This window comes from Pseudomonas sp. ADAK21 (assembly GCF_012935735.1).
In the GTDB taxonomy this organism is placed as follows: Bacteria; Pseudomonadota; Gammaproteobacteria; order Pseudomonadales; family Pseudomonadaceae; genus Aquipseudomonas; species Aquipseudomonas proteolytica.
In genome coordinates this window covers 5,725,761-5,783,431 of sequence record NZ_CP052857.1, presented here as the reverse complement: position 1 = coordinate 5,783,431, position 57,671 = coordinate 5,725,761, and the positions used below count along the sequence as shown (strand labels likewise).

General features: G+C 61.7%; 47 protein-coding genes (1 of these 47 only partly in view). 27 read left to right on the top strand and 20 right to left on the bottom strand.

The genetic code is table 11. The features are described 5' to 3' along the window. Positions 1 to 379: 379 nt before the first annotated feature. On the top strand, positions 380 to 1,165 hold the full coding sequence (locus HKK57_RS26010) for a M12 family metallopeptidase (RefSeq protein WP_169391107.1): 786 nt from the start codon (positions 380 to 382) through the stop codon (positions 1,163 to 1,165). A 95-nt stretch (positions 1,166 to 1,260) separates the two neighbouring features. Continuing rightward, the gene (gene metE / locus HKK57_RS26005; RefSeq protein ID WP_070995915.1) at positions 1,261 to 3,549 is read left to right on the top strand and encodes a 5-methyltetrahydropteroyltriglutamate--homocysteine S-methyltransferase; all 2,289 of its coding nucleotides are present in this window, start codon (positions 1,261 to 1,263) and stop codon (positions 3,547 to 3,549) included. A 480-nt stretch (positions 3,550 to 4,029) separates the two neighbouring features. Here the strand turns inward: metE and HKK57_RS26000 are convergent, their stop codons facing one another. Then, entirely contained in the window at positions 4,030 to 5,193 is a 1,164-nt protein-coding gene (locus HKK57_RS26000; RefSeq protein WP_133715772.1) for a DUF1624 domain-containing protein, read from the bottom strand. A gap of 135 nt (positions 5,194 to 5,328) precedes the next feature. Here HKK57_RS26000 and HKK57_RS25995 point away from each other — a divergent pair, with 135 nt between their 5' ends. Both HKK57_RS25995 and yfcF read left to right on the top strand, forming a co-directional pair. Then, the gene (locus HKK57_RS25995) at positions 5,329 to 5,874 is read left to right on the top strand and encodes a DUF924 family protein (RefSeq protein ID WP_070996372.1); all 546 of its coding nucleotides are present in this window, start codon (positions 5,329 to 5,331) and stop codon (positions 5,872 to 5,874) included. Positions 5,875 to 5,998: 124 nt separating this feature from the next. After that, the gene (yfcF, locus tag HKK57_RS25990; protein WP_186352432.1) at positions 5,999 to 6,616 is read left to right on the top strand and encodes a glutathione transferase; all 618 of its coding nucleotides are present in this window, start codon (positions 5,999 to 6,001) and stop codon (positions 6,614 to 6,616) included. Here yfcF and HKK57_RS25985 read toward each other — a convergent pair. The 3 genes from HKK57_RS25985 to HKK57_RS25975 are packed head-to-tail and all read right to left on the bottom strand — an operon-like array spanning position 6,591 to position 8,417. Beyond that, positions 6,591 to 6,866: a hypothetical protein gene (locus tag HKK57_RS25985; protein ID WP_070996374.1), complete on the bottom strand. Its 276-nt coding sequence runs from the start codon at positions 6,864 to 6,866 to the stop codon at positions 6,591 to 6,593. The genes yfcF and HKK57_RS25985 overlap by 26 nt on opposite strands. 58 nt (positions 6,867 to 6,924) lie before the next feature. Beyond that, entirely contained in the window at positions 6,925 to 7,674 is a 750-nt protein-coding gene (locus HKK57_RS25980) for a creatininase family protein (RefSeq protein ID WP_029292922.1), read from the bottom strand. 44 nt (positions 7,675 to 7,718) lie between these two features. Next, a complete protein-coding gene (locus tag HKK57_RS25975) occupies positions 7,719 to 8,417 on the bottom strand; it encodes a murein L,D-transpeptidase catalytic domain family protein (protein WP_029292921.1) in 699 nt (232 codons plus the stop codon). A gap of 37 nt (positions 8,418 to 8,454) precedes the next feature. Between HKK57_RS25975 and HKK57_RS25970 the strand changes: the two genes are divergently transcribed. Together HKK57_RS25970 and HKK57_RS25965 are read left to right on the top strand one after the other, a co-directional pair. Beyond that, positions 8,455 to 10,020, top strand: a complete 1,566-nt coding sequence (locus HKK57_RS25970; protein WP_029292919.1) for a L,D-transpeptidase family protein — start codon at positions 8,455 to 8,457, stop codon at positions 10,018 to 10,020. Positions 10,021 to 10,167: 147 nt separating this feature from the next. After that, positions 10,168 to 10,551, top strand: coding sequence for a hypothetical protein (locus HKK57_RS25965; protein ID WP_070996376.1), 384 nt, complete (start codon positions 10,168 to 10,170; stop codon positions 10,549 to 10,551). A gap of 6 nt (positions 10,552 to 10,557) precedes the next feature. Here the strand turns inward: HKK57_RS25965 and HKK57_RS25960 are convergent, their stop codons facing one another. Next, complete coding sequence (locus HKK57_RS25960) at positions 10,558 to 11,757, bottom strand: PAS domain-containing sensor histidine kinase (RefSeq protein WP_169391106.1); 1,200 nt, start codon at positions 11,755 to 11,757, stop codon at positions 10,558 to 10,560. Beyond that, positions 11,747 to 12,562 (bottom strand): alpha/beta fold hydrolase, encoded by an 816-nt coding sequence (locus HKK57_RS25955; protein WP_029292912.1) that lies wholly within the window; start codon positions 12,560 to 12,562, stop codon positions 11,747 to 11,749. The genes HKK57_RS25960 and HKK57_RS25955 overlap by 11 nt, the downstream gene beginning before the upstream one ends. A 131-nt stretch (positions 12,563 to 12,693) precedes the next feature. Here HKK57_RS25955 and HKK57_RS25950 point away from each other — a divergent pair, with 131 nt between their 5' ends. Next, positions 12,694 to 13,905: a TPM domain-containing protein gene (locus tag HKK57_RS25950; protein ID WP_169391105.1), complete on the top strand. Its 1,212-nt coding sequence runs from the start codon at positions 12,694 to 12,696 to the stop codon at positions 13,903 to 13,905. A 14-nt stretch (positions 13,906 to 13,919) separates the two neighbouring features. Here HKK57_RS25950 and HKK57_RS25945 read toward each other — a convergent pair whose 3' ends face one another. The 3 genes from HKK57_RS25945 to HKK57_RS25935 form a co-directional block, all read right to left on the bottom strand. Next, complete coding sequence (locus tag HKK57_RS25945) at positions 13,920 to 14,411, bottom strand: GNAT family N-acetyltransferase (protein ID WP_169391104.1); 492 nt, start codon at positions 14,409 to 14,411, stop codon at positions 13,920 to 13,922. 121 nt (positions 14,412 to 14,532) lie between these two features. Beyond that, complete coding sequence (locus HKK57_RS25940; RefSeq protein WP_442962262.1) at positions 14,533 to 14,991, bottom strand: GNAT family N-acetyltransferase; 459 nt, start codon at positions 14,989 to 14,991, stop codon at positions 14,533 to 14,535. A gap of 52 nt (positions 14,992 to 15,043) precedes the next feature. Continuing rightward, positions 15,044 to 15,646, bottom strand: coding sequence for a LuxR C-terminal-related transcriptional regulator (locus HKK57_RS25935; RefSeq protein ID WP_029292902.1), 603 nt, complete (start codon positions 15,644 to 15,646; stop codon positions 15,044 to 15,046). Between the two features lie 113 nt (positions 15,647 to 15,759). Between HKK57_RS25935 and HKK57_RS25930 the strand changes: the two genes are divergently transcribed. Then, the gene (locus tag HKK57_RS25930) at positions 15,760 to 17,373 is read left to right on the top strand and encodes an ATP-binding response regulator (RefSeq protein ID WP_070996380.1); all 1,614 of its coding nucleotides are present in this window, start codon (positions 15,760 to 15,762) and stop codon (positions 17,371 to 17,373) included. Here the strand turns inward: HKK57_RS25930 and HKK57_RS25925 are convergent. Beyond that, entirely contained in the window at positions 17,363 to 17,698 is a 336-nt protein-coding gene (locus HKK57_RS25925) for a hypothetical protein (RefSeq protein ID WP_029292897.1), read from the bottom strand. The genes HKK57_RS25930 and HKK57_RS25925 overlap by 11 nt on opposite strands. A 192-nt stretch (positions 17,699 to 17,890) precedes the next feature. Between HKK57_RS25925 and HKK57_RS25920 the strand changes: the two genes are divergently transcribed. Beyond that, a complete protein-coding gene (locus tag HKK57_RS25920) occupies positions 17,891 to 18,361 on the top strand; it encodes a GNAT family N-acetyltransferase (protein ID WP_070996381.1) in 471 nt (156 codons plus the stop codon). Here the strand turns inward: HKK57_RS25920 and HKK57_RS25915 are convergent. The 3 genes from HKK57_RS25915 to HKK57_RS25905 form a co-directional block, all read right to left on the bottom strand. Further along, positions 18,342 to 18,836, bottom strand: a complete 495-nt coding sequence (locus HKK57_RS25915) for an HIT family protein (RefSeq protein WP_154907393.1) — start codon at positions 18,834 to 18,836, stop codon at positions 18,342 to 18,344. The genes HKK57_RS25920 and HKK57_RS25915 overlap by 20 nt on opposite strands. 600 nt (positions 18,837 to 19,436) lie before the next feature. Beyond that, complete coding sequence (locus tag HKK57_RS25910; protein ID WP_070995955.1) at positions 19,437 to 19,907, bottom strand: copper chaperone PCu(A)C; 471 nt, start codon at positions 19,905 to 19,907, stop codon at positions 19,437 to 19,439. After that, the gene (locus HKK57_RS25905; protein ID WP_029292889.1) at positions 19,907 to 20,512 is read right to left on the bottom strand and encodes an SCO family protein; all 606 of its coding nucleotides are present in this window, start codon (positions 20,510 to 20,512) and stop codon (positions 19,907 to 19,909) included. Before HKK57_RS25905 ends, HKK57_RS25910 begins: the two co-directional genes overlap by 1 nt. Before the next feature lie 320 nt (positions 20,513 to 20,832). Here HKK57_RS25905 and HKK57_RS25900 point away from each other — a divergent pair, with 320 nt between their 5' ends. The 3 genes from HKK57_RS25900 to hemN all read left to right on the top strand — a co-directional run bounded on the left by HKK57_RS25900 (position 20,833) and on the right by hemN (position 24,056). Then, entirely contained in the window at positions 20,833 to 21,276 is a 444-nt protein-coding gene (locus tag HKK57_RS25900; RefSeq protein WP_169391103.1) for a hypothetical protein, read from the top strand. An 82-nt stretch (positions 21,277 to 21,358) separates the two neighbouring features. Further along, positions 21,359 to 22,684, top strand: coding sequence for a coproporphyrinogen III oxidase (locus tag HKK57_RS25895; protein WP_070995957.1), 1,326 nt, complete (start codon positions 21,359 to 21,361; stop codon positions 22,682 to 22,684). Further along, positions 22,671 to 24,056 carry an oxygen-independent coproporphyrinogen III oxidase gene (gene hemN / locus HKK57_RS25890; RefSeq protein ID WP_070995958.1) on the top strand — a complete coding sequence of 462 codons (1,386 nt, stop codon included), beginning with the start codon at positions 22,671 to 22,673 and terminating at the stop codon, positions 24,054 to 24,056. The genes HKK57_RS25895 and hemN overlap by 14 nt, the downstream gene beginning before the upstream one ends. Positions 24,057 to 24,223: 167 nt before the next feature. On the opposite strand, the gene HKK57_RS25885 is transcribed toward hemN, so the two are convergent. From HKK57_RS25885 to HKK57_RS25875, 3 genes are read right to left on the bottom strand one after another with little or no spacing between them, the layout of a single operon-like run. Further along, on the bottom strand, positions 24,224 to 25,060 hold the full coding sequence (locus HKK57_RS25885) for a metal-dependent hydrolase (RefSeq protein WP_029292881.1): 837 nt from the start codon (positions 25,058 to 25,060) through the stop codon (positions 24,224 to 24,226). Continuing rightward, complete coding sequence (locus HKK57_RS25880; protein WP_029292879.1) at positions 25,060 to 25,956, bottom strand: SDR family NAD(P)-dependent oxidoreductase; 897 nt, start codon at positions 25,954 to 25,956, stop codon at positions 25,060 to 25,062. Before HKK57_RS25880 ends, HKK57_RS25885 begins: the two co-directional genes overlap by 1 nt. Beyond that, complete coding sequence (locus HKK57_RS25875; protein ID WP_104912130.1) at positions 25,953 to 27,509, bottom strand: flavin-containing monooxygenase; 1,557 nt, start codon at positions 27,507 to 27,509, stop codon at positions 25,953 to 25,955. The genes HKK57_RS25880 and HKK57_RS25875 overlap by 4 nt, the downstream gene beginning before the upstream one ends. Positions 27,510 to 27,807: 298 nt before the next feature. Between HKK57_RS25875 and HKK57_RS25870 the strand changes: the two genes are divergently transcribed. The 10 genes from HKK57_RS25870 to HKK57_RS25825 all read left to right on the top strand — a co-directional run bounded on the left by HKK57_RS25870 (position 27,808) and on the right by HKK57_RS25825 (position 41,441). After that, positions 27,808 to 28,806: an alpha/beta fold hydrolase gene (locus HKK57_RS25870; RefSeq protein ID WP_237150419.1), complete on the top strand. Its 999-nt coding sequence runs from the start codon at positions 27,808 to 27,810 to the stop codon at positions 28,804 to 28,806. A gap of 326 nt (positions 28,807 to 29,132) precedes the next feature. Beyond that, positions 29,133 to 30,410, top strand: a complete 1,278-nt coding sequence (locus tag HKK57_RS25865) for an alkane 1-monooxygenase (RefSeq protein WP_029292874.1) — start codon at positions 29,133 to 29,135, stop codon at positions 30,408 to 30,410. Positions 30,411 to 30,556: 146 nt separating this feature from the next. Continuing rightward, positions 30,557 to 31,051, top strand: a complete 495-nt coding sequence (praA, locus tag HKK57_RS25860; RefSeq protein WP_029292872.1) for an alkane oxidation protein activator PraA — start codon at positions 30,557 to 30,559, stop codon at positions 31,049 to 31,051. A 129-nt stretch (positions 31,052 to 31,180) separates the two neighbouring features. Further along, complete coding sequence (gene praB / locus HKK57_RS25855; protein WP_071610051.1) at positions 31,181 to 31,690, top strand: alkane oxidation protein activator PraB; 510 nt, start codon at positions 31,181 to 31,183, stop codon at positions 31,688 to 31,690. Between the two features lie 128 nt (positions 31,691 to 31,818). Beyond that, complete coding sequence (locus HKK57_RS25850) at positions 31,819 to 33,258, top strand: outer membrane protein transport protein (RefSeq protein WP_169391101.1); 1,440 nt, start codon at positions 31,819 to 31,821, stop codon at positions 33,256 to 33,258. A gap of 297 nt (positions 33,259 to 33,555) precedes the next feature. Beyond that, a complete protein-coding gene (locus HKK57_RS25845) occupies positions 33,556 to 36,081 on the top strand; it encodes an acyl-CoA dehydrogenase (RefSeq protein ID WP_029292868.1) in 2,526 nt (841 codons plus the stop codon). A gap of 82 nt (positions 36,082 to 36,163) precedes the next feature. Further along, positions 36,164 to 37,507 carry a 3-oxoacyl-ACP reductase gene (locus HKK57_RS25840; protein WP_070995965.1) on the top strand — a complete coding sequence of 448 codons (1,344 nt, stop codon included), beginning with the start codon at positions 36,164 to 36,166 and terminating at the stop codon, positions 37,505 to 37,507. 2 nt (positions 37,508 to 37,509) lie between these two features. Continuing rightward, on the top strand, positions 37,510 to 38,412 hold the full coding sequence (locus tag HKK57_RS25835) for a MaoC/PaaZ C-terminal domain-containing protein (protein WP_169391100.1): 903 nt from the start codon (positions 37,510 to 37,512) through the stop codon (positions 38,410 to 38,412). Beyond that, positions 38,409 to 39,707: an acetyl-CoA C-acetyltransferase gene (locus HKK57_RS25830; protein ID WP_104912134.1), complete on the top strand. Its 1,299-nt coding sequence runs from the start codon at positions 38,409 to 38,411 to the stop codon at positions 39,705 to 39,707. The genes HKK57_RS25835 and HKK57_RS25830 overlap by 4 nt, the downstream gene beginning before the upstream one ends. 30 nt (positions 39,708 to 39,737) lie before the next feature. Continuing rightward, positions 39,738 to 41,441 (top strand): AMP-binding protein, encoded by a 1,704-nt coding sequence (locus HKK57_RS25825; protein WP_092235733.1) that lies wholly within the window; start codon positions 39,738 to 39,740, stop codon positions 41,439 to 41,441. 351 nt (positions 41,442 to 41,792) lie between these two features. On the opposite strand, the gene HKK57_RS25820 is transcribed toward HKK57_RS25825, so the two are convergent. Further along, positions 41,793 to 42,908: a Gfo/Idh/MocA family protein gene (locus HKK57_RS25820; RefSeq protein WP_169391099.1), complete on the bottom strand. Its 1,116-nt coding sequence runs from the start codon at positions 42,906 to 42,908 to the stop codon at positions 41,793 to 41,795. Positions 42,909 to 43,339: 431 nt separating this feature from the next. On the opposite strand from HKK57_RS25820, the gene HKK57_RS25815 reads away from it, so the two are divergent. Together HKK57_RS25815 and HKK57_RS25810 are read left to right on the top strand one after the other, a co-directional pair. Beyond that, entirely contained in the window at positions 43,340 to 44,380 is a 1,041-nt protein-coding gene (locus HKK57_RS25815) for a WD40/YVTN/BNR-like repeat-containing protein (RefSeq protein WP_029292850.1), read from the top strand. A 15-nt stretch (positions 44,381 to 44,395) separates the two neighbouring features. Beyond that, positions 44,396 to 46,771 carry an efflux RND transporter permease subunit gene (locus HKK57_RS25810; protein ID WP_029292848.1) on the top strand — a complete coding sequence of 792 codons (2,376 nt, stop codon included), beginning with the start codon at positions 44,396 to 44,398 and terminating at the stop codon, positions 46,769 to 46,771. A gap of 1,034 nt (positions 46,772 to 47,805) precedes the next feature. Here the strand turns inward: HKK57_RS25810 and HKK57_RS25805 are convergent. Continuing rightward, complete coding sequence (locus HKK57_RS25805; protein ID WP_169391098.1) at positions 47,806 to 52,455, bottom strand: hypothetical protein; 4,650 nt, start codon at positions 52,453 to 52,455, stop codon at positions 47,806 to 47,808. Positions 52,456 to 52,608: 153 nt separating this feature from the next. On the opposite strand from HKK57_RS25805, the gene HKK57_RS25800 reads away from it, so the two are divergent. From HKK57_RS25800 to HKK57_RS25790, 3 genes are all read left to right on the top strand, one after another. Further along, a complete protein-coding gene (locus tag HKK57_RS25800) occupies positions 52,609 to 52,896 on the top strand; it encodes a DUF5629 family protein (RefSeq protein ID WP_029294763.1) in 288 nt (95 codons plus the stop codon). Next, positions 52,883 to 54,046: a lactonase family protein gene (locus HKK57_RS25795; RefSeq protein ID WP_169391097.1), complete on the top strand. Its 1,164-nt coding sequence runs from the start codon at positions 52,883 to 52,885 to the stop codon at positions 54,044 to 54,046. The genes HKK57_RS25800 and HKK57_RS25795 overlap by 14 nt, the downstream gene beginning before the upstream one ends. A gap of 162 nt (positions 54,047 to 54,208) precedes the next feature. Next, positions 54,209 to 54,388, top strand: coding sequence for a hypothetical protein (locus HKK57_RS25790; protein WP_104912144.1), 180 nt, complete (start codon positions 54,209 to 54,211; stop codon positions 54,386 to 54,388). 213 nt (positions 54,389 to 54,601) lie between these two features. Here HKK57_RS25790 and HKK57_RS25785 read toward each other — a convergent pair whose 3' ends face one another. Together HKK57_RS25785 and HKK57_RS25780 are read right to left on the bottom strand one after the other, a co-directional pair. After that, a complete protein-coding gene (locus HKK57_RS25785; RefSeq protein ID WP_154907406.1) occupies positions 54,602 to 55,207 on the bottom strand; it encodes a glutathione S-transferase in 606 nt (201 codons plus the stop codon). After that, positions 55,204 to 57,671, bottom strand: partial view of an AAA family ATPase gene (locus HKK57_RS25780; protein WP_169391096.1) — the 3' portion only. Its footprint extends 1,171 nt past the window's final position; only the last 2,468 of its 3,639 coding nucleotides appear in the window; its start codon lies beyond the right edge, outside the window; the stop codon is at positions 55,204 to 55,206. Before HKK57_RS25780 ends, HKK57_RS25785 begins: the two co-directional genes overlap by 4 nt.

The following is a 57,671-nucleotide window of genomic DNA, read 5'->3' as shown; positions in this document are numbered from 1 at the left end:
GCCAAAAAAGGACAGGCATTGTGCCCGCACTTCGTCAGGATCGAAAGGTTAGTCAGCGGAATTTGCAGGTTGACGCCATTGATACGCCAGCCCCGTCGCCCTTTTGTAGGAGCCGGCTTGCCGGCGATGGCGGCCGGCAGAGCACGTTGGTGGCGGGCCATCTGCCCTGGTGTCTGCAACCTTCGGCCGCTGCCCGTCCGGCGGGCAGGGGAGAGGCAGTGGTTTGGTTGCCAGATGCATGTTTGATCATGAGCGCCACTTGCGATGTTCACCCGAAAACCTCTGCAACAACACCGCTGGAACCTGCAGCGCAGTCAACTCCACTCCTTAACACCTACACCGGTTAACAGAAAATGTATCTGCTCAAGGAGTCGTTACTGTGACAATTAATCCGAATGCTCATTCAAGTGCTTTTCTACCGTGCTACACACCCAACGATAGCCCCGATACAACGGGCAACATGGATGCATCCGCACTTTCCAGAAACAAACGTGGGGTTGCCACTAAAAGTACGTTATGGCCGCAACAGTCAATAATAAGAATTTCCATGACGGGCATGACCAAAGAGCAAGAAGAATTTACAAAGACCCATATCAACAAATGGGCTCCTCATGTCAATTTGAGTTTTGAGTTCACCAGTGATCCCGACGCAGATATTAGGATTGCTGCAGATAATGGGCTTGAAGGCGGAAGTTCACACATAGGCACCCGGGCGCTGCGGGCACCGGCCGATAAGCCGACAATGGTTATTGGCTTCAAGGGCGGGCTCAATGATTTCAACGCCGGTACGGTGCTGCATGAGTTCGGTCATGCTTTGGGTCTGCAACATGAACACCAACACAAAAACCGTGATTTAGATATTAATTGGTCGGAAATTAACAAGGCCTATGTAGATAAAGGAGGGGCGGAGGAAGTAAAACTGAATTTTGAGCTATTGGATTCGGATGTTATTTCGTCTGATTATGATCGTAAGTCCGTCATGCATTATGGCTTCTCTTCATCTTGGCTCAACGATGGAAACGCCATCCAGGACAACAACGAGCTATCCGAAGGCGACATCAAATTTGCCCGCTCGCTCTATCCACCCGTGGTCGAGAAAAAGCCGACCTCATCCAATTGGTGGGACTTTCGTTTCGCGCACCCGACAACGGCACCTCGATCATGAGCAAAATTCTTGATCATCTGCAATAAAACGAGTTTGTCTCATGATGCCGCGCTACCGACAATAGCTCCCATACCCACACATTGGAGTTTTTTGTCATGGCAGTCGCTCATTCCCTTGGATTTCCGCGCATTGGACGCGATCGTGAACTGAAAAAAGCGCAGGAAGCGTTTTGGAAGGGCGAACTGGACGAAGCCGGCCTGCGCGCTGTCGGCCGTGAGTTGCGCAAGAGCCACTGGGACCTGCAGAAACAGGCCGGCATCGAGTTGTTGCCCGCCGGCGATTTTGCCTGGTACGACCAGGTGCTGACGCACTCACTGATGTTCGGGGTGATCCCCGAGCGTTTTCGCCCGGCCGACGGCCATGCCACCTTGCACACCCTGTTTGCCATGGCCCGTGGTGTCAGCGACAGTTGCTGCGGCGGGGCCCACGCCCAGGAAATGACCAAGTGGTTCGATACCAACTACCACTACCTGGTGCCCGAATTCAGCGCTGACCAGCAGTTCCATCTGGGCTGGGATCAACTGTTCGACGAAGTCAAAGAAGCCCGCGACCTGGGGCACACTGTCAAGCCGGTAGTGATCGGGCCGCTGACTTACCTGTGGCTGGGCAAGGCCAAGGGCGCGGACTTCGACAAGCTCGACCTGCTCGACCGCTTGCTGCCGCTGTACGGCCAGATCTTCCAGCGCCTGGCGGACCTGGGCGTGGAGTGGGTGCAGATTGATGAGCCGATCCTGGTGCTCGATTTGCCCCAGGACTGGAAAAATGCGTTTGAACGCGCCTACAACCTGATCCAGCGTGACCCCCTGAAGAAACTGGTGGCCACTTACTTTGGCGGCCTGGAAGAGAACCTCGGCCTGGCGGCCAACTTGCCGGTCGATGGCCTGCACATTGACCTGGTGCGTGCACCTGAACAGTACCCGACGATTCTCGATCGCCTGCCAGCTTATAAGGTGCTGTCCCTAGGCGTAGTCAACGGGCGTAACGTCTGGCGCTGCGACCTGGAAAATGCCCTGGCCACCTTGCGACATGCCCATGAACGCCTGGGTGACCGCTTGTGGGTCGCGCCGTCCTGCTCGTTGCTGCATAGCCCGGTTGACCTGGGGCGTGAAGACAAGCTCGATGCCGAGCTGAAGAGCTGGCTGGCCTTCGCCGTGCAGAAGTGCGCAGAAGTGGCCGTGCTGGCCCAGGCTATCAACCAGCCAGAAGCCGCGAACGTCGTGGCGGCCTTGGCCCAAAGCCGTGCCGTGCAGGCAGCGCGTGCGGCTTCGCCACGGATCCACAAACCGGCTGTACAAGCGCGTGTTGCGGCCATCACCGCCAAGGACAGTCAGCGTCATTCGCTGTTTGCCCAGCGTATCGCCAAGCAGCGCGCCGGCCTCGACCTGCCGTTGTTTCCGACCACCACCATTGGCTCGTTCCCGCAGACCGCGTCGATCCGCCTGGCGCGCCAGTCGTTCAAGGCCGGCAAGTTGAGCGAGGCTGAATATGTCGAAGCGATGCACAGCGAGATCAAACACGCCGTTGAAGTGCAGGAAAACCTCGGCCTGGACGTGCTGGTGCACGGTGAGGCCGAACGTAACGACATGGTGGAATATTTTGCCGAGCAACTGGATGGCTATGTGTTCACCCGCTTTGGCTGGGTGCAGAGCTACGGTTCGCGCTGTGTAAAACCGGCGGTGATCTTCGGCGACCTGAGCCGTCCGAAAGCCATGACGGTGGAGTGGATCCGCTACGCTCAAGGCCTGACCGACAAGGTGATGAAAGGCATGCTGACTGGCCCTGTGACCATGCTGATGTGGTCATTCCCCCGGGAGGACGTGAGCCGTGAAGTGCAGGCCCGGCAACTGGCGTTGGCGATTCGTGACGAAGTGCTGGACCTGGAAGCGGCGGGTATCAAGATCGTTCAGATTGATGAAGCGGCGTTCCGCGAAGGCTTGCCCCTGCGCCGGGCGCAGTGGCAACACTACCTGGACTGGGCGACCGAAGTCTTCCGCCTGTGCGCCTCTGGAGTACGGGATGAAACCCAGATCCATACCCATATGTGCTACAGCGAATTCAACGACGTGATCGAGTCCATCGCGGCGATGGATGCCGATGTGATTACCATCGAGACTTCGCGTTCGGATATGGAGTTGTTGGACGCGTTCGAAGCCTTCGCTTACCCGAATGACATTGGCCCGGGCGTCTACGACATCCACTCGCCACGAGTACCGGACGCCTCGGAAATGGCCAACCTGCTGCGCAAGGCTGCCCAGCGCATCCCGGCCGAACGACTGTGGGTCAACCCCGACTGCGGCCTGAAGACCCGCGCCTGGCCAGAGACGGAGGCGGCGCTGATTCATATGGTCGCCGCTGCGCGGCAACTGCGCGCCGAACTGGCATAGCAGCAGCTAACCCCAACCCCTCTGTGGGAGCGGGCTTGCCCGCGAAAGCGGTGGTTCAGTCACCCTCGTTGGTGGCAGTTGCACCGCCATCGCAGGCAAGCCAGCTTCCACTTTTGATGGTGGTGTGGCACAAAACTCTATGCCCAACAAAGCCCCCCTGTGGGAGCGGGCTTGCTCGCGAAAGCGGTGGTTCAGTCACCCTCGTTGGTGGCAGTTGCACCGCCATCGCAGGCAAGCCAGCTCCCACTTTTGTTCTGCAGCGTATGCAAAATTCCCTGCCGTCCCGAGATCCCCTGTGGGAGCGGGCTTGCTCGCGAAAGCGGTGGTTCAGTCACCCTTTTTGGCGGCAGTTGCACCGCCATCGCAGGCAAGCCAGCTCCCACATTTGATGGTGGTGTGGCACAAAACTCTATGCCCAACAAAGCCCCCCTGTGGGAGCGGGCTTGCCCGCGAAAGCGGTAGTTCAGTCACCATCTTTGGTCACAGGTACTTGAGCCACGCTATATCCCGCCGCCGGGCTTTGAGCCTGGCAAACCAGCGTACTGGCAGGTACAACGCCAGGGGCAGCAGCAACGCCACGAGCCACACCGATGCCACGTTGTCGAAGCCAAAATGCGTCCCCTGGTTCAGGCCAAACAAGGCCACGCCCATCACATACAGCACTTTCAACACATACAAATGCAGCAGATAAAAGAACATCGGTGCCGCGCCGAACACTGCCAGGGTGCCGATCCAGCGACGTTGCCCGGCGCGTTCGAAGCCCAGCAGCAACAACAGCCCCACACCCAACGTCAGCGCGAGGAACAGCAGTGAAGGTGGGTATTTGGTGATGTTGAAGAAACTCATCAGCGTCTGTACCTGGCTGTCGTACATCTGCCATGGCGCCTCACCATAGCCATTGATCAGGCGCAACACCCCAAAGCCTACCAGCGCGCCAACGCCGGCCAGTAACAGATAACGCTGACGTCGCGCCGCCGCCATCGAGCCGCAAAACCACGGGCCGATGCCATAACCCAGGGCAATCACCCCGATCCACGGCAGTACCGGGTACGTTGTGCGTAAGCGCAGCGTGTCGCTCACTTCGATCCAGCTACGTTCATGCAAGATCGCCCAGGGAATGTGCAACGCCGAACCCACTGCGAAATGCACGCCGTCGAGCAGGTTATGCCCGCCAATGATCACCAGTGCCAGGCCGATCAGCAGCGGGCGTGGCAACCACACCAGTACGGCGAGGGCGATCATGCTCACGCCGATGGCCCAGATCACCTGCATATAGATGACGCTGGGAGGCAATTGGAAGGTCCAGGCGAAGTTCACCAGGGTGAATTCCAGCACCACCAGAAACAGCCCGCGCTTGAACAAAAACGCCGAGACGTCACCGCGGCCCTGGTATTTTTCGCCGTACAGAAACGCTGACAGGCCCGTGAGCAACACAAACACCGGCGCACACAAGTGGGCCAGGGTTCGGCTGATAAACAACGCCGGCTCCGTAGTGTCGATGTTCATCGGGTCGCTGACTTGCCGGTGCAGCAGAAACGTTTCGCGCACGTGATCAAGCAACATGAACAGGATCACCAGGCCGCGCAGGGCGTCGATGGAAAGCAGGCGTTGGCGTGAGTTGGCAGCGGGAACAGCGTCAGTCATGGTGCAAGGTCGCCGGTGGGAAGGAAAAAGGGTGGTTATCTTATAACATTGGAGGCCGTCGTGGCGTTCTGAGTCGGAATCGCCCCCTGCAAATGCTAGGGTAGGGCATAGACCTTGACGACCCTGGAGTCATTTATGAGCGCCCCGATTGATTTCAAAGCTGTCGTGCAATTCTGGATGGCGGCGGGCCCGGCACGCTGGTTCAAGAAAGATGCACAGTTCGATGCCGAGTTCGGCGCACGCTTCCATGAGGCCCATTTCCAGGCGGCCAGGGGTGAACTGGAGCATTGGGTGAACGAACCCGAAGGCGCGCTGGCGTTGCTGATCCTGCTCGATCAATACCCGCGCAATACCTTCCGGGGCACCGCCCATATGTTTGCCACCGATCCACTGGCCAGGGTGTACGCCGCACGTATGATCGACGCGGGGATGGACCGGCTGATCGACCCGGCATTGCGCGCGTTCTGCTACTTGCCCTTCGAGCATTCAGAACAACCCGATGACCAGCAGCGTTCCCTGGCATTGAACAAACAACTCGATGCCAATACCTACCACTGGGCCAAGGAACATGCCGACATCATCGAGCGATTCGGCCGGTTCCCCCATCGCAATGCAGCGTTGGGCCGGGTGACGACTGAGGAAGAGGAGGCGTTTCTTCAGGGCGGTGGGTTTTCCGGATAGGGTGTAGGAACCGGTCGTATTCCGCCGAGGAATGCCCCCATAAAAAAGCTGCATTGTATTTGTCGCCGCACATCTCGTAGCGTGGCTGTCCACCCAAGGAGATGCCGCCGTGACGAACCTGCCGATGCGCTTGTATGTCGATGCCCAGTTCACTAGCCCGTATGCGATGTCGGTGTTTGTGACCCTGCAGGAAAAAGGCTTGCCGTTCGAGGTGCACACCCTCGACCTTGATGCCCTGGAGCAGCAGGCCCCGGCGTTTGCCGGGTTGTCTGTGACCCAGCGCGTGCCGACCCTGGAGCAGGGCGGGTTTGCCTTGTCCGAATCGTCGGCAATTACCGAGTACCTGGACGAGGTGTTCCCCCAGGTGCCGGTTTACCCCACGGAGCCACGTCAACGCGCGCGGGCGCGACAGATCCAGGCGTGGTTGCGCAGTGACCTGCTGCCGATCCGCCAGGAGCGCTCCACGCTGGTGGTGTTTTGCGGGATCAAGTACGGCCCGTTATCCACCCAGGCCCAGGTGGCGGCTGACAAGCTGATTGCGGCTGCGCAGCACTGGCTGGCCGCCGGGGATGACTATCTGTTTGGCCAGTGGTCGATTGCCGATGTGGACCTGGCCGTGATGCTCAACCGGCTGATCCTCAACGGCGATCCAGTGCCCGCGCCGTTGGTGGCGTACGCCCAGCGTCAGTGGCAGCGCCCTTCGGTGCAGGCGTGGGTCAATCAGGCACGCCCGGCGCTGTAGTGCCCAGCGGCCATTCCTGCGCGACACGGCGGTCGAGGTCTTCCCAGTCTTCCATGCCCAGCACCCGGGTGGTGTTCAAACCGCGCAGATAGCCGCGCAGCTGCTGGGCGGCGGCGCAGGCCTGAAGGGTATCGACAGCGGGGGCCTGGAGAACGGTTTCGTACTCCACCAAATAGTCGGCAACGCGCTCGCGAAACTCCGGCAGGACAGCGTTGCGGATGCGATCAAAAGTCTTCTGATGGGGCTTCATGGACAGGTCCTTCTTATAGATTTTGTTGTATGTACGCCGGCTCCTACAGGGGATGGCGTCAGTCAGGCATGGCTTCGCCGCTGAATGCATGCACCGCCGCTACCAAGCCCTTGGCAGCCAGGGCCACCAGTTCACCGCCTTTTTCTGGTGTTGCCAGAGCCGGGTCGGAACCCATGCGCCCATCCGGGTGGCGGGCGCGAAAGTCCTGGGCCTCGCGGATCGGGCCGGCGGGGGCAATCCGGGGCGAGTAGTCTGCCGTCTTGATCGAGTCCGGGTAGGCCCACTGGGTAATCGCGATTTCCGAAGGCGTGGCATGGGTGCCATGTCCGGTCGGGAACTGCGCGCGTGCCAGTTCGCCAACGCCTTCCAAGTCCCACCAGTTGCACAGTTTCAAGGCGAAGCCGGCGGGGCGGCGGGCGAAGCTGGCCTCGGCGTACAGCTCGGAAAAGGCGGCTTCGATGGTGGCGATATTGCCGCCATGGCCATTGAGAAACAGGATTTTCTCGAAACCATGGGCCGCCAGGGAGCGGGTCCAGTCGCCAATGGCGGCGATAAACGTCGACGGCCGCAGGGAGATGGTGCCGGGGAACCCGAGGTGATGCTGGGCCATGCCGATATTGAATGTCGGGCCGATCAGGATATCGGCGTCTTTTTGCGCTTGATGGGCAATGATTTCCGGGCACATCCAATCGGTGCCCAGCAGGCCCGTGGGGCCATGTTGTTCGTTGGAACCGATGGGGATCACCACGGTGCGGCTGCGGTCGAGAAATTGGCCAATCTCGATCCACGTTGACTGGTGCAAAAGCATTTCAGGTCCTCTCTCTGGTCAGGCTCGGCCTTCCAGATACTACCTCAACCGGCGCTGGCGATCTGGCGCGGTTTGCAATTGAGGTAGGCCGAGGACTTGAGCCAGCGCTGGTCGGGGTACCAGGAGAACATGAACTGCCCATCCTTGAGCTTGTCCACCACCTGGCGCGCCACTTGCGGGCGCACGGCGGGGCAGCCCTGGCTGCGGCCGATACGGCCTTCACGCTTGCTCCACAACGGGCTGACATAGTCGGCGGCATGGATCACGATGGCGCGGTCGCGGGCCAGGTCATTGAAGCCCGGCTCCAGGCCGTCCATGCGCAGCGAGTAGCCGTGGGCGCCTTGGTAGCTTTCCTGGGTGCGGAACAGGCCAAGGCTGGATTGATGGCTGCCTTCACTGTTGGAGAATTGGGTGGCGAAGTTTTCCCCGGATTTTTGCCCGTGGGCCACCAGGTCGCGCAGTACCAGCTTTTTTTGGCGCAGATCGAAAATCCACAGGCGACGGGCGGTCGAAGGTTGCGAATAGTCGATCACTGCCAGGCGTTCGGAGCGTTCCTGGCCATTATTGACGGCACACTGCATGGCGCTGAGGGCGCTTTTGAGGACTGCGGGATTGAGTTCTGGAGCCGAGCGCGCCAGGCTGCTATACAAGGTATGAGGTTTGGCATTCTCTGCGAAGGCACCCGTACAAAACGCGGCCAGGGCGGCGGCGATCAGGCCGAGTCGGCAGTCAATATTCAGCATTTATCGAGCATCTCCGCCGTAGATTGGAGCTAAGCCATTGTTCAAAAAAACTGCATGTTACTTGAGCCTTTGCTTGCTCGTAGCACCATTGGTCGCCACGGCCGATGAAGCGCTGCTCGAGCCGTCAAACCCAGTACAGCTGGCACTTGGGCAGTTGTCGAGCGTCTGCCCCGGTTTAGCCACTCAGTTGGATACGCCAGCCGAGCTGCGGCTACAGGCTTTTTACCAGCAACAAGGCAATACGCCCCTCTGGAGGGTGGAGGGTCGCCGGCAGGCGTTGCAGGAGCAGTTGCTGTTGCTGGCCGACGACGGCCTTGACCCGGCGCATTACCGGCTGCCCGACACGACAAGCACTGGCAATGTGTTGTGTACCGACTTCGAAACCACCCAGCACTATCTGCAAGCCCTGCATGACTTGCATTACGGCCGTTTGCAGCAGGCCCATTACGAGCCGCTGTGGCATTCCCAGCCGCCGAGCGAGGACCCGGCCCTTGCCGTGCTGGCACTGGCCAGCGCCGGGCTTGCCGACATGCCCGTGGCGTTTGACCAGGCCAGGCCCAGCGCCCAGTTGTACCGCAGCCTGCGCGCAGCCTACGCCACCCAGCGCCTGCAACCCTTGGCGCAATGGGGCGTGATTGCAGACGGCCCGTTGTTGCGCCCTGGCCGGGACGACCCACGGGTGCCGGCATTGGCCGCACGCCTGGTCAGTGGCGGCTACCTGGCGAGCGTGCCCAAGGGCAATCAATACACCAATGAGTTGGTCGAGGGAGTGAAGCGCTTCCAGGCCAGCCATTCGCTGCAAGCCGATGGGGTGATCGGCCCGGGGACGGTGGCCGAGCTCAACGTCAGCCCGGCGGTGCGGCGCGAGCAACTGCGGGTCAATCTCGAACGCTTCCGCTGGTTGGCCCAGGACCTGGAGCCAGACGGCATTCTGGTCAACGTCGCGGCTGCGCAGTTGAGCGTCTACCAGGGCGGCGTCCCCGTGTGGCAGACGCGCTTGCAGGTGGGCCGCGCCGAACGGCAAACGCCGCTGCTTAAATCGCGCATCACGCGGTTGACCCTCAACCCGACCTGGACGATCCCGCCGACCATCATGCGCGAGGACAAGCTGCCAGCCATTCGCCTGAACCCGGAGTACTTGCGCCAGCAGAACCTCAAGGTGCTCGACAGTGAAGGTCGCGCACTCTCGCCCGAAGAAGTGGACTGGTCGCACCCCGGCAATATCCTCCTGCGCCAGGACGCCGGCCCGCGTAACCCGCTGGGAAAGATTGTCATGCGGTTCCCCAACCCGTTCTCCGTGTACCTGCACGATACCCCCAGCCAGCCGTTGTTCAGCAAGGGGCCACGGGCGTTCAGCTCGGGGTGTGTGCGGGTGGAACAGCCGATGTTGCTGCGTGATTTGCTGGTGAACCCGGCCGAAAAGGCGCGTACCGAGGAGTTGCTGGCCACCGGGGTGACCCATGAGTTCCGCCTGGCCACGCCGGTGCCCGTATTGCTGGGCTACTGGACAGTGCAAGTGGATAGCCAGGGTGCGTTGCTGTACGCGCCGGATATCTATAGCCGCGATGGGGTGTTGTTGAAGGCGCTGGGTGCGGTCCTGTAGGCGCTCCCACCTAAAAGCCGCCGGGTATCTGCGCAATATGAGACCCGGTTGGCATCCTTGAGAAAATAACCATCAGGTATTTCTCAATTGCTCAAGAAACTGGCCAGGCCTGCCGACGTGATGGGTACATACCCAGGAGCGTTCACTATGAGCAGTCAAGGTTTGGCAGTTGGTATCAGCCTGTTTTTCGCGCTCGTCAGCGGCAGTGGCCAAGCAGCAACCACCGTGGCCCAAGGTGTCATCCAGTTTCATGGCAGCATCGTCGAGGCAACGTGCGCGGCGGGCAGCGGGTCTGGGGCGACGCTTGCACTGAGCGGTTGCCCGACGTTTGCACCCGGGGGCAACATCAGCGCCTATGGCGTCAAGCCGGTATCTACGGTCAGCGCGCTGGACCACACCGCGGTCAAGGTCAAGCTGGTGACCGAAACCACAGGGGATGGGCGTTACTTCGATCGGCGCTACAGTTTGAACGATGGGGCAGGTAAACCGTTGCGCTCAGGGGCTTACCTGGTAACGCTGAGTTACCCCTGAACCCCTTTACTCCAGGCCGTAAAGATCAAAGGTGGGGGCTGTCGCGTTGGTCTGGAAACAGACGGTAAACGTAGTGCCGCTGCCCACCTGAGAGCTTGCCACCACATCCCCGCCATGGGCCTTGGCAATTTCCCGCACGATAAACAGCCCCAGCCCGACACTGCGCACATCGGTGTGCTGATCGGTGCCTCGGGTCATGGGCTCAAACAGCACGCTCATCAACGCATCGGCAATCACCGGCCCATGGTTATGCACCGAGAGGCTGGCCCCGTCGTGGCCTAAGCGTGAGGTTATGGTGATGGGGTGTTGCAGGTCGCCGTAGGCCACGCTATTGGCCACCAGGTTGCCGATGATTTGCTGCAGGCGGTCGCCATCCAGGCAAGTATCGGCAGGGCCCACGGTGTGATGCACCAGGGTGGCGCGGGGAAAAGCCACCCGCAGCTCGTCCACGGCGCGCCGGGTTACGTCATGCAGGTCCAGCGCAGCGGGGGTGACAGCGATGCCCACGCCGACCCGTGCCTGGGTGAAGTCCAGCAGGTCGGCGATCATCCGTTGGGCGCGCTCCGATGACTGACCGATATGGCCGATCAATTGGGTTTCCTTGGCGGTGCGCTCACCACGGGCGAGGAAATCGGAGGCCATCTTGATCGCGGTCAGCGGGTTTTTCAGGTCGTGACTGACGATGGCGACCATTTGCTCGGCAAACAGCGCCCGGCGCTTTGCCTTGATATAGGCCTCGTTGAGTTCGGCTTGGGCTTGCTGGAGTGCGGTCTCGGCGGCGGTTTTTTCCAGCAGCAGGGCTTCGGCCAACTTGCGTGCGTTGAGCAGCTCGCGTTCGTACTTGTCGCGGTCGGTGGTGCCGAACAGTGCCAGTTCGTGCCGCACGCCGTCGGGGTGGTCGCGCTTGATGGCATTGAGCAGGACGGTCACGGTGTGGCCGTCACGATGGCGCAGGTCGAGCTTGACCTCGGTGACACGGCCCTGTACCTGCATCAACGGGGCAAGATGGGTCTGATGAAAAATGCGCCCGCCCATGGTCAGCAGGTCCTGGAATCGTCGCCCGTGCAGTTCGTCCGCCGTCATGCCCACCCAGTCACTGAAACACTGGTTTACCCGCAGGAGCGTGCCGTCTTCGGCGCTGACGGCCAGCGCACAGGCCGCGCCGTCGAACAGCGCCAGGGGATCGGGCAATGTGTCACTGGTCATGGGCAGCGGTCCATGGCATCAGGAAGCTATCCATCGCGGCCGCGCAGGCCGCTGCTGCGCTCATATGCGGGCAATGGCCCACATTGTCGATCAGGCAATAGCGGCTGTGGGGCAACACCCGGTGCAGGTACTCGCCCACGCAGACCGGGGCGATCAGGTCATCGGTCGATTGCAGGATCAGTGTGGGGGTGGTGAGGCCACCGATATCGGCGCGGTTATCCGACAAGAACGTCACCCGCGCAAACTGCTTGGCGATCTCGGGCTCGGTGCGGCAGAAGCTGTTGGTCAGTTCTTCACTGAGGGCCGGTTGCCCTGGCGCGCCCATGATCACCGGAGCCATGGTGCTGGACCAACCCAGGTAGTTGCTGTCGAGGGTGTCGAGCAGCGACTGGATATCTTCGGGCTTGAACCCACCCACGTAGTCGTCGGCATCGATATAGCAGGGGGAAGGGCCAATCATCACATGGGCGGCGATGCGCCCGGGGGCAGCGCGGTCGGCGAGGGTGCCGATCATGGCGCTGACCGAATGGCCTACGAGGATCACCGGGCCGCTGGCGAACCCATCGATGATCTCATTCAGGTCCGCGGCGTACCCATCCAGGGTGGCGTATTTTGCCTTGTCGTAGGCCGCCGGGTCAGACAGGCCGGCCCCTACCAGGTCATACAGCACCACGCGAAAACGTTCGACGAAATGGGGCAGCAGGTAATTCCACATGGCCTGGTTACAGCCAAAACCATGGGAAAACACCAGTGTCGAGGAACCATTGCCCACTACGTTGACGTTGTTGCGATGTCGAAGGTCCATGGGCGCGCTCGTAGTGGCGTGTTGCTATGAGGTTTTGCCGTCAGTTTAGAGAGTCATCCGCATGGGGTCACTAGATATAGCGTTGATAGGGTAAAGTCGGCGCTTTCAGGACGAAACGTCAGGTATCCAGTATGGCGCGGTTTTTACGGCAATCGGCCTTGGGCCTGCTGGTCATGGTGTTGGCTGCGCTGGCTTTGGCGCAAACGGCGCCGCCGCCATGGGCGAGCGTGGCGCTGAACCAGCGGGTGATCGACCTGACCCACACCCTGGACAGCTCGACCCAGCAGCGCCTGACCGACCAGCTTGCGGACCTCGAACAGCGCAAGGGCGCGCAGATCGCCGTGATGTTGCTGCCGACTACGGCGGACGCCGACCTTGAAACGTTCACCACCGAGCTGTTCCGCGCCTGGAAACTGGGGCGCAAGGGCATCGACGACGGTATTTTACTGCTGGTGATCAAAGACGACCGCAAGGTGCGGATCGAAGTCGGATATGGCCTGGAAGGGCTGGTCACGGACCTGTTGAGCCACCGGATTATCGAGGAACAAATGACCCCGGCGTTTCGCCAGGGCGATTACGCCGCCGGTGTGCAACACGCCGTGGATGCCCTGAGCGTGTTGGTCGAGGGCGGCGACCTGCCCGCAGTGGACGAGACCCGGGAGACGGTGGATGAGGCTGCAGTGTTGCTGGCCCTGATCCTCGGCGCCGTCGGCGGGGTGTTGCTGGCCTCGGGCAAGCTGCATTGGCGACGCGGCCTGATCGGCGCCCTGGCAGTGACCGTGCTGCTGACGGCGCTGGCCGCGATCAATGGCAAGTCCTGGCCGATCTATATCGTGGCGCTGCCCTTTTGCATGTCGATCAGCGCGGCCATATTCGGCGCGTTGTGGCAGGCCAAGGTGGTGTTTTATTGCGTATTGGCGCTGATGGCCTACAGCATCGGCCTGGGGCTGGTGGATCACTACCTGACCGAAGTGTCCTTTATGAACTGGCTGGGCTGGCCGATGGCTGTGCTGGTGGTGCTGGGCCTGTACTTGATCCTGTTCGCGGTGATGAAGGCCGCCTGGAAAAACAGCCGGGTGGGGTTTTGCCTACAGTCGGTGGTGGTGCTGGGGGTGTATGGCGCGGCCGGGTATCTGCTGGAGATGGGGCTTGATGGCTGGTTGTTCGCCTTGCCCATCAGTTCGTTTGCGGCGCTGTTCATCTATGGCCAGGGTACGGGCGGGTCGAGCGGCGGTTCCAGCGACCGCTCAAGTTCCAGTTCCAGTTCCAACTCAAGTTCCGGTGGTGGATTTTCCGGTGGCGGCGGCTCCAGCGGTGGCGGCGGGGCTTCGGGGAGTTGGTGAAGCCCGTTGCGGTTTCAGAGCGTCATCACCATTTCATGCCAAGCCATCCCACCGTGATCTGACGCCGAGGGCTGCACATACTGGTAGCCCATGCGTGCGTACAGCGGCACATGCTGTTCCTTGCACATCAGGTGGATGGTCTGTTTGCCCATCCCGCGCATGCGCTGCACAAAGGCCGTCATCAATTGCGTGGCGTAGCCCTTGCCCTGGTGCGCAGGGTCCACCACTACCGACATGATCACTACATTTGGCGCATCTGCTGCGTGCCCTAACAGTTCCTTGAAGGCTTCATCCGACATCACCACGTCATGGGCGCAACCGCTGTTGATAAAGCCCACCACCTGACCGTCCACTTCCAGGATCAGGAAACCTTGTGGGTACAAGGCGATGCGCGTGGTGATCTTCTCCAGGGTCGCGGCTTCGTCACCTTCGTAGGCGCTGATTTCGATCTCATAGCAGCGAGTGGCATCTGCCGGGGTGGCGTTGCGTAGGGTGAGGGCGGGCATGGCGGTTCCTGGGCGGTTGAGCGAGGGGCAGCATGATAGCGGGGTGGGGCCGCTGACGAAAATCCCACAAACAAAACCCAGCCCTGTAGGAGCCAGTTCAAGCCGGCTCCTACAGGGGCGTTTAACTGCGGTGTTTTTCCATGCGGATGTCGCCCTGCGGCAACTGCTCGACCACCCTCCAACCCAGTCGCTGGTAAAACCCATTGGCCCGGCTTGCTTCGGCGGTTTCCAGCCAGATCTGTTGATGGTGCTGGAACAACAGGGCTTCGGCCTGTGCCATCAGTCGGCGGCCCAGCCCGTGCCCTTCAAATTCGGGGCGGATGAACGCGGCAAATACGCAGCCGTCCTCCACATCAGCCATGGAGAAACCGGCCGCCACGCCATCCACTTCGGCGACCCATACGCAGGGCGCTTGTTGCAGGGCGTGCAGGATGGCATCAGGGGTGATGCCCATTTCCGTCAACTGCTCATGGGACAGGTGGTTTTCCCTGACGCTGGTACGAATGTCGAAGATGGCGCTGATGTCTGCCGGGGTGGCAACTCTGATGTGGGGGGTCATGCTGTCCTCGCTGTCGTCCATGAGTTTGCTGTCTTTTGTGATATTTGCCATCGCCGATTGTAGGAACCGGCTCCTACAAGGGCGAGGTGTATTTGACGGCTGCCGCTGCCCGCGATGGCACGTTAAGGCTTCTCAGCAACCCGGACACATGGATGCGCACGGTAAACGGCGAAATATCCAGGGCCTTGGCGATTTCCTTGTTGGTCTTGCCTTGAGCGATCAGCCGCAACACTTCCTGCTGGCGCGCAGTCAGGGTGTTGGTGTCCAGGGGCAACAGCCCCGAAGGTGCGAACTTGACCAGCACCTCGCCCTGGCGGATGGCGAGCAGGGCCTGGCCGATCTCTTCGGGGGCGATGTTCTTCCCGATAAAGCCATCGGCCCCCATCGCCATCACCTGTTCGATCAACAGCGGGTCATCGACCATCGACACCACGATCAACGTGGTGCGCCGCAGTTGCTGGCGCAGTTCGCCCAACTGGCTGATGCAGGTCAGGCCGGGGAAGCGCAGGTCGAGGATCAGCGTGTCGACGTCGCTGCCGCTCTTGAGCATGTGCAGCACCGTGTCCAGGTCGCCGGCCTGTTCTACACAGGCCTCGGGCAGCAGGCGTTGCACCGTGCGCAGCATGCCTTCGCGAAACATTGGATGATCGTCGGCGATGATGATGCGGCATGTCATGGGGTGCTCCTCCCTGGGGCCAGGTCGTCCTGTGGCGTGGTACTTTAACACTCTGCTCGGCGTCTGCCTGCCGGGCGCGCCGATATGACGATGACCGTACAAGGACGTTGCCCATGAAGTTCGTGAAAGACGCCGAACTGGATCAAGCCAACCTGCGTATTGTGGTAGCCGCCTGCGCCATGGTGTACATCGGCCTGCTGGGTTTTTTGCCGGGGCAATCGGTGGCGCATTATGTGCCGGTGATGATCTATATCGGCCTGTTCCTGCTGGCCTCGATTGTGCTGCGCCAGGTGATCGCGCGCTGGCCCGGGCATTACCCGGCGCGGCGGATTTTCGGGATGATCCACGACTACACCGGCACCTCGTTCGGCCTGGTGATCGGCGGTGAGGCGGCGTTGCCGCTGTATGCGGTGATGGTCTGGGTCAACCTTGGCAACGGCATGCGCTATGGCTCGCGCTACCTGGCGATTGCCACGGGCCTGGCGTTGCTGGCGCTGCTGATCGTGTATTGGCTGACACCGTTGTGGCAGGCGCAACCCTTTATGGTGCTGATGCTGATGATCACCAGTACGGTGATCCCGGTCTACGCCCACCTGCTGCTGGAGCGCACGCGCAAGGCGTCCGAAGAAGCCATCGCCGCCAACCTGGAAAAGTCGCGCTTCCTGGCCCAGGCCAGCCATGATTTGCGCCAACCCATTCATTCCATCGGCCTGTTCACCGCGTGCCTGCGTGAAGCACGGCTGGGCGATGAAGAACGGCGGCTGGTGGATAATATCGACCGTTCGCTGCTTAACGTCTCGCAATTGTTCCGCTCCATTCTCGATCTCTACACCCTGGACAATGGCCGCTTGCTCCCCAAGTACCAGGTTGTTCATCTGGGCGAGTGGTTGGCCGAGTTGCTGCGCCAGAACGCCGAAGCCGCCCGTTGGGCCGGGGTAGAACTGCGCCTGCGCCCTTGCGCCCATTGGGTGCGGGTTGATCCGGCATTGTTGGCCACCATGGTGCAGAACGTGCTCTCCAATTGCTTCAAGTACGGCGGCCAGCGCCCGGTGCTGGTCGGCGTGCGCCGGCGCGGCGGGGGGCTGATGGTGGAGATTCACGACCAGGGGCGGGGGATTGCGCAGGAGCATCTGCCCCGGGTGTTCGAGGAGTTCTACCGCGTCCGCCACCTGCGCGACAAAGACGTTGAAGGCGTCGGCCTGGGTTTGTCCATCGTCAAGCGCCTGGGGCTGTTGATGGACATGGACGTAGGGCTGCGCTCACGGGTGGGCCGTGGCACCTCGGTCAGCCTGCGCGGCTTGCCCCTGGCGACCGCGCCCCAGCAACCCGTGGTGCGCGACGATGCACGCCAGGCGGGGCTGCTGACCGGTTTGAAAGTGTGCCTGGTGGAAGATGACCACAACGTGCTGCTGGCCACCCAGGCATTGCTGGAGCGGTGGGGCTGCGAGGTGCAGGCGGAGTCGAGCGGGCATAACCTGGTCAGCGATTGCGACATCATCGTCGCCGACTATGACCTGGGCAACCACGCCACCGGTATCGAGTGCATCGACCAGCTGCGCGCACAGCGCGGCGTGGCGGTGCCGGCGCTGATTCTGACCGGGCATGATGTGGAGAGGATCCAGGCAGCCCTGCACGACCGGCAGATCGCCATTTTGTCCAAGCCAGTGCGCCCCGCTGAACTACGGGGCACCCTGCGCGAGCTCAGCCAGGGGCCGGTTACTGGTTAAATGGCGTCAACCCGTTACCCCGGGCGCCCTTGGGTTGGCAGTAGGCAGCGGGTTTCATCATGCCGAAGCTGGCCACCGCAAACATCCCGCCGCTGGCACCGCTGGGCACCGAGCAGTTGTAGTCACCGGAAGCGGTGCTGGCGATGTAATAGGTGGTCATGGAGTCACTGCGTACATTGGAAACACGCTTGACCGGCTCACCCAGATTGGTTTCCGAGAGCGTCTTGAGATGGTCTTCGGTGGGTTTGATATTGCTGCAACCGGCAACGCCGATCAGCAGGGCGCCCAGCAGGGCAAGGCGGGTAACAGGGGAGTGCAGTTTCATGGCGCTTCTTCCTTGGGGTTGTTTTGGTTTTTTACACGCACAACGATCCCTTGCACGGCGAGTTCGACGTGCTGACGGGGAGCATTGGGTTGCCGGCGAATATAGCGCCGGGCGCCTGCGGGGTCGATTAGCACAAGTGTGCTAATGGCACCTTGAGGTCACGGTAAACAGGGTTAATTCAGGGAGATTCGAATGCTACAAATCAGACGCGCCACCGACGACGACGGCCCCATCGCCTTCGAGATCCGCCTGCAAGCGATCCGCAGCCAATGCATCGGTGCCTACACCGCTGAGCAGATGCTGACCTGGACCCGTGGCGCGGCCGAGGACGGCTATACCGCGCTGATGGCCAAGCCGTTCTACCTGGGGTGCGTCGAGGGTGAGCCGGTCGCCACCGGCATGCTCGACCCGGGCCATCGGGAAGTCGGCGCGCTGTTTGTACGGCCCGGTTTTATCGGGCGCGGGATTGGCGGGCAGATGCTGGAGCACCTGGAGCAAGTGGCGTTGGCGTTGGGGATTGAGGAGGTGGTGCTGGATGCGACGCTAAATGCCGCTGATTTCTACCGCAGCCGTGGTTATGAAGGCAGCGAGCAGTCCATCTATCATTCGCCTACGGGGCTGGACCTGGCGTGTATCCCGATGGTCAAGCGCCTGTCTGTTTGAACGCCGCACGCAGGCGTTCGATCACGGTCGGCACCGAAAGCCCGGCAGTGGCGGGGGGCGTCGGGTTCTCACCGAATTCGCGCCAGATAAACAGCGTGAGTTCGGCCCCATCCGTCAACGCCTGCGCGTTGCTGCCGGCGCCAAAATCTTGCAGTACCCGGTAGCGCTCATCCTGCCAGAACAGCGTTTCGACCCAGTCATAGACCGGGATCAAATGAAAGTGCAACGGGAAACCGGGCATATGCCCAAAGCGGCTGATGTACAGCCACTTGGGCTGGAGCTGTACTTCCATCACCCGCTGGATTTTCGCCAGTAGGCCACCCATTTCCGCCAGGGCCGCTTCCGGCAGGTCAGCCAGTGAGTTGATCGGCATCTTGGCCCCCAGCATCAAATAACCGGGCAGGGCCGAGGCCAAGTGATGATTGAGCAGCCAGTGTTCGGTTTCGTGGAGGACATGGGACGGAGCAATGCGCATGGTCGGGCACCTGGTGGGTCGCGCCGGCAGGATACCAAAGGCAACTCCCTGTATCCCAGAAATGGGCGCGATCTGTGTCTTTCGACGGGCAGGTCTTGTGGGTACCGTTATGCCCTTTGCTCTAGCACTGAGGCGCAGCTGCCCTGCCATTGTTGATAGGTGGTATGGCCACAATTCCCAGCTTCGCTGATATCCCCTGTGGGAGCGGCGGTGCGACGATTCGACTTGCCCGCGAAAGCGGTGGTTCAGTCACTTCTTGGCTGGCAGGTGTACCGCTATCGCAGCATAGGTATCTACACAACTTTGCCGCAACGCCTAGATCCAGGCAGATAGCGCAGTTGTGGCGAGCGGGCTTGCCCCGCGCTGGGCTGCGAAGCAGCCCCAATAAGTCGAATGCGTTGTACCAGATACACCGCAGCGGCTGGTTTTTGGGCTGCTTCGCAGCCCAGCGCGGGGCAAGCCCGCTCGCCACGGGGGAGTTCGTCAGTTTCTGAAAGTTGTGTAAATACCTATGGCTATCGCAGGCAAGCCAGCTCCCACAGTTGATGGGGGGCGGCCAATACTCTGTGGTCAGCAACCCCCCCCCTTGTGGAAGCAGGTTCAATGGTTCATGTGATGGCCGTCAGCATTGCCCAGGCTGCGGGCCGGGGCCTGGATCTGGATGTCCTGCTTCTGGCCCTTGGCATCTTCCACGGTCAGGGTCAGCGGCACCTGGTCGCCTTCCTTGATCTGTCCCGTCAGGCCCATCAGCATTACGTGATAACCCTCGGGATCGAGCTTCACCGCCTGGCCGGCGGGCAGTGCCACGGAGTCCACCGGGCCCATGCGCATGACGTCGTCCTTCATGCTCATCTCATGAATCTGCACATCCTTGGCCACCGGTGACTTGACGCTGAGCAGCTTGCTGTCGCTGTCGGCGGTGAGGGTCATGAACGCACCGCTCGAATGCTGCCCGGCCACGGTGGCGCGGGACCAGGCGTCGCTGACTTGGACCTCGGCGCTGGCGTGGGCAGCGAGGCCCAGCAGGGAAAGACCGAGGGCGATGCGCTTGAGGGTATGGACAGCAGTCATTAGCAGACCTCCATGACGGTGAGCAGGTCTTCTGCGCACTCTTTGGCGTTAAGGGATGCCGACAGGCCCAGGCGCAGGTTGCCGCGGGTGTCGAACACAAAACTGGTGGCGGTGTGGGACAGGGTGTAGGTATCACCGGCGGGGATTTTTTCATAAAAAATCCCGAATTCCTTGGCGGCCACGGCGACTTCTTCCGGGGTGCCATAGAGCGCTTCGAAGCTGGGGTCGAAGGCCTTGACGTAGGCGTCGAGCACCTGAGGTGTGTCGCGCTCCGGGTCCAGGGTGATAAAGATCACCTGCATGATTTCGCCGTCGCGCCCCATCAGCTTCTTGGCCTGGGCCATGCGTGCCAGGGTCGTGGGGCACACCGCTGGGCATTGGGTGAAACCGAAGAACACCACCGGCATCAAGCCGCGGAACGAACTCAGGGTGACGGTTTCACCGGCCGTGTTCTTGAGCTTGAACGTGCGGCCCATGATCTTGTCGCTCAAGTCCTTGCCGTACTTGAAGTTCAGCTTGGGGCCGGTGTCGCAGCCGCTCAGCAGACCCAGGCCCAGCAGGCCCATACCGGTGAGGACCTTGCGGCGGGTGAATAACGTACTCATGAAATGGGCGTCCCGTGAAGCGCCTGACGGCTGCACATAACAGATCAGTCAGGCTTTGAAAAGCGGTGAACAGGAAGGCTGGGTAGTCTACCGACCTTGATCGCGCTGGATAATCTGCGACGTTCTGCCACAGGGGCGGTCGCCACCTTATCAGCCAGGGCGTTGATTGAGTCTGTGGCACACTGTCGCAGACACGGCCCAAGGCCCGCCGCACAAGGCTTTGGGCAAATGTTTCAACGATTATCAGGGCCCTTGACCCGCATCAAGGCAGCGCGCGCCCACTGTGGGCACAGTCACGGTACAAGCACCGTGAGGTTCTGATGCTCTATCTCCTATTCCTGCTGGCCCATCTATTCGCCGCGCTGATATTTATCGGCACGGTGTTCTTTGAAGTGTTGATCCTCGCCAGTGTGCACAAGCAACTGCCGGCCCGCGTCATGCTGCTGGTGGAGCAGGGCATCGGCCGCCGTGCCAGGGCCTTGATGCCGTGGGTGCTACTGGTGCTGTTTGGCGCCGGCATCGGCATGGTCTGGTTGCGCTATCTGCCGGTGCTGGCGACGCCGTCGAGTTCGGCATTCGGCGCGTTGCTGACCCTCAAGCTGATCCTTGCCGCCAGCATGTTGATGCATTTTTTGCTGACCGTGTGGTTGATGCGCCGTGGGCGGGTCAGCGCGGCTTATCTGCGCTTCGTCCACCTGAGCCTGTTTTGCCATATGGTCGCCATTGTGTTGTTGGCCAAAAGCATGTTCTACATCACCTGGTAAACGTCGGCGCTTGATGCATATCAAGGTGCGCTGTCCGGTCGCACCGCACAATGACCCACCGTAGCCAGACCCGGAGGCCGTCATGCTCACTGTCATTCATCCCGCCCGCGAGTGGCGCCTGCGCCGTGACCAAAGCGTGCTGGACCAGGGCCAGGTCGACATCGGTAAATTTCATACGGGCATCGGCTCCCTTGACTTGCTGCGCGCCTTGCGCAGCAGCCGCCAGCGGCAACGGCCCCTGGCGCTGAACCTGCAGTGGCCGGCAGGCCTGGTGGCGGATACCTACCTCGGCGCGCTGGAACAGGAGATTCACTTGGTCGGTTGCCACGTGGGCGGTCGGCAACCAGTGGACCAATTCCATCTGGGCGGCGCCACCCCGGCCATTGCCGACCTGCAACGCGTGATGGCGCACCTGCGCAGTCGCCTGCACTTTCTTGATCACGACCAGGGCGACTACAGCCTCGACCTCGACCCGCTGCACACAGACTGGGCAACCATGGGCCTGTTGCGCGACCTGGGGTTCAACCACATTAATATCGGCGTGCCGGATGCCAGTGCCGAAGCCACGCCGTCAGTGGCCGGGTATCAAGACCCGGCGCCGATCCAGTCGCTGATCGACGCAGCGCGTACCTTCGGCTTTCGTTCGGTGAATGTGGACCTGGGCTATGGCCACGCCTGGCAGACCTGCGAGAGCTTTGAAACCAAGCTGGCCAGCCTGATCGCCCTTGAGCCGGACCGCCTGCAAGTCTTCGATTATGCCCGGGCTCCCCGGCGCTACCAGCAGCAGCCACGGCGTGCGCTGTCGTCGAATGCCGACAAATGTGGCATGCGCCGCATCGCTTTCCAGCGCCTGGAAGATGCCGGTTATCACTACATCGGCCTTGGCCAGTTCGTGCGCCCCGACGACGACCTGGCGCTGGCCCAGGAGCGCGGGCACCTGAGCCGCAATTGTCAGGGTTTTACCCGTCACGGCTACTGCGACCATATCGGTTTTGGCCTGGGCGCCATCAGCCAGCTCGACACCCTGTATGCGCAAAACACCGACGACCTGGCGCTCTATTGCCAGCAGTTGGGCAGCGACCTGTTGCCCACCGCCCGCGGTTGGCGCTGCGAGGCCGGCGACCAGATCCGCCAGCACGTCATGGAGCGCCTGGCCTGTGACCTGGAGTTGGATATCCTGGCCCTGGAGCGCCGCTATGGGGTGATTTTTTCCCGCTATTTCTCGGCGATCTGGCCACTGCTGGAGCATTTGCACCAAGACGGCCTGATTGATCTGTCCGAGCGTTTCCTCTGTGTACTGCCAGCAGGCCGGCACCGGGTCGAAGCCCTCTGTGCGCTGTTTGACCGGGCAGGCAGCGCCGTCCCCCCTTGCTCCAACGATGAGACCATCGACCATGAAAGCGTTTGAGTTCAACCGGGCCCTGGTGCAGAAATACGACCGCCCGGGGCCACGCTACACCTCGTACCCGACGGCGCCGCAGTTTCACGCAGCCTTCGCCCTGGACGATTACCAGCAGGCAGTCGCGGCCAGCAACCACGCGCTGACGCCCAAGGCGTTGTCGGTGTACATCCACATCCCGTTTTGCCAGAGCCTTTGCTACTACTGCGGCTGCCACAAGATCATCACGCGCAAGACCCACCGCGCCGTGGAATACCTGAGCTACCTCAAGCGCGAAATCCAGATGCAGGCGGCGTTGTTCGACCGCGCGCGACCGCTGACCCAGTTGCATTTGGGGGGCGGTACGCCGACCTATCTTGACGATGGGCAACTGGCCGACTTGATGGACTGCCTGGCCCAGGGCTTCAGCCTCGATACCAGTGACCGCCATGAGTTTTCCATTGAGGTGGACCCGCGCACCATCAGCGTCGAACGGATCCACAACCTGCGCGGGCTGGGTTTCAATCGCCTGAGTTTTGGCGTGCAGGACTTTGATACCGATGTGCAGGCAGCGGTCAATCGCGTGCAGAGCGAAGAGCAGATCGTGCAATTGGTCTCGGCAGCGCGTGAGGCGCAGTTCAAGTCGATCAGTGTGGATCTGATCTACGGCCTGCCGTTGCAAACCGTGGCCAGTTTCGACGTGACCCTGGGCAAGCTGATTGCCCTGCGTCCGGACCGCGTGGCGGCGTACAGCTATGCGCACCTGCCGACACAAATCCGCGCCCAGCGCATGATCCGCCCCGAAGACATGCCCCCCCCCGAGCGCAAGCTGGAGCTGTTGGAATTGACCATCCGCCGGCTGACCGAGGCGGGGTATGTGTACATCGGCATGGATCACTTTGCCTTGCCCGACGATGAACTGGCCCTGGCCCGGGCCAATGGCACCTTGCAGCGCAATTTCCAGGGCTACTCGACCCATGCCGATTGCGACCTGATCGGGCTGGGCGTCTCGGCCATCGGCAAGGTGGGTGACAGCTACAGCCAGAGCGTCAAGGAGTTGTCCCAGTACTACGCACGTATCGACGCCGGGTTGTTGCCGGTGCAGCGCGGCTACCGCCTGAACGCCGATGACGTGCTGCGCCGCGACGTGATCAACGGCCTGATGTGCCATGGGCGCATTGACTTTGCCGGGGTCGAGGCCGGGCATGCGATCCGCTTTACCGAATACTTCGCCCAGGCGTTGTCGCGGTTGGATGAGCAAGTGGCGGATGGCTTGCTGCATATCCAGGATGACGGCGTGCAGTTGCTGCCCCAGGGGCAATTGATGGTGCGCAGCGTAGCGATGGCATTTGATGCGTACTTGGGCGGGCAGCAGAAGGGGCAGTTTTCTCGTACGGTCTAATCACCCAGCACCTTCCTGTGGCGAGGGGGCTTGTCCCGCTGGGCTGCGCAGCAGCCCCAAAACCTGCTGCCTCGGTGTATCAGATAGAACTCAGGGGGCTTACTGGGGCTGCTGCGCAGCCCAGCGGGGGACGAGCCCCCTCGCCACAAAAGCCCCTTCACCACAGGTCAGGTATAGGCGCTGTTAGTACGCTCTATCTCTTCCACCAGCTTGTCGATCCCTTCCAGCCGCGCGCGGTTGTCGTGATCCCAGGGATGAAACCCCGGCTTGAAGTAATGCAGCCAAGGCCGCGCCATGCGCGGGAATACGCCCCTGGCGCCGTAGAGAAATTTCAACATCCGCCAGAACCCTTTCAGATGGCCACCCGCGCGGCGGTCGGCGATCAGTAGGCGCAGGTGGAAATCAAACACCACCAACCAGAAAAACACCGTGGTGAACAGCATGGTCCCGGTGCGCAGCAGGTAACGCTTGGGCCCCGGCTTGATCACGCGGTTCCACACATCAAAGGCCACGGCCTTGTGTTCCGTTTCCTCAAGGGCGTGCCAATACCACATCTGCTGGTAGCCCTTGAGCGAATCCCCAAAGCGCGTGGGGTCGCTGAGGAGGATTTCCGCGAGCATCGCCGTGTAATGCTCCAGGGCGATGGTCACTGCCAGGTTGAAGGACGGCGGCAAGTGCTTCTTTTGCAGGTCGAGGATGAATTTCAACCGCCGGTCAAGCAGGTGGGCGGGCAACCCCGCGGCTTGCAGCAGCTCGTTGTAGGCCACGTGCTCACGGCTGTGCATGGCTTCCTGGCCGATAAAACCCTGGATTTCCTTCTTTAAGGCCGGGTCGTCGATGCGCTGGCGATAGTGGCGCACGCTGTCCATGAAGAACAGTTCGCCCTGGGGAAACAGCAGCGACAGGGCATTGAAGAAATGCGTGATGAAAGGGCCTTGCTCGTGCCAATCCTTGATGCGTTCGGCGGGCAGGGCAAAATGCAGGTCGCGGCGAATGGGCAACATTATGGCGACTCCTGTTCTGTGATGGGGTTGGGCAGCGGTGCCTTGCGCTTTTTCGGTGCCATGCGTCGGCTGGCGAACACCACCAACGCCTGATAAGCCGCCGGCAACCAGCGTGCAAGCAAGTCCAGGGCGTAGGCGTCGCGGCCGATCAGCACGCGGCGCTTGTTTTTGCGCACGCCTTGCAGGATCACCTTGGCGGCCTGGTCGGCGTCGGTGATAAACAGCTTCTCGAAGTCGGCGCGGGCCTGTTGTTCGCTATGGATCAAGAACCCGGTCATGTTCGCGTCGATCCGGCTGCTGCGGCAGATATCGGTACGGATCCCGCCAGGATGCACACAGGTGGCCGAGACGCCGCTGCATTGCAAATCCAACTCCTGGCGCAACGATTCGGTGAAGCCGCGCACCGCGAACTTGGTGGCGTTGTAGCCGCTCATGCCAGGCTGGGCGAACAGGCCGAAGACGCTGGACGTGTTGACCACATGCCCGTCGCCGCTGGCCTTGAGGTACGGCAGGAACGCCTTGGTGCCGTAGACCACACCCCAGAAGTTGATGCCGACGATCCACTCAAGGTCGGCGTAGTCCACACCTTCCACCGTACTCGACAGGGCCACCCCGGCATTGTTGAAAATCAAATTGACCTGGCCGTGCTCGGCCGCACAACTGGCGGCCCAATCCTCCATGGCCTGGCGGTCGGCAACATCCACCTCCCGCGCGGTCACGCGGATCGGCGCCAGGCTGCTGCGCTGGATCAGCTCCACGGTTTGCTGCAGGCCAGCCTGGTTTTTGTCTGCCAGGGCCAAGTGGCACCCCTCGCGCGCCAGGGCCAGGGCCAAGGCGCGGCCCATGCCGGACGCGGCACCGGTGATGGCCGCCACGCGACCATTGAATGACTTCATGACAGGCTTCCTTCTGCGGTGGCATGGGGTTGCGCGAGGGGGCGCTGCGCAGTGCCAGTCACCAGTGGCGTGACTTGATAGTCGCCCAGGGCGAACTGGCGGGTGACCTGCTTGAAGCGCCAGGTCGAACCGGGCCACAGCGTGGTGTTTTTGCCGGTGCGCGGGTCGAGGTACCAACTGCGGCAGCCACCGGTGTTCCAGATGGTGCCCTGGAGCTTTTCCTGGATTTTCAGGTTGTAGGCGCGTTCCACCGCCGGCTTGACGTCCACCGTGGCAATTTGCTGGCGGCGCATCTGTTGCAGGGCATCGAGGATGTAGGTGACTTGCGCCTCGATCATCAGAATCATCGAGTTGTGGCCCAGCCCGGTGTTGGGCCCGACGATCAGGAACAGGTTCGGATAACCCGGCACGGTAGTGCCCTTGTACGCATGGGCGCCATCGCGCCAGGTGTCCATCAGGTCGATACCATCGCGCCCGATGATGCAGTCGCGGGGCAGGGGATCGCTGGCCTGGAACCCGGTGCCGAAGATCAGGCAGTCAGCCGGGTGCTTGATGCCATCGGCGGTGACGACCCCGTCGGCTTCGATCCGCAGCACGTTGTCGGTGACCACCGCGACATTGCTGCGCGACAGCGCCGGGTAGTAGTCGTTGGAAATCAGCACGCGCTTGCAGCCAATGGTGTAGTCCGGCCGCAGGATCTTGCGCAGGGAAGGGCGCGCCACTTGTTTGTGCAGATGGCGCAGGGCGATTTTCTGCACCATTTTCATCAGCCTTGGGTGCAGCGCAAACCCAACCACCCGACCTTCCAGGGCCCAGTAAAAGGCCCCGCGCACCAGGCGTTGGGTAAACGGCAAGTGTTTGAAAGCCCAGCGTTCGACCCGTGAAATGGGGCGGTCGGGCTTGGGCATGATCCACGGCGGGGTGCGCTGGAACAGGTCCAGGTGCGCCACCTGCGGGGCGATCTGCGGCACGAACTGGATGGCGCTGGCGCCCGTGCCAATAACGGCCACGCGCTTGCCCTTCAGCGAATAGTCGTGGTCCCACTGCTGGGAGTGAAAGCGCTTGCCCTTGAAGCTGTCCAGCCCCGCGATATCCGGCAGCGCCGGGCGCGACAGGCCGCCCATCCCCGACACCAGCACTCGCGCACTGACGTGGCGGCCATTGCTGAACTGCAACTGCCAGCGTTGCAGTTGCTCATCGAACACCGCCCGTGTAAGGCCCATGCCAAAACGCAGGTACGGCGCCAGCTCGAAGCGCTGTGCACAGTGTTCCAGGTAGGCGCGGATTTCCGCCTGGGGGGCGAACTGGCGGGTCCAGTCGGGGTTGGGCGCAAACGAAAACGAATAGACGTGGGATTGCACATCACAGGCGCAGCCCGGGTAGTGGTTGTCGCGCCAGGTGCCGCCCAGGGAATCGGCCTGTTCGGCAATGAAGAAGTCGTCGAGCCCGGCTTGCTTGAGTTTGATCGCCATGCACAGGCCGGCAAAGCCTGAGCCAATGATCGCGATATCCACACAATCTGCCGGGCCGCCCGGCTGGGTAGAGGCATTCATAGGGTGTCCCTCGTGGGCTGTGGGCGCCTTACGGGTTTTGGCATCGGATGTGCTCCTTTTTGTTTTCGGCTTTTAGATAGAACACCATTGCAAAGAAAAATTGAATTTATTATTTTAAAAAAGATTTTAAATAATCTACCTGAAAATATCGCCTACGCTAGAACCTTGTCTTTTATGTGCGATTTGTCCGACGGACGAGCCTTTGCGCACGCAGTTGAAGTCCAGGGTGTGGACGATGGCTGAGGTCTTGACCAATACCGGTCGGATCGCCAGCAGCAGGGAAGCCGAGGACCGAGCTATGGCTGTCGAATGGGTTGTCGCTGCGGGTGTGTTTATAGCTGCGAGTGCGGCGTTGTGGGGCTTGAGTGCCTGGATGACGCGCCGTATCGAAGTGGCTGTTCCAAGTAACGGGCGCTTTCTGGAGGTCGATGGCGAGCGCTTTCATTATGTAGAGGAGGGCAAGGGGCCGCCGCTGGTGATGATCCACGGCCTGATGGGCAGCAGTCGCAACCTGACTTATGCCTTGTCTGCCCAATTGCGCGAGCACTTTCGGGTGATCACCCTGGACCGCCCCGGCTCAGGCTATTCCACCCGGCATAAAGGCACCGGTGCCGACCTGCAAAGCCAGGCCCGGCAAGTGGCGACCTTTATCCAGACCCTGGACCTGGGCCAGCCCCTGGTGCTGGGGCATTCCTTGGGCGGGGCGATTTCCCTGGCATTGGCCCTGGACCATCCCCATGCGGTGTCCGGGCTGGTGCTGGTGGCGCCATTGACCCACCCCCAACGCATGATCCCCCTGGTCTTTCTCTCTCTGGCCGTGCGCCCGGCCTGGCTGCGGCGCTGGGTGTCGCGCACGCTGACGGCGCCCATCGGCATGCTCACCAGCGGCGCAGTGGTCAAGGCAGTGTTCGCCCCCGACCCGGCACCGGCCGACTTCGCCACCCGTGGCGGCGGGATGCTGGGGATGCGCCCTGACAACTTCTATGCCGCCTCCACCGAAATCGGCCTGGTCAATGATTCCCTGCCGGATATGGTCAAGCGCTACCCCCAACTGCGCCTGCCCATCGGCCTGATCTATGGTTCGCGGGACAAGGTGCTGGACTTTCGCAAACACGGCCAGGCCCTGGCGGACAAGGTGCCGGGGCTCAAAATGCAGGTGATCGAAGGCCGCGGCCACATGCTGCCAATCACCGCCACCGAGCGCGTGGCAGCCCTGGTGGAGCAGGTGGCCAAGCGCAGCAAACCGGTAGAAAGCGCCACCGTCCTGCACCCGCCATTTGCACTGGCGAGCAAATAATCGTGCACCCCACGGCGTGGTCGAGAGTCGGTAACGCTTGCCCTAGACACCTGACCGAATGGATGAAAAAGAGACTGCCCGGTCACGTAGAAAAGGCTTCGAAAAAGTAGTTGACGACCTAACGGTTCCGCGCTATTTATTTAAAAAAATATTTCAATATTTATTTTGAAATGATTTTTGAAATGCCTAAGAGCGAATAAAATAATGAAAAAAACGCCTTTTATCGCATGGTTGATTTCAAGTGGCTTTCAGTGCCGCCTGAATCTGTTGTCTGCCCCTTTTGCTTCGCTCTCCCTTCCTGCCGCGCAGTGCGCCCGGAGGCTGCCATGAATCAGACCCTGGCAGCCCCGCACGTCTGGACCGACGGTAAGCGCCACCTGTGGTGGCTCGGCATCATGCCTTTGGCAACCCCGCTATTGTCCGGCGCGCTGGCCATCACCACCGGTGTACAAGAACTGTGGTGGGTGGGTGTGCTGGTGATTTTCGGCCTGATCCCGCTGATTGACGGCCTGCTCGGCGAAGACGTCAGCAACCCGCCGGAATCTGCGGTCAGCGGCCTTGAATCGCAGAAGTACTACCGCTGGATCGTCTACACCGGCGTGTTGCTTGTTATCTCCTCCCTGGTGATTACCGGTTGGCTGGCTGTCAGCGGCATCGCCTGGATGATCAACGGTGGGCTGCTGCAACTCACGGCGTCCATGGACCCATCAAGTTGGATGGCGCAAACCGCCAGCTTCCTGACTGCCCGGGTGCAACTGCACGGTGACGTCAGTTGGTTCACCTACCTGGGCATGGCCATGTCCACCGGCGCCGCCACCGGCATCGCGATCAACACTGCCCATGAACTGGGGCACAAGCCGCGCCTGCTGGAGATCGTGCTGGCCAAGATCACCCTGGCGCCAACCTTCTACGGGCACTTCTATACCGAACACAACCGTGGCCATCACGTACGCGTCGCCACCCCGGAAGACCCGGCCAGCTCCCGGCTGGGGGAGAGCTTCTGGGCGTTCCTGCCGCGCTCGGTGTGGTTCAGCGCGCGCTCGGCTTGGAACCTGGAACGTGAACGCCTGCGCAAGCTCGGCCTGCCGGCCTGGCACTGGAAGAACGGCGTGCTCAGCGCCTGGATGTACAGCGTGGTGTTGTGGGGCGCAATGATCGCCTGGCTGGGTGTGGCCGTGATTCCCTTTTTGGTGATCCAAGGCATCTACGGCTTCTCGTTGCTGGAAGTAGTGAACTATGTCGAACACTACGGCCTTAAACGCCAGAAGTTGCCCAATGGTCGTTATGAGCGGTGTTCGCCGCGCCACTCCTGGAACAGTAACCGTATTGTCACCAATATCTTTCTGTTCCAGTTGCAGCGCCACTCCGATCACCATGCCAACCCGACCCGCAGTTATCAGTCGCTGCGCCACTTTGATGAATCACCGCAACTGCCCTACGGCTACGCCAGCATGATTGTCTGGGCCTACATCCCTTACTTGTGGCGCCGGCGCATGGATCATCGGGTACTGCGGCACTACTCGGGGGATGTCACCCTGGCCAATATCCAGCCATCCAAACGCTTGAAGATACTGGAGAAGTACGGCAAGACCAGCACCTTCTAATGTGAATCAACTGTTGTAGGGCGCACTCGGGATCTGTGTATCGCGCAGGTTTTCATTGCCCACGGTTTACCGGTTTCGAGTGCTGCTTAGTTGCAAGAAAGTTGTTTGACCCTAACAAAAATAAAATCAAGGGAAGGACGTACACCATGCAAAAACCTGCCAAGTTCACTACGCATATCGTGCTCGCCGCATTGGGCCTTATCGCCTATCACCAGGCCCAGGCCGCACGCATCGAACCCGCCGGCAGCGCCTTCACTGCCCAGGGCCCCATCAGCTTTTCCAAGGGCGCGCTGATCAGCGCCGACTGCACCATCAAAGTGGCCGGCAAGGTTGCGGCCGATGGTTCGCAAGTCAATGTCGACAAGGTTGAGTTCGACGGCGGCCTCAAGTGCAGCCGCGTCGAAGCCATCAACTTGCCGTGGATCCTGGTGGCCAAAGACACCACCAGCGGCTCTATGTCGAAGATCAGCGTCGACGTGCACGCCTTTGGCCTGGGCGGCAAGTGCGGCCCATCCACCGCCGAAGGCACCTGGGATAACGCCACCGGCAAGTTGGAGGCGGCCAATGTGCCGATTGGCGAAGACTGCAAGATCAAGAGCGTGTCGATCAAGATGCCGCCGACTTTCAAAGTCGTCGAGTAATCACCCGAAGTTGTAGCGGTAATTGCATTGAAATTTGGCTGGAAAGGGAAGTTCTGCTGTTTCTCCGTGACCTCTCGATCATGGCCATTACCCCGGCGAAATGACTCGCCATACATGTGAGGAAAAATAATGAAAAGTTTCAAAACCCTCGTTTGTGTAAGTTCGTTTGCTCTGTGCTTTGGCGCGGCTTCGATGGCCAGTGCGGCGTCGATTACCCCAAATGGCGCGTTTACCACTGACCCAGGCACCATTGTTGTCACGTCGCCGTCTTCCGGTGGGGCTCCAATCACTTGTGGCATTACGTTCGGCGGTACTGTTACCGCAGGCGTCGCGACTATTACTGCAGCAAGTCTGACCGGGGGTGGGCTGTGCGCATTGCCTACCTTGAAAAATATCCCATCTCCGGGGTGGAAGTTGACGGCTACCAGTTTTACGCCAAGTACTGGTGCGGGCACAGGCATTGTTGAGCGAGTAGGTTGGACTGTTGTGTTCCCACCGTCTAACTGCGGCGCAGGCACTATCAACGTGGCCTGGGACCAGGCAACGCAGATGCTGACCGCCGCCAATCAGCCGCTCTCCGGCAACTGCTCCGTGCAGTCTTTGAAAGTTAAAGCACCGACTCTGACCCTGGCTCCTTAAACCATCGCACTTATTAGTGCAAAGGGCTGATCACCCCTGAAAGACAGGTGCCTCTAGTGAGGCACCTGTTGAGGCAACCCGGATCGGTAAGGCCGACTCTGGTAGATAAAAATAATAAGGAGTGGAGCATGAATAACAAGAAACAGCAGGCTCAGGCGTTACTTGGCCTGGCATTGTTGGGGGGGCTAATGGCTGTGGCCGGTCCGGTTCAGGCGGGCGGTTTCATGACTCCGACCTCGAACACGGCGGGTTGGGGCCGGGCGTTTGGTGGTGGTTCGATGTTCAAGAACGATCCGTCAGCGGCCTACAACAACCCTGCTGCAATGGCCTTCATTGACAAAACCATTTCGCAGTTCACCCTCAACTTCGCCAATATCGACATCAAGTACAAAGGGTCGGCCTACGACTATTCTGGCCGTCCAATGTCCGAAACTACCTTCGACGAAAACTACAACCCCACTTACAACGATCGTACCGGTAACGGTGGCCAGGCCGGCTTCGAGGCGTGGGTGCCTACGGGCTTTATGGTGATTCCAATCAATGACCGTTTCGCCTTTGGTCTGAGCCAAGTGGTGCCCATGGGCGCCCGTACCACGTACGACCAGGATTGGAAAGGCCGCGACTTTGCAGTGGACACCCGAATTGAAACCGTTGGCCTGACCGGCTCGCTGTCGTTCAAGGTTAATGATGAGTTTTCCATCGGCGGTGGTGCGATTCTTCAGCACACCAAAGGTTTTGTGAGCCAGAACGTCGACCTGTATGCCGCCGCTGCCCAGTCGCCGGACTTTGGGATGATTCCGTTTCCGGCCGGCCAGGGTTTCGCCTTGATGCGCGTGAAGGTCGACAATAATTCCCTGGGCTGGTTTGCAGGGATGACCTGGAAGCCTACGGCGCAAGACACCCTGGGCTTGAACTACCACGCCAAGATCAAGAACAAGCTGGAGGGCAAGTACAACATGTACGCTGACCCGACCTCGGAGGGACTGATGACCATTCCGGTGGTCGACGGTAAAACCCTGGTCGAGCTGGCTTACCCCGGGCTGAAACTGTATCCGGGCGGTGCCAAGGCCTCCACGCAATTGGATATCCCTGCCAACGCGTCCCTGGACTGGGTGCACGACTTCTCTGACCGCCTGACCCTGGGCGCCAGCGTGACCTGGACCCAATGGTCGTCCTTCGAGGCGCTGACCTTGAAGTCCAATGGCAGCACCATCGTGTCGATCCCGTACAAGTACAAGAACACCTGGATGTATTCCTTCGGTGGCGACTACAAGCTCACGGATGATTTTACCGTGCGCGCCGGTGTGGCCTTCGACCAGACCCCAACCCGCAACTCCACCCGTGACCCACGCATCCCGGATGGTGATCGCACCTTCGCCTCCCTGGGCTTTGGCTACAACATCCGCGCCATTCCTGGCCTGAGCATCGACGGCGCGTATTCCCGCCAGTTTGTGGAAACCGTCAAGCTCAAGACCAAGAACGTTGATCGGCTTGGCGCAGGTTCGCTGGACGGTAAATCCGAGGCCAAGGGTGAAGTGGTCAGCCTGTCGGCCACGTACGCCTTTTAACGTGTCTGCGTAGTACCGAGGTAAACCCACAGTCAGCGCATCTTTCTGTGGGGTTTACCTCAGGGTGCACCAATGGGTCGCCCACGCGACCCCTGGTGATTTCCTTGCATTTCGACATTTCGGCTGACGCGTTCGGCCATGAATTTTTTCGCGAACCGATTAAATAAAAATTTCAAAACAAAATTTGAATTTAGCTTTTCAAGTTTGTAGTGTGGTGATCAGTCGCAGGCCATACCGGCTTGCTGACCTGCATGCCGTGCCCTGAATAAGTTGCCCTGAATAAGTAGAGGTATCTCCATGGTTATCTGGTTACTGGCGGGACTCGCTGCGGCGACTGCCCTGGCGTATCGACAAGCGGCAGCCACTTTGTGGCTGGGGGCTGGCCTGGTCTGGTTGGCCGGTGGCTATCTGTTCAATGGGGTCGCAGGGTTTGGCCTGAGCGTTGCGGCGCTGTTGGTGGTGTTGCCGGCGCTGCTGCTGAGCATCAAGCCCCTGCGCCGGGCGCTGTTGACCAGCAAGGCCTTGGGCCTGTTTCGCACGATTATGCCGGCCATGTCCGACACTGAGCGCGCGGCTATCGAGTCCGGTACCGTGTGGTGGGACGCCGAGCTGTTCAGCGGCAAACCCAACTGGCAGCGCCTGCTGCAAGCCGCGCCGGCACGCTTGAGCGCCGAAGAGCAGGCGTTTCTCGACAACGAAGTGGAAACCCTCTGCGACATGGCCAACGACTGGGAAACCACCCAGGTCTGGCAGGACCTGTCGCCCGAAGGCTGGCAGTACACCAAGGACGCCGGTTTCCTCGGCATGATTATTCCCAAGCAATATGGCGGCAAGGGCTTCTCCCACTATGCCCATTCGCAGGTGGTGATGAAGCTGTCGACCCGTTGCTCGGCAGCGGCGATTTCGGTGATGGTTCCCAACTCCCTGGGCCCCGCCGAACTGTTGCTGCATTACGGCACCGATGCCCAGCGCAATTACTACCTGCCGCGCCTGGCCCGTGGCGAAGACATTCCGTGCTTTGCCCTGACCAGCCCCTATGCCGGCTCCGACGCCGGGGCCATTCCCGACCTGGGCATCGTCTGCAAGGGCATGCATGAAGGCCAGGAAGTGCTGGGTTTCAGCGTGACCTGGGACAAGCGCTATATCACCCTTGGCCCCATCGCCACGGTGCTGGGCCTGGCCTTTCGCGCCGAAGACCCGGACGGGCTGCTGGGCCAGCCCGGTTCGCTGGGCATCACCTGCGCCTTGATCCCTACGTCCCATCCCGGAGTGAACAGTGGCCGCCGTCACTGGCCCCTCAATGCGGTATTCCAGAACGGCCCGACCACCGGCAAAGACGTGTTTATCCCCCTGGAGTGGGTGATCGGCGGCCGCGAGCAAGTGGGCAACGGCTGGCGCATGTTGATGGAATGCCTGGCGGCCGGGCGGGCGATTTCCCTGCCATCGGCCAACGTCGGCCTGGGCAAGGTGGCGGTACGCGGCACCACGGCCTATGCGGCGATGCGCAAGCAGTTCGGCCTGCCGATCGGTAAGTTCGAAGGGGTGCAGGCACCATTGGCGCGCATGGCCGGGCACTTGTATGCCTGCGATGCAGTGCGCAAGGTATCGGTGGCGTCGTTGGATGCTGGCGAGAAACCTTCGGTGATTTCGGCGATTGCCAAATACCACGTCACCGAGCGTGCGCGAATCATCGTCAACGATGGCATGGACATCGTCGCCGGCAAGGGCATCTGCATGGGGCCCAACAACTTCCTGGCCCGTGCCTATCAGCAAAGCCCTATCGCGATCACCGTGGAAGGGGCAAACATCATGACCCGCTGCCTGATCATCTATGGCCAGGGCCTGATCCGTTGCCATCCTTACGTGTTCCGTGAGATGGAAGCGGCACGCAACACCGATCATCGCCAGGCGTTGCTGGCGTTCGACAGCGCCATGTTCGGTCACCTGAGCTTTGTGCTGGCCAATACCGTACGGGCGGCAGTGCATTCCCTGACAGGCGGGCGCCTGATTGCCGTGCCGGCCAAGACCGACCCGGCGCTGGCGCCTTACTATCGCCAGGCCAATCGGCTGTCGGTGGTGCTGGCGTTGATTTCCGATATCTCCATGGGCGTGCTGGGCGGTGCGCTCAAGCGCAAAGAAAGCATCACCGGGCGCCTGGGCGATATTCTGTCCCAGCTCTACATCCTGTCCTGCGTGCTCAAGCGCTTTGAGGATGATGGCCGGCCCCAGGCCGATCTGCCGCTGGTGCATTGGTCGGCCCAGGACGCACTGTTGCGGGCCCATGAGGCCCTGGCCGAGGTGCTCGACAATTACCCCTCCAAGCCCGCTGCGGCAGTGATTCGTGGCTTGAGCTTCCCGTTTGGCATTCCCCAGCGCAAACCATCAGATCGCTTGCTGGCCCAGGTGGCCGAACTGGTGCAGACCCCCGGCGAAAGCCGCGACCGCTTACTGGCCAATTCCTACATCCCACGTCCGGAAATCGACAAGTTGGCCTACGGCGAATTGGCGTTCCGCCTGTTGCCCCAGGTGGAGTTGATCGAAGGGCGGCTCAAGGCGGCGGTCAAGCAAGGCACCCTCGAACCGATGCCGATCAGCACCACCGCCTTCACCGCCTGGCGCATCAAGGCCCGCGCCCTGGACCTGATCAGCGCCGATGAAGACGCCTTGCTGGCGCGCTATGTGGAGTACGCCGACCACGGCATCCAGGTGGACGACTTCCCGCAGGACTTTGGCTTGCTGGAGGCATTGCAAAAGCGCCAGCAAACCTTGGAACAAGCAGCCAAGCCCAGCACCAGAAAGCGTGAAAACGCCCCGGTGAACTAAACACCAACACGCGCCCTGTAGGAGCTGGCTTGCCTGCTCCCACAGGAGATTGGGTTTGCAGGTCAGGAAAACGGATCGATTTATGAGCGACAGCTATCTCTCTTTTGTTAATTCCCCCTGGGGCCGTCGCCTGGCCCAGACCATTGGGCTGCCACAGCCCTTGCCCCTGCAGCGCCACCGCAGCGGCCAACAGGGCTTGGCCAACCCGGTGATCATCGCCGGGGCAGGGCGCCTGGCGGAGGAAGTGCGGCGCATCTTCAAGGCCACCGACACCGTGCCGGCCCAGGCCGCCACGCTCAAGGCGCCGTCCACGGTCAAAGTCCAGGGCGCGGTGTTCGACGCCAGCGCCGTGGTCGACCTCAAGCAACTGGACGAACTCTACGAGTTCTTCCACGCCAACGCCCGGCGCCTGGGGCAACACGCACGGGTGGTGGTGCTGGGCACCGCGCCCGAACACTGCCAGGACTTGCCCCAGGCGATCGCCCAGCGCGCCCTGGAGGGTTTGGTGCGGTCCCTGGCCAAGGAACTGCGCCGGGCGATTACCGTGCAGTTGATCTATGTCGCGCCGGGGGCTGAGCAGGCCCTGGAAAGCAGCCTGCGGTTCTTCCTGTCGCGGCGTTCGGCCTATGTCTCGGGGCAGGTGGTGCGCCTGGAACAAGCGGTGGATACCGCACCTGCCATCAACTGGGACAAACCCTTGAGCGGCCGCCGCGCCCTGGTCACCGGCGCCTCCCGCGGCATCGGCCTGGCCATCGCCCAGGTCCTGGCCCGTGATGGCGCGCAGGTGGTCTGCGTGGATGTGCCGCAAGCGTTGTCATCCCTGGAGCAGGCGGCCAGCAGTGTCGACGGCCACGCCTGGGCGCTGGATATCACCGCCGCCGATGCGGTGCAGCAGTTGCAGGCCTATGTCGCCGAGCACGGCGCATTTGATGTGGTGGTGCACAACGCCGGGATCACCCGCGACAAGACCATCGCCAAGATGACCGAAGCGGCCTGGCGCAGTGTGCTGGCCGTCAACCTCCAGGCACCGTTGCACTTGAGTGACGCCTTGCTGCAAGGGCAGGGGCTCAATGCCGGTGGGCGGATTGTCTGTGTGTCGTCGATCTCCGGGATCGCTGGCAACCTGGGGCAAAGCAACTACGCCACGTCCAAGGCCGGGGTGATTGGCCTGGTGCAGGGCCTGGCACCGGTGGCGGCGGCGCGGCAGGTCACGGTCAATGCCGTGGCACCGGGTTTTATCGAGACCCAGATGACCGCGAAAATCCCGCTGATGATTCGCGAAGCGGGGCGGCGCATGAACTCCCTGTCCCAGGGCGGGCAACCCATCGACGTCGCCGAAACCATCGCCTGGCTGGCGCACCCGGCCTCGGGCGGGGTCAACGGCCAAGTGGTGCGGGTGTGCGGCCAAAGCCTGTTGGGAGCCTGAACATGGACTACGTGACGCAGATTATCGACCCGCCACCGTCGCGCAATCGCCTGCTGCTCGACGGCCTGCTGGCGCTGCGCAAGCCTACGCTTGAAGGCGTGCCGAGCTTGCCCAAGGAGCGCCTGGTGCGCTCGGCGGTGCCATTGTGCGCCAATGAGATGGCCGCCTATGGCCGGGCCTGTGGCTTTCGGCGTGAGCAAGGCGTGCCGCTGTCCTATCCCCATGTGCTGGCGTTCCCCTTGCACTTGCTGCTGCTGACGCGCCCGAGCTTCCCGTACCCGGCCAGCGGAATGGTGCATCTGGCCAATCGCATTCGTCAGCATCGGCGCCTGCAGGAAGGCCAGGCCCTGCGCCTGGAGGTGTTTGCCGAGCGCTGGGTGGCCCATGCCAAGGGCCAGGCGTTGAGTATCGCCACCCATGCCTACAGCGCTGGCGAGTTGGTGTGGCAAAGCGACAGCCTGTACCTGCGCCGGGATGTGGCCAATCCGGTGGGCGAGCCTTGGGGCGACAGCCTGGCCTTGCCCGAAGAAGCCTTGCGGCGCACTCAACGCTGGGTGCTGCCGGCGGACCTGGGACGACGTTTTGCCAAGGTGTCGGGGGATTTCAACCCGATCCACACCTCGCTGATCGGTGCACGCCTGTTCGGCTTTCGCCGGGCCATCGCCCATGGCATGTGGACCTTGGGCCGCGCCCTGGCCGCGCAACAACCTCCAGGCGGGCTGGACGTGGCCGAGGCCCATTGCGAGTTCAAGCTGCCGATCTTCCTGCCCGGCCAGGTCGCCCTGTGGAATGCCCCGGCAGACGGCCCCCACCGTGCATTCGAGGTGCGCAACCCGGCCGGCGACAAACCCCATATGCGCGGCCTGTTTATCTGGCATCCACGTTTTGATGAGAGTCGTCCATGAGTGACTACAGCTTCAGCCCCGCCCCGACGCGCCGGGTGGCGATTGTCGGCGGCAACCGCATTCCGTTTGCCCGCTCCAACACGGTATACGCCCACGACAGCAACCAGGATTTGCTGGTGGCCGCGCTGCAAGGTCTGGTGGACCGCTACAACCTCCACGGCCTGCGCCTGGGCGAGTTCGCCGCCGGTGCGGTGATCAAGCACTCGCGGGATTTCAACCTGGCCCGCGAGTCGCTGTTGTCCACCACCCTGTCTGCCGAGACCCCGGCCTATGACCTGCAACAAGCCTGCGGCACCGGCCTGGAAGCGGCGTTGCTGGTGGCCAATAAAATCGCCCTCGGCCAGATTGAAGTGGGGATTGCCGGGGGCGCCGACACGACCTCCGACGCGCCCATCGGCATCAACGAATCCCTGCGCCGCACGCTGCTGGCGGCCAACCGCGCCAAGGGCACTGGCAACAAATTGCGCAGCCTGTTGCAGGTGCGCCCGTCGATGTTTTTCAAGCCGCTGCTGCCGCGCAATGGCGAGCCGCGTACTGGCTTGTCCATGGGCGAGCACTGCGAAGAAATGGCCAAGCGCTGGCAGATCAAGCGCCTGGCCCAGGACGAACTGACCCTCAGCAGTCACCAGCGCCTCGACGCGGCCTATAAAAACGGCTTTTTCGACGACCTGATCAGCCCCTATCGCGGCCTGGCCCGCGACAACAACCTGCGCGCCGATGCCAGCCTGGAGAAGCTCGCCAGCCTGGCCCCGGCCTACGACCGGCAGAACGGCACCCTCACGGCCGGTAACTCCACCCCCCTGACCGATGGCGCCTCGGTGGTGCTGCTGGCCAGTGAGGAATGGGCCGTCGCCCGCGGCCTGCCGGTGTTGGCGTACCTGCGCACCGGTGAGACCGCCGCGGTGAATTTCGTTGACGGCAGCGAAGGCCTGCTGATGGCTCCAGCCTATGCGGTGCCCCGCATGCTGGCGCGTGAGGGCCTGAGCTTTGCCGACTTTGATTTCTTCGAGATTCACGAAGCCTTCGCCGCCCAGGTGCTGTGTACCCTCAAGGCCTGGGAAGACCCTGATTACTGCCGTGAGCGCCTGGGACTGGATGCGCCGCTGGGCCCCATCGACCGCGACAAAATGAACGTCAACGGCGGCTCCCTGGGCTGCGGTCATCCATTTGCCGCCACCGGTGGTCGTCAACTGGCGGCGCTGGCCAAGGCCATCCACCAGCGTGGTGGTGGGCGCGGGCTGATTTCCATCTGTGCCGCCGGCGGCCTGGGCATTACCGCCATCGTTGAAAAGTAGCCGTACAAAAACAACAACAAGGAGACTGCCATGAACGCTGTGAGCCAGGAACAAACCGAACGTATCTGGTTGAACGCCTACCTGCCCGGGGTGCCCACGGACATTGAGGCCGGCATCGAGGACTACCCGTCGTTGCGCGAGGTCTTCCTGGAGCACCTGCACAAGTACCGTGACCGTGTGGCCTACGTCAGCATCGGCACCGAAATGACCTACGCCGCCTGGCAGGCCCAGGGCATTGCCTTTGCCGCCTGGCTGCAGGCCCAGGGTGTGCGCAAGGGCGACCGCGTGGCGTTGATGATGCCTAACTGCCTGCAGTACCCGATCTGCTTGCTGGGCACCATCCTCGCCGGTGCGGTGGTGGTCAACGTCAACCCGTTGTACACCTCCCACGAACTCAAGCACCTGCTCAAGGACAGCGGCGCCGAGACCGTGGTGATCTTCGAAAACTTCGCCCACACCCTGGAAAAAGTCGTGGCCGGCAGCACCGTCAAACGTGTGGTCATTGCCGCTATCGGCGACCTGCTCGGCACCTTCAAGGGCGCGGCGATGAACTTCATCCTGCGTCGCGTGCAAAAGCAGGTGCCGGCCTTCAACCTGCCAGGCGCGGTGCGCTTCAACACCGCCCTCAAGCAGGGCCGGGGCCTGACGCACACGCCGGTACCGCTGGCGCGCGAGGAACTGGCATTTCTGCAATACACCGGCGGCACCACCGGCGATGCCAAGGGCGTGATGCTCAGCCACCGCAATATCATCGCCAACCTGTTGCAGGCCAAGGCATGGGTCGGCGATCAACTGGATCAGAACCAGCAAGAAACCAACGTCACCCTGTTGCCGCTCTATCACATCTTTTCCCTGACGGTGAATTGCCTGATGTTCATGTGCCTGGGCGGGCGCAACATCCTGATCGCCAACCCACGGGACGTGAAGCGCGTGCAGATGATCCTGCGCAAGGAGCGCTTCAACGGGATTGCCGGGGTCAACACATTGTTCAACGGCTTGCTGGAGAACGCGGAGTTCCGTGCGCGGGACTTTTCCGACCTGCGCCTGGTGATCGCTGGCGGCATGGCCACCCACACGGCGGTGGCCAAGCGCTGGAAAGAAGTCACTGGCCTGCCGATCATCGAGGGTTACGGCCTGACGGAGTGCTCGCCGGTGGTGAGCATCAGCCCCATCGATATCTCACGCATGCGCGACATGGAATTTACCGGCAGCATCGGCGTGCCATTGCCGTCGACCTGGGTGCGCTTCATCCGCGAGGACGGCGCATTGGCTGACATTGGCGAGCAGGGCGAACTGCAGGTGCGCGGCCCGCAGGTGATGCAGGGCTACTGGCAACGCCCCAAGGAAACCGCCGAGGTGCTGGATGCCGAGGGCTGGCTGTCGACTGGAGATATCGGGGTGATGAATGCACAGGGCTTCATCCGCCTGGTGGATCGCAAGAAGGACATGATCCTCGTGTCGGGCTTCAACGTTTACCCCAATGAGATCGAGGATGTGGTGGCCTTGCACCCGGGCGTGGCGGAAGTGGCGGCGATTGGTGTGGAAGATGGGGTGACCGGGGAGAAGGTGAAAATTGTGGTAGTGCGCCGCGACCCGAACCTGACCCAGGAGCAACTGTTGGCCCATTGCCGGGAGTACCTGACGGGCTACAAGGTGCCCAAGTTTGTCGAGTTCCGCACCGAGGAACTGCCCAAGACTACCGTGGGCAAGGTCCTGCGCCGAGCCCTGCGCTAACTGTAGGAGCCGGCTTGCCGGCGATGGCCATAGACATCTACACAACTTTCAGAAACTGATGATCTTCCCTGTGGCGAGCGGGCTTGCCCCGCGCTGGGCTGCGAAGCAGCCCCAAAACCAGCCGCTGCGGTGTATCTGGTACAACGCATTCGGCTTATTGGGGCTGCTTCGCAGCCCAGCGCGGGGCAAGCCCGCTCGCCACAACTGCGCTATCTGCCTGGATTTAGGTGTTGTGGCAAAGTTGTGTAGATACCGATGCTGCGATAGCGGTACATCGGCCACCCAAGCAGTGACTGAACCACCGCTTTTGCGGGCAAGTCGCACCGCCGCTCCTACAGGGGGTATGCAGATTCAGACCTGGTTCACGTTGACCCACCGCTCTTCCCGCGCAGCGAGGCGAATGGCTGTCGCCAGCCGTTCCACTGCCCACGCCTCCTCGAAATCAGTACCCGTCGCGCCTTGCCCAGCCAGTGCCATGATCAACTCTTGCACCTCCAGGGTCTTCAACTCGTTGTACCCCAACTGATGCCCCGCCGCCGGGCTGAACGCGGCATAGCCGGGCAGGGCGGGGCCAGCCAGTAAACGCTGGAAACTGTCTGCGCCAGCCCGGCATACCCGCAGTTCATTCAAGCGCTCCTGGTCGAAGGCCAGCGTGCCTTGTGTACCACTGATCTCGAAACTCAAATGGTTCTTGTAGCCACGCTTTAGCCAACTGCTGCTGACGGTCCCGCGCGCGCCGTTGGCAAAGCGCAGCAAGGCATGCACCTGGTCGTCGATCTCGATCGGCCGCCTCTCGCTACTGCCAGGGCTGGCAGGTCGTTGACCGTGGACCGTCTGGCTGTCGGCACAAACGTGCGTGATATCGCCCACCAGATACCGCGCCATCGCCAGCAGATGACTACCGAGGTCCGCCAGGGCGCCGCCAGCATGTCCCACCTCACAGCGCCATGACCACGGCGAGGCCGGGTCGGCCATGAAGTCTTCACTGAACTCGCCCTGGAAACTGATGATCTGCCCCAGTTCGCCCGCTTCAATCATCTGCCGCGCCAGGACGATCATCGGGTTGTGCTGGTAGTTGTAGCCGACCCGCGTCACCACCCCGGCCTCACGGGCGGCGCAGCGCATGGCGTCGGCCTGTTCCAGGCTCACGGCCAGGGGCTTTTCGCAATACACCGCCTTGCCCGCCGCCAGTGCAGCCATGGCCATGGGGTAGTGCAGGTGATTGGGGGTGGTGATGGCCACCAGGTCCACTTGCGGGTCATCGATCAGTTGTTGCCAGTCGCCATGGGCCTTGGCGAACCCCCAGGCGCTGGCGCAGCGTTGCGCGCGCTCGGTGTCGGCATCGGCCAGGGCCGCCAGCGTCAGGTTGAAGGGCAATTCAAATACCGTACGGGCGTTATTGAACGCCAGTGCGTGGGCACGGCCCATGAAGCCTGTACCGATCAGGCCGATTCCAAGTGCGCGCATGGCGATGGTCCTTTTGATTGTTATTTTCAGGAAGGCAATTAATAGAATAAAAATTCTCAATCATCAATACGTGGAATATAAATATTATCTCCTTGTAGGAGCGAGCTTGCTCGCGAAGGTCGCCAACGATGACGCGGGGCTCCAGGCCCCCCCGAGGTGTGCTGAGGGTTTTCGCGAGCAAGCTCGCTCCTACAGAGGAATGTACGAAGTCATCATTTCGGCGAATGCGGCTATATTCAGCCAGCAGGCAAAAGGCCTTCAGTTAACAAAAGATAACGTAGCGCCGATTGTCAGACGATTCGAAAGCCCGATAGGATGGCCCCTGCTTCCTCAAGGGGCTCTAGATTGCAGGTTTGCGCACTGCGAACACCCTGGAAGGTGTTACGACCTAACAATAATAAATGGGAGAAAGGTCTATGAGTGAGCCTGTCATGGGTGTGGGTTTTTGCCGCCCGCTCGCATCGCGCAAGGTCGCGGTGCTGGCTACAGCGCTCTCGCTGCTGGGGGTTGTCGCGTTGTCGACGGCTGCCCAGGCTGCAACCGAAGCCGCAGAACCTGCGGTATTTGCCATTGAATCGCCAAGGGCCGAAAAAGGCCTGATGATCGACGTCGTGCACGCCGGCAAACGCCTGGTGGCGGTCGGTGATCGCGGGCATATCCTTTATTCCGATGATCAGGGCGTCACCTGGGTGCAAGCCAAGGTGCCGACCCGGCAACTGCTCACGGCAGTGTTTTTTATCGACGAGCAGCACGGTTGGGCGGTGGGGCATGACGCCAAGATCCTCGCCAGCACCGATGCCGGGGCCACCTGGACTGAGCAGTTCAAAGACCTCAGCCGTGAAGCGCCGCTGCTGGACGTACTCTTCAACGACCCCAACCACGGCTTTGCGGTGGGCGCCTACGGTGCGCTGATCGAGACCACCGACGCGGGCAAGACCTGGACCGATGTCAGCGATCGCCTCGACAACGAAGACCAGTACCACCTCAACGCCATCGCCCAGGTCAAGGATGCCGGCCTGTTCATCGTCGGTGAGCAGGGCAGCATGTTCCGCTCCAGCGACGAGGGGCAGACCTGGGAAAAACTCGAAGGCCCCTACGAGGGTTCGCTGTTTGGCGTGATCGGCACCGCGCAGCCCAAAACCCTGCTGGCCTACGGCTTGCGCGGCAACCTGTTCCGCTCCACCGACTTTGGCGACACTTGGGAGCCTGTGGCGCTCAAGGCCGACCGTGGCGCTCTGGAATTTGGCTTGTCGGGCGCGACCTTGCTCGACGACGGCACCCTGGTGGTGGTCGGCAACGGTGGCAGCGTGGTGGTCAGCCACGACGATGGCCTGACGTTCAGCGTATTCAACCGCCCGGACCGTATTTCACTGTCGGCGGTGACGGCGGCGGGCAACGGCGACTTGATTCTGGTGGGGCAGGGTGGCGTACGCGTCGCCGAGCCAACTGGCGCCGAACGCAAAAAACAATAAGAAGGCGGGGATAGAATGAGCAGTCATCACAACGATAAAGCGACCTTTCTTGAGCGCCTGATCTTCAACAACCGCCCGGCAGTGATCGTGATCTGCCTGCTGGTGAGCATTTTCCTGTTCTGGCAGGCCACCTTGATCCGGCCTTCCACCAGCTTCGAAAAAATGATCCCGCTGCAGCACCCCTTCATCGAAAAGATGATGGAGCACCGCAACGACCTGGCAAACCTGGGCAACACCGTGCGTATCTCGGTGGAGGCCAAGGACGGTGACATCTTCAGCAAGGAGTACATGGAGACCCTGCGCCAGATCAACGACGAGGTGTTCTACATCTCTGGTGTTGACCGCTCCGGCCTCAAGTCCCTGTGGAGCCCCAGCGTGCGCTGGACTGAAGTGACCGAAGAAGGTTTTGCCGGCGGTGAAGTGATCCCGCAGAGCTACAACGGCTCGCCGGAAAGCCTCGACCAGTTGCGCAACAACGTGCTCAAGTCCGGCCAGGTCGGGCGCCTGGTGGCCAACGACTTCAAGTCGAGCATCGTCGATATCCCGTTGCTGGAGTCCTACCCGGACCCGCAGGACCAGGGCAAGTTGCTGGCCTTGGACTACCAGAAGTTTTCCCACGAACTGGAAGACAAGATCCGCACCAAGTTCCAGGAGCAGAACCCCAACGTCCAGATCCATATCGTTGGCTTTGCCAAGAAAGTCGGTGACCTGATCGACGGCCTGATCATGGTGGTGCTGTTCTTCGGTATCGCGTTCGTGATCACCCTGGTGCTGCTGCTGTGGTTCACCAACTGCCTGCGCAGCACGGTCGCGGTGTTGATCACGACGCTGGTGGCCGTGGTCTGGCAACTGGGGTTGATGCACTTCTTCGGGTTCGGCCTGGATCCGTATTCCATGCTGGTGCCGTTCCTGATCTTCGCCATCGGCATTTCCCACGGCGTACAGAAGATCAACGGCATCGCCCTGCAATCCAGCGAGGCCGACAACGCCCTGACGGCGGCCCGCCGCACGTTCCGGCAACTGTTCCTGCCGGGGATGATCGCGATTCTTGCGGATGCGGTGGGCTTCATCACCCTGCTGATCATCGATATCGGCGTGATCCGTGAGCTGGCCATCGGCGCTTCCATCGGTGTGGCGGTGATCGTGTTCACCAACCTGATCCTGCTGCCGGTAGCGATTTCCTATGTGGGCATCAGCAAGCGTGCGATCGCCAAGAGCAAGAAAGACGCCAACCGCGACCATCCGTTCTGGCGCCTGTTGTCGAACTTCGCCAGCCCCAAAGTTGCACCCATCTCCATTGCCCTGGCCCTGGTCGCCTTCGGTGGCGGCCTGTGGTACAGCCAGAACCTGAAGATCGGCGACCTCGACCAGGGTGCCCCGGAACTGCGTCCGGACTCGCGCTACAATAAAGACAACAACTTCATCATCAACAACTACTCCACCAGCTCCGATGTGCTGGTGGTGATGGTCAAGACCAAGGCTGAAGGCTGTTCGCGCTACGAAGCCATGGCGCCCATCGACCAGTTGATGTGGAAGATGCAGAACACCGAGGGCGTGCAGTCGGCGATCTCCCTGGTGACCGTGTCCAAGCAGATGATCAAGGGTATGAACGAGGGCAACCTGAAATGGGAAACCCTGTCGCGCAACCCGGATGTGCTGAACAACTCCATCGCCCGTGCCGACGGCCTGTACAACAACAATTGCTCCCTGGCGCCGGTGCTGGTGTTCCTCAACGACCACAAGGCCGAGACCCTCGACCGCGCGGTGCATGCGGTGCAGGAGTTTGCCAAGGAAAACAACAAGGACGGCCTGGAGTTTATCCTCGCCGCCGGTAACGCCGGGATCGAAGCGGCCACCAACGAGGTGATCAAGGAAGCCGAGCTGACCATCCTGATCCTGGTTTACCTGTGCGTGGCGACCATGTGCATGATCACCTTCCGCTCCTGGGCGGCGACCTTGTGCATCGTGCTGCCGCTGGTGCTGACCTCGGTGCTGGGCAACGCGCTGATGGCGTTCATGGGCATCGGCGTCAAGGTCGCGACCTTGCCGGTGGTGGCGCTGGGCGTGGGGATTGGTGTGGACTACGGCATCTATATCTACAGCCGCCTGGAAAGTTTCCTGCGTGCCGGCCTACCGTTGCAGGAAGCCTACTACCAGACGCTCAAGTCCACCGGTAAAGCCGTGTTGTTCACCGGCCTGTGCCTGGCAATCGGCGTGTGCACCTGGATCTTCTCGGCGATCAAGTTCCAGGCTGACATGGGCCTGATGCTGACCTTCATGCTGCTGTGGAACATGTTTGGCGCACTGTGGCTGTTGCCGGCACTGGCGCGGTTCCTGATCAAACCCGAGAAACTCGCGGGCCAGAAGGGCAACTCGTTGTTTGCCCACTGATCAGCAGCCCCCTGGGGCCCATAAACTGTGGCGAGCGGGCTTGCCCCGCGCTGGGCTGCGCAGCAGCCCTAAAGCCCAGCGCTATGGTGTATCTGCCACACCGCATTCGACTTACTAGGGCTGCTTTGCAGCCCAGCGCGGGGCAAGCCCGCTCGCCACGGCGGCCCTATGCGACCGCATAGCCAGGGTTTATCGCTCGAACGACAGAATCCAACACTCAGCCAACGCCTTGCCAATCAACCCGCGGGGTATATCTACCACCGCCTGGGTGCCCTGCGCCTTGTCCAGCAGCTCAATGCACAAAAACTGTGGCGAGCGGGCTTGCCCCGCGCTGGGCTGCGCAGCAGCCCTAAAACCCAGCGCTGCGGTGTATCTGTCACACCGCATTCGACTTACTGGGGCTGCTTTGCAGCCCAGCGCGGGGCAAGCCCGCTCGCCACGGCGGCCCTATGCGACCACATAGCCAGGGTTTTATCGCTCGAACGACAGAAACCAACGCTCGGCCAACGCCTTGCCAATCAACCCGCGGTGTATGTCTACCACCGCCTGGGTGCCTTGCGCCTTGTCCAGCAGCTCAATGCACAAAAACTGTGGCGAGCGGGCTTGCCCCGCGCTGGGCTGCGCAGCAGCCCTAAAACCCAGCGCTGCGGTGTATCTGTCACACCGCATTCGACTTACTAGGGCTGCTTTGCAGCCCAGCGCGGGGCAAGCCCGCTCGCCACGGCGGCCCTATGCGACCACATAGCCAGGGTTTATCGCTCGAACGACAGAAACCAACGCTCAGCCAACGCCTTGCCAATCAACCCGCGGTGTATGTCTACCACCGCCTGGGTGCCCTGCGGCTTGTCCAGCAGCTCAATGCACAAAAACTGTGGCGAGCGGGCTTGCCCCGCGCTGGGCTGCGCAGCAGCCCTAAAACCCAGCGCTACGGTGTATCTGTCACACCGCATTCGACTTACTGGGGCTGCTTTGCAGCCCAGCGCGGGGCAAGCCCGCTCGCCACGGCGGCCCTATGCGACCACATAGTCAGGGTTTTATCGCTCGAACGACAGAAACCAACGCTCAGCCAACGCCTTGCCAATCAATCCACGGTGTATGTCTACCACCGCCTGGGTGCCTTGCGCCTTGTCCAGCAGGGTGTAGTAGTTTTGCCGGCGTTGCTCGCGGGTTTTCAAGTGCGCGGTGCTGTACTCGGTCTTGGGGGTAGTCGCGGCGGGGTAGTGAAAGTGCGCGTACCACACCGGGTAACCTGCACTGTCGTTGATCGCGTATTCCTGGATGAAGTCCCGTCGCTCACCGCTCAATTGAAGACGCTCGCCCAGTTTCGCCACGCTGACCTGGCCTTGCGTGATCAGGTACTCCAGGTTGCCGTGGTTCGGCGGCAGTTCCAGGCACAATTGGCGGCGCAGCGCCTGGCCCCGGGTGCTCAAGCGCGCTGAGGCCAGGTGCAGATCGCTGGCCAGCTTCTGGTCGGCGGCGATGCGCGCGCTTTCGGCCTGGGCCTGGATCGCCCGGTCCAGCTCGCTGGCCAGTTTGTCGTAGCGCGAAGCCTCGTACTGCAGCACCTCTTCCACCTCTTGCGGATGCCGGGAGATTTTCCGGTAGTCCTCGGCCCGGCGCAGGTGGTCGTCCAGCATTGCCAGCAACTTGCGCGCCTCGCCCTTGACGACGCTGACGGCACGGGTAGTAAGGGCCGGCGTTGGCGGTGGGGCTTCGATAAACTCGACCCATTCGTCGCCACGCTGCGAGTACATGCCCAGCAACTGGTTGCTGACCTCGTCTCGTACCTCCACCACTTCCAGGCTGCCGACGGAGCTGACCTGGCCGATAAACGTGCCTTTTCTCTGGGTTTTTATGACCCGTTTCAGCGGCCTTCCGGCGCTGACGGGGGGACGCTTGGGTGGGCGCCTTGCAGGTTGCGCAATGGGTTTGACTTCGTTGGCCAGGCGCTGGGCGGCGTTCTGGTAAAGCGCCTCGATCACCCCGATGAGCTTGCCGGTGTACATCGGGTCGAGCACTTCGGCATCGACAATGTTCAACCCCCGCAGGCCGTCCAATGCACTGCCGTAGTGCTCCATCAGGCTCTCCAGCACACTCAGGCGATCGCCCGCTGAAAGCTCCAGGCTGTTGAGTTCACCGTGGGTGCGTACATGTTGCTGCAAGGGCGAGACGATACTGTCCAGGGCGTTGAACAACGGGTGGGCAAAGTCCTTGACGATCATGCGCTTCAAACCACGGATCTGCAGGTCCTTGACGGCCAGGGCGGTGATTTCGTTCGGCCGGCCCTCGGTCAGGCGCTCGTACACGGCAGCGCCACTGGTGCCCAGGCCGAATAATTGCTCCAGCAAACGCTCCTGCAGTTCGAGCCAATGGATGGTGCGCTCGTTGATCTCCAGCAAGTGCACGAGGAACTGCTGATAGCCCGCTTGATCGCGCAGCACTGCCAGCGACAACGCGGGGCCCTCGACGCCAAAACGCTGATAGGTGCGGTACAGCGCCAGCCGATCCTTTTCCGCGATGATCACGTGTTTACGGCTATTTTTAATGGTGTTTTCCAGGAGCGCCAGGGTGTCTTTGAGCGGTGGTGAGATGCGCAGTTCCTCCCGTTCCTTGAGGCTATCGAGGATCTGTTGGTACTCGGTGGTTTCCTCGTTGAGCGTGGCGTCGAATTGCCGGCGGGCATTGGCCAATTGCACCTCGTTGGGCCGGGGCAGTTGTTCCAGGTTCAGCATGGCCTGCTGCGCCTGGTCCGTGGCGGCGATCAAGGCCCGTTGGCGCAACTGCATGCGCTGATAAGCAGCGGTCAGCGCCTCGATGCGCTGCGCCTTGCGCTGGCGTTCGGCAGCGATGCGTTTGGGCGGCATGCCGCCGCGCAGGCGCAACCGCGTATCGACTGTCCAGGCCCCACGTTCATCGACCCACAGATAAGGGCCGCGCCGCGTGCTGTCGGCAGCATCGACAAGCACCACGCTGGCGTCATCCTCCAGGCTGACCCGATACAGGTCGCCATTGACCACGGCGTACCAGCGGTCCTCGACCGTATACAAGCCTTTGTATGGCCCGCTCGATTGCGGCGCCGGCAGTTTGGGAGGCGCGTCAACTTTGAAGGCCTGCAGGCGTGACAGCTGGTTGGGGGTGAGGCGATGACGGGCCTGGATGAAGCTGAAATCCAGCGCTGCGTTGTCGCCGCGCGCCATTTCCCCCGGCAGTCCTACCGTGCCCTGGCGCACCTGCGCTGCAGGCGGCACGGGCCATGCGTCACTTTCACGGCGCCGCAGCGATGTGCTCAGGGCTTGCTGCCTGAGCGTCGAATCGAGGCTTGACCAAGCCTTTGCCGGCGCAAAGTCCAGCAGCAACATCGCGACGTTGAGCAACAGATCGATCGTTGCCTGCTCCTTGGCGCTGGTGTCGTCGCTGACGATGGTCTGGATGGCCTGGGTGAAGCTGGCAGTCATCGTCAACAACCAACCCACGAGCATCGCCGGGCCGCGCAAGCCCTGCAGCAGGCTGCCGAACAACAGGCTCGCGCCCTCCATCAACACTTGCCAACGGCTCTCACGGTTGGAGGTCGATTCACGTTCGGCCTGGTCGACCAGGGCGCGGCTATGCTCGCTGAACAGGTACTGCATCAGCCGCCCGGTCACCAGGCACTGTTGCAACTCGTCATTGATCCCATCGCTGCCCAGGGTTGCCGGTGGCGGCGTGCGTACCGGAGCGAACTCGCTGCCCAGGCCAAACCGCAGATAGTGGGGCTCGCGGAACCCTCCGTGATCGTAGATCGGTCGCGCACTGTCCGACAGCCACGTCAGCACACTGGCCTGCAATGCGCCGGGCTGCGCCATCGCCTCGAACAGCGCCGCGCGGCTGGGGTATTGCTGCAAGGACGTGGCGTAGAGCGGCCGGTACAGCAAGAGCGGGCCTGGGGAAATGTCCTGGTATTCGATCAGGTACATGTTCTCGACTTTGTCTGCTGCCGCATTGGGACTGCGCAGCAGGGCGAGGTGCCGGATCACCACAGGGCGCTGGTGGACGTGCTGGTTGCTGGGGGCGGGCTGCATCAGCGCGGCGACCATGCGTGCGCCTTCTGCGCTGATGCCGAGCTCGTGCTTGAGGCTCAGCTCCAGGGCCAGCAGCGGCAATTGCAGCACCTGTTGCTCGCTGAACAGCCGTTCGCGCCGCAGCGCCTCGGGGCTGTCGCTCAGCAATGCGTCCTTGAGCAGCAGGGGATAGTGCTTGCCAATGTCGACCCGCTCGATCAGGCCATCACTGCCCATCACCGCATCGGTGGTCAGCCAGGCCGGCAGGGTGTGTGCCAGGCGATGAGTGAGCGCCACCTGGCCGCTGGGGCGTGCGGCGAGGTTGCGGATCGCCAGGTCCGTGAGGCTGATGGGCAGCCGTTCGACAATGCCGGCCCCACCGGGATAGCCCGCGGCGACGGTAAAGGTCAGCATCACCTCATCGGGGTGGGGCAGGGTGGTCAAGGGGGCCTGCGCCTGGGCGGCCAGTCGCTGTAACTCACGCTGCAAGGCGTTGACCGTATAGGTGCGCAGGTCGTCGATGCCGCTCAGGTAAGTTTCATCGCCGGCGCGCTGCCGCGCGCTGGCCAGCTCCAGGCTTAATTGCCTATAGCGGTAACGCTCCGAGGGCGTGGCGCGGCGCAAAGGATCCGGTACGTGCGCGCGCAGGCTGTCCAGGTGGGCGTAGGGGGTTTGGTCGGCATCAAGGAAGTAGAGCGCCGGCTCCGTGAGTTCGGTGTACAGGGTTTGCAGGCTGCGCCAGTCCTTGCCCAGGGGCAGCTTGAGGGCGGCGAGGTGTTCCAGTTGTTGATTGAGCAGCAGGCTGGCCTGATGCTCGAAGATCGAACCCTGCGGCTCGTAGCGGTGGGTGGTGAGAGTCTGCGCCACAAAGCGTGCATCCAGGCGCTGGCTCCAGGCGGTATTGAACTCGCCCATGGAGGCAAAGCACTCGACATGCCCGTTGGGCGCACACAGCAGCACCGGGGCGCGGCCATTGATGGGGCGCGTCAGGAGCAGATACTCCGACAACAGGCGGGTGGTTTGCCCGTTGTGTTCCACCACCGTCTCCAGGCTGTAGGCAATCACCGCCTGCTCACCGTGGCGGGCGATGCGCTGGGCGCGTTCGGGAAAGCTCACGAGCTGGTCGAGGGTTTGCCGCGAGGCCGCGTCCAGTCCCGACTGCTTCAGGCCGCTGGTGCGCAGGGTGTTCATCAGCCAGTCGCCGAGCCAGCGCCAGCGGGTGACGCCACTGGGGCCACTGGCATTCCAGTCATCGACCAGCGCGTCTTGCAAGGCGATGGGCAGCAGGGCGGGCAGCTCGCGGATCAGCCCTTCGATCACCTGCATGTCGATGTTCTGATTGAGTTCGGGCAGCTTCAAGCGCTTGGGTGGCGTCTGCGAGAGGTAAGGCAACAGCCCGTGACGTTCGCTGAAGTCCAGGTCCGCGCCACCGCCCAAATAGTCCTGAACCACGCTCATCAGTGGCTTGAACCGCCAACTGCGGCTGGGTTGTGGCTCGGCAAGTTGGATTTGCTGCAGATCAAAGACCAGGTTGGGGTAACGCTCGCTGAGGTTGCGCTGCAACAGTGCCTGGACGGTGGTGGCGAGCGGCTGACGGCTGGCAAATTGCTGGCTGACCGCCTGGGCGGCCAGGAAAACAGGGGGCATGGCAGATTCCGTTCTGTGGGGTTGATAGAACCCAACAGTGGCGGTTGTCGTCGGGGCAGAGGTGGTAGCGGGCTACCCCAACCCCACGTGGAACGAGAAAGAACCCAGGGATTGGCCTATCATCTGTTTTTTTTCAACAGATGACTGATAGTGATGACTGCCGTTAACCTGCCGACTGCCCTTGAAACCTGCAACATGCTCGAAATCGATGGCCTGTATACCTTTGATTTCAAGCTGGAAGGGTGCTTGCACATTGAGTGCATGGATGGCCGGGACAAGAAGCGCTGGCGCTTTACTCCAGAACAGGTATTGGCCGCCGTCTTCGATGAAACCTTGCAAAGCTGGACCCTCACTAGCGACTCGGGCCAGCACCGCCTGGTGTGCATGAGTGGGATCAGTGGCAGCAACCACGACGAGGATGAAGACGATGCTGATGCGTAAATTCTGGCCTTTGCTGATGGCCGGCAGTGTGGGGGCGATGTCAGTCCAGGCCGCGCCGGCCCAGACCCACGAACTGCTGGTGGGCAGCTACACCGCAGGTGCCAGCGAAGGTATCTATCGGGTGCAGTTCGACAGCCGCACCGGGCACTTCGCCGGCCCTGCGGTGCTGGCCGCGAAGACGCAAAACCCGTCGTGGCTGACGATGTCCAGCGACCGCAAGCGCTTGTTCGTGGTCAATGAAAACGGCCCCGGCCAGCAGGACACGGTCGGGCGCGTGAGCAGCTACCGCATCGACCCGGACAGCCGCCAGTTGCACCTTATCAATCAGGTGCAGAGCCTGGGCAACGAACCGACTCACTCCAGCCTGGCAGCCGATGGCCGGTTTCTGTTCGTGGCCAACTACAGCGTGCTGGAAGATCCGGGTGGCAGCCTGGCGATCCTGCCTGTAGATGCCGAGGGCAGGCTGGCGGCACCGGTGCAACTGAGTTCCCATCCCGCCAGTGGGGTCAACCCCGAGCGCCAGGCGTCCAACCATGTGCATTCAGTGGTGTCTTCGCCCGATGGCAAGTTTGTGTTTGCCAATGATCTGGGGGCCGACAAGACCTTTGTCTATCGCTATGACCCCAAGGCCAATCCCGAGCGCCCACTGGTGCCGGCGGCCGTGGTAGAGCTGCCGGCGGGCAGCGGTCCACGTCACCTGCTGTTCAGCGCCGACGGCAAACACGCCTGGCTGACCATGGAGATGAGCGCGCAGATTGCCGTCTTCGACTATCAGGACGGCCAACTGACCCGAACCCAACTGGTGGACATGGCTGCCGGGCAACCGACGTCGGACAAGGCCGGCGCGGCGTTGCATGCCTCTGCTGACGGCAAGTTCCTGTATGTCAGCAACCGGGGCACGGCCAACACGTTGCTGGTCTACAGCATCGACCCGGCGACAGCCCAGTTGAAGGAAATCCAGCGCCGCTCCGTGGAAGGCGATCACCCCCGTGAATTCAGCCTCGATCCAAGCGGCAGGTTCCTGTTGGTCGCCAACCAGAAAAGCAACCAGATCGTGGTAATCGAACGCGATACCCAGACCGGCCTGTTGGGTAAAACCGTGCAGAAACTGGCGATCGATGCGCCCAGCGACCTCAAGTTCCTGATGTGACAATCCGCCACAGGCTCCGTGGTTCGGGGCCTGTGGTGTTGTATTAATCGTGGTGATAACAGCTACTGTTTCAAAGCATTTCTGCGTTCAACCCCCTCGGCGTAAGTTGGGTTCCAAGGCCTCCACGGGCCACCTGACCAACCGAACACAAGGGTTACCGCCATGAACTTCAATCTCTTCTCGATCATCGCCGCTTCCGCCGTTTCCGCCACCGTTGCCTTGCCAGCCAGCGCCAGCGTGGAAATCAGCAGCAAAAAATCCAGCACCAGCGCCTACACCCAGAAATACCTGCAGCAAAGTGCCAACTTCTATGCGGCTCTGGACCACAAGATCCATTCCTGAGTTGTGGCTAGGGGGCTTTTTGTGGCGAGGGGGCTTGTCCCCCGCTGGGGTGCGCAGCAGCCCCAGTAAGGACTGCCGAGTAGTATCAGGCACACCGAGGGGGGTGGTTTTGGGGCTGCTGCGCACCCCAGCGGGGGACAAGCCCCCTCGCCACAAAAAGCCCCCTAGCCACAAAAAGCCCCATCACCACAAAAAGCTCTCCTGACCACAGGCTCAGCCCTTGGCCATGACCCCGGTAAACAGTGCTGACGCCAAAAACCGCTCCAGCCACTGTTGCAAACGCGGATAAGGCGCGCCAGCAAACCACTCCCGATCCACATGGGCAAACTGCCGCACAAACGGTGCCAGCGCCACATCCGCCAGGCTCAGGTGATCGGCCAGCAAGTAGTCGCGCTGCGCCAGCAACGCCTCCAGCCTGCGCAAAAATACTTCGCCCTCGGCGCGATAGTGTTCCACCGGCTGCGCTGGATAACGCTCGGCGTATTTATAGCGATTCAAGTGCACCTTGAAGACCAGGTCATTTTCTTCAATCAACCCTGCCATCAGCCCCTGCGCCGCGGGATCATCCTTGAGCAACCAGTCCTCGGGGTCGTTCTGCGCCAGCGCCCAGCGCATGATCGCCAGGCTCTCGTCGATCACCTGGCCGCCCACATTCAACACCGGCACCGTGCCCTTGGGTGAGAGCGCCAACATTTGGGCCGGCTTGGCCTTGAGGCTGACCTCGACAATCTCTACCGCCACCGCGCAATAGCGCAGCGCCATGCGTGCGCGCATGGCGTACGGGCAGCGGCGAAACGAATACAGCAGTGCCTCGCTCACTTCACCTCCAGAGTGCTCAAGCCATTGCCTTGGCGCTTGACCTGGATCTGCACGGGGATGCGCTCGTGCATTTCCTGCACGTGGGAGATCACCGCCACCTTGCGCCCCTGGGCCTGCAGGCCGTCCAGGGCGTCCATCGCCAGTTGCAAGGATTCGGGATCCAGGCTGCCGAAGCCTTCGTCGATAAACAACGACTCGATCTTCAAGGTGCTGGAGGCCATCGACGCCAACCCCAGCGCCAGGGCCAGGGAGACCAGGAACGTCTCGCCACCGGACAGCGAGTGCACCGAGCGCAGTTCATCGCCCATCTCCGTGTCCAGCACCAGCAGGCCCAGCATGCTGCCGCCGCGCTTGAGGCGGTAGCGGCGCACCAGTTGACGCAGTTGCACGTTGGCGTGGTGCACCAGCAGGTCGAGGTTGTAGGCCTGGGCAAACTTGCGGAACTTGTCGCCGGTGGCCGAACCGATCAGCGCATCGAGTCGGGCCCAGCGCTGCCACTCTTCATAAGCCTTGGCGGTGGTGAGCGCCAGTGTCTGGTTGGCGTCCTGGCGTCGCTGGTCTTCGGCTTGTCGGGCGCGCAGTTCGGCGCAGTGTTTTTCGCCGCTGTCCAATTGCTGGGTGAGATCGGCCAGGGCATTGTCCAGCTGTTCGGCGTCAAGGTTGCCATTGTGCAAGGCCTGGTGGTCCTTGAGGCGTTGCTCGCGTTCCTGCAGGAGGACCTTGGCCTGTTCGATGGCCTTTTCGCTGTGCTGCACCTGTTGGCGCAGCTGGTTGACGCCGGCCTCGTCGAAGGCCAACAGATGGGTCAGGCCTGTGTCGTCCAACTCCGGATGCTGGGCACGCCAGTCGCTGATACGCCCTTGCAGCGCCTGCAGTTCGGTGTCCAGGGCTTGCTGGCGTTCCTGGCGGGACTTGAGGTCGGCGGCCAGTTGGATCAGTTCGTTGCGGGTTTCCTGCAACTGTTGATTGGCCTGGGTCTCGCTGTGGCGGGCCTGTTCCACGGCCTGCTCGAGTTGCTGCTGCCAGTGCTCGGCGCTGCTATGTGTGCCCAGCAGCGCGCTGAGTTTCTCCTGTGCGGCCTGCTGCTGGTGGGTCAGCTCGGTCAACTGCTGCTGCAGCACGGCCAACTGTTGCTGGCGATGTTGCTGGCGGTCCTGTTCTTTTTCGATGGCTTGCTGGCGTTGTTGTTGCTCGGCCAGTTCATCCTTCTGGTAGCCAAGCTGCTCCAGGCGCTGGCTGATCTGCTGGTCCAGCAGCATGAACGTTGCCGCTGGCTCCGTGCGCAGGCCGGCCAGGGTCTCGGCCGGTAGCAGGCTGGCGAAGGCATTGAGTTCTTCGTCCAGGCGTTCGCGGTCGCTGGCCAGTTCCCGTTGCTGGTCGATCAGTTGTTGGCGGGCTTGCTGGCTGGCGTCCTGGGCGGCTTGCAACTGCTGCTGCAGGCGCCCGGCATTTTGTTGCAGGTTGAGCAGGGCGCCCTGGCGCTGTTCGTCCTGGGTGATGCTCTGGTTGAGCTGGCCCAGTTGCTGCGCCAGCCAGGCGCTGCGTTTGCCGCTGTCCTGGTTGAACAGGGCGGCGCTCAACGGATGGGCCTCGAGGCTCGGCGCCAGGGCCTGGAGCTGGCTCGTCAGTTGTTCCTGTTGTTGCAGGAACTCCTTTTGCTGGGCGATCAAGCCGCCGACTTCACCGCGCAGTTCGGTGAGCTTTTCCTTGAGGCTATCGACGGCTTGCTGCGCACGGGCTTCTTCGTTTTCATCATGGCGCGTGAGGCTGTGCAGCAGGGCTTCGGGCTGGTGATACGGATGCTCGACGCTGCCGCACACCGGGCAGGGCTGCTCATCCTGCAATTGCCCACGCAACTCTTCGACACTGGCACTGCGCGCCAGGCGCTGGCGTTCCAGCAACTGCTTGGTCACGCTCAGGGTCTGCTCGGCCACCGCCAGCTCGGCCTTGGCTTGCAGGCCGGTCTGGTTCAGTTGCTCGCGCTGTTGTTGGGCGGTGGCTTGCTTGCGGGCCAGTTCCTGCTGTTGCTGGTCCAATTGCTGCTGGCTGTCCCAGAGCCGCGTCAACTCCTCGAAGGCCCGTTGTTGCTTGCGATTGTCCTTGAGCAGGCTGTCGAGCAACTGGATCTGCTCGGCCACGGCCTGGGGTTCGGCGCCGGCCTCCTGGTACAGCAGGTCCAGGGCAGTGCGCTGTTGGGTCCATTGCTCGCTGGCGCGGTTGGCCCGTTCCTCAAGCTGCGGCAGCTCGGCCTGGCCTTTGTTCAGGCGATTGCCGATCAGCATCAGTTGCTGCAGGCGATCGCGGTAGGCGTTCCAGGCATCACTCAAGGGCGCGAGGGCGGCGCTGCGTTCAAGCTGTGCGGCCAGCTGTTGCAGGCGGCTGGCAACCTGCTGTTGCTGGGTGTGCAGGGCATCCAGGCTGGCCTGGCCCTCGGTGCAGGCGGTTTGCCCAAGCTGCAGTTGCT

Coding starts and splice junctions, on each gene's coding strand:
- metE (WP_070995915.1), top strand. CDS start 1,261: ATGGCAGTCGCTCATTCCCTTGGATTTCCGCGCATTGGACGCGATCGT.
- HKK57_RS25910 (WP_070995955.1), bottom strand. CDS start 19,907: ATGACTGCTGTCCATACCCTCAAGCGCATCGCCCTCGGTCTTTCCCTG.
- HKK57_RS25915 (WP_154907393.1), bottom strand. CDS start 18,836: ATGCGCATTGCTCCGTCCCATGTCCTCCACGAAACCGAACACTGGCTG.
- HKK57_RS25790 (WP_104912144.1), top strand. CDS start 54,209: ATGAACTTCAATCTCTTCTCGATCATCGCCGCTTCCGCCGTTTCCGCC.
- HKK57_RS25815 (WP_029292850.1), top strand. CDS start 43,340: ATGGGTGTGGGTTTTTGCCGCCCGCTCGCATCGCGCAAGGTCGCGGTG.
- HKK57_RS25920 (WP_070996381.1), top strand. CDS start 17,891: ATGCTACAAATCAGACGCGCCACCGACGACGACGGCCCCATCGCCTTC.
- HKK57_RS25955 (WP_029292912.1), bottom strand. CDS start 12,562: ATGGACCTTCGACATCGCAACAACGTCAACGTAGTGGGCAATGGTTCC.
- HKK57_RS25845 (WP_029292868.1), top strand. CDS start 33,556: ATGGTTATCTGGTTACTGGCGGGACTCGCTGCGGCGACTGCCCTGGCG.
- HKK57_RS26000 (WP_133715772.1), bottom strand. CDS start 5,193: ATGACTGACGCTGTTCCCGCTGCCAACTCACGCCAACGCCTGCTTTCC.
- HKK57_RS25905 (WP_029292889.1), bottom strand. CDS start 20,512: ATGAGTACGTTATTCACCCGCCGCAAGGTCCTCACCGGTATGGGCCTG.
- HKK57_RS25820 (WP_169391099.1), bottom strand. CDS start 42,908: ATGCGCGCACTTGGAATCGGCCTGATCGGTACAGGCTTCATGGGCCGT.
- HKK57_RS25870 (WP_237150419.1), top strand. CDS start 27,808: ATGGCTGTCGAATGGGTTGTCGCTGCGGGTGTGTTTATAGCTGCGAGT.
- HKK57_RS25830 (WP_104912134.1), top strand. CDS start 38,409: ATGAGTGACTACAGCTTCAGCCCCGCCCCGACGCGCCGGGTGGCGATT.
- HKK57_RS25965 (WP_070996376.1), top strand. CDS start 10,168: ATGAGCAGTCAAGGTTTGGCAGTTGGTATCAGCCTGTTTTTCGCGCTC.
- HKK57_RS25825 (WP_092235733.1), top strand. CDS start 39,738: ATGAACGCTGTGAGCCAGGAACAAACCGAACGTATCTGGTTGAACGCC.
- HKK57_RS25875 (WP_104912130.1), bottom strand. CDS start 27,509: ATGAATGCCTCTACCCAGCCGGGCGGCCCGGCAGATTGTGTGGATATC.
- HKK57_RS25925 (WP_029292897.1), bottom strand. CDS start 17,698: ATGAAACTGCACTCCCCTGTTACCCGCCTTGCCCTGCTGGGCGCCCTG.
- HKK57_RS25835 (WP_169391100.1), top strand. CDS start 37,510: ATGGACTACGTGACGCAGATTATCGACCCGCCACCGTCGCGCAATCGC.
- HKK57_RS25880 (WP_029292879.1), bottom strand. CDS start 25,956: ATGAAGTCATTCAATGGTCGCGTGGCGGCCATCACCGGTGCCGCGTCC.
- HKK57_RS25945 (WP_169391104.1), bottom strand. CDS start 14,411: ATGCCCGCCCTCACCCTACGCAACGCCACCCCGGCAGATGCCACTCGC.
- HKK57_RS25935 (WP_029292902.1), bottom strand. CDS start 15,646: ATGACATGCCGCATCATCATCGCCGACGATCATCCAATGTTTCGCGAA.
- praB (WP_071610051.1), top strand. CDS start 31,181: ATGAAAAGTTTCAAAACCCTCGTTTGTGTAAGTTCGTTTGCTCTGTGC.
- HKK57_RS25940 (WP_442962262.1), bottom strand. CDS start 14,991: ATGGACGACAGCGAGGACAGCATGACCCCCCACATCAGAGTTGCCACC.
- HKK57_RS25930 (WP_070996380.1), top strand. CDS start 15,760: ATGAAGTTCGTGAAAGACGCCGAACTGGATCAAGCCAACCTGCGTATT.
- HKK57_RS25975 (WP_029292921.1), bottom strand. CDS start 8,417: ATGCTGAATATTGACTGCCGACTCGGCCTGATCGCCGCCGCCCTGGCC.
- HKK57_RS25800 (WP_029294763.1), top strand. CDS start 52,609: ATGACTGCCGTTAACCTGCCGACTGCCCTTGAAACCTGCAACATGCTC.
- HKK57_RS25900 (WP_169391103.1), top strand. CDS start 20,833: ATGCTCTATCTCCTATTCCTGCTGGCCCATCTATTCGCCGCGCTGATA.
- HKK57_RS25995 (WP_070996372.1), top strand. CDS start 5,329: ATGAGCGCCCCGATTGATTTCAAAGCTGTCGTGCAATTCTGGATGGCG.
- HKK57_RS25840 (WP_070995965.1), top strand. CDS start 36,164: ATGAGCGACAGCTATCTCTCTTTTGTTAATTCCCCCTGGGGCCGTCGC.
- HKK57_RS25950 (WP_169391105.1), top strand. CDS start 12,694: ATGGCGCGGTTTTTACGGCAATCGGCCTTGGGCCTGCTGGTCATGGTG.
- praA (WP_029292872.1), top strand. CDS start 30,557: ATGCAAAAACCTGCCAAGTTCACTACGCATATCGTGCTCGCCGCATTG.
- HKK57_RS25865 (WP_029292874.1), top strand. CDS start 29,133: ATGAATCAGACCCTGGCAGCCCCGCACGTCTGGACCGACGGTAAGCGC.
- HKK57_RS25885 (WP_029292881.1), bottom strand. CDS start 25,060: ATGTTGCCCATTCGCCGCGACCTGCATTTTGCCCTGCCCGCCGAACGC.
- HKK57_RS25985 (WP_070996374.1), bottom strand. CDS start 6,866: ATGAAGCCCCATCAGAAGACTTTTGATCGCATCCGCAACGCTGTCCTG.
- HKK57_RS25895 (WP_070995957.1), top strand. CDS start 21,359: ATGCTCACTGTCATTCATCCCGCCCGCGAGTGGCGCCTGCGCCGTGAC.
- HKK57_RS25960 (WP_169391106.1), bottom strand. CDS start 11,757: ATGACCAGTGACACATTGCCCGATCCCCTGGCGCTGTTCGACGGCGCG.
- hemN (WP_070995958.1), top strand. CDS start 22,671: ATGAAAGCGTTTGAGTTCAACCGGGCCCTGGTGCAGAAATACGACCGC.
- HKK57_RS25980 (WP_029292922.1), bottom strand. CDS start 7,674: ATGCTTTTGCACCAGTCAACGTGGATCGAGATTGGCCAATTTCTCGAC.
- HKK57_RS25850 (WP_169391101.1), top strand. CDS start 31,819: ATGAATAACAAGAAACAGCAGGCTCAGGCGTTACTTGGCCTGGCATTG.
- HKK57_RS25805 (WP_169391098.1), bottom strand. CDS start 52,455: ATGCCCCCTGTTTTCCTGGCCGCCCAGGCGGTCAGCCAGCAATTTGCC.
- HKK57_RS25795 (WP_169391097.1), top strand. CDS start 52,883: ATGCTGATGCGTAAATTCTGGCCTTTGCTGATGGCCGGCAGTGTGGGG.
- yfcF (WP_186352432.1), top strand. CDS start 5,999: ATGCGCTTGTATGTCGATGCCCAGTTCACTAGCCCGTATGCGATGTCG.
- HKK57_RS25810 (WP_029292848.1), top strand. CDS start 44,396: ATGAGCAGTCATCACAACGATAAAGCGACCTTTCTTGAGCGCCTGATC.